We start from the raw sequence: 57,671 nt of genomic DNA, 5'->3' as shown, positions 1-57,671 counted from the left end.
ATGTTTCTTTAAGATGACTTATCATATTAAGAAATACTGAAAAATTAATAAAGTTAGATTTTTCTTTATTTAATATTGTATTTAAATTTTCACATCCTATAGATGTCAATAAATTAATCAATATATCTAAATATGATGTTAAACATTGATTAGTTATTTTTCCTGTAACTTCTATTAATTCTCCTGATGCAATTGCATTATCAAATATATTTTTCTCATTTTTGTATTGCAATATATGATCAGAATTTAAATAATTATTTAAATTCTGATTTAAAACAAAAGTTGTATAAGTTCTACGTATTTCTTCCTCTTGTTTTGCATAGTTTCTCTCATCTAAATCACCACAGATATGATCATGTTTCTCTTGATTCATAAGGCTTGCTTTATTTCTATCTTTAAAGCCTTCCCTCTCATTTTTACCACATGTCTCTTGTGTAAATGCTCCATTTCTTTTTTCAAGATGAAGTCCAGAACTACATGTCTTATCCCTCGTATTTCTCAGAATTCTAGTATCTATATATCCTGATAGTACTAAAGAAGATAAGTTTTTAACTAAATATTCATCTAAATAAATAAGTATATCAAAAGGATTAGCCATAAATTTTCTCCTTATAAAGTACTAATTACATATCATTTTTATTTATATTTATTATTGATAACTTCTTTATATGATTATAACTAGGTTATAAATAATTTATTATATTTAGATTTTTTATAACTACACTAGTATATTTCCTTATTTTAACCAATCAAACACATAAAACATATGAAATAAAATAACAAATCAAATATTCCTAAGTATAATGAAATTGTACTTATGATATAATATTTATTATATTAGGCACATTCAAAAAATAACAGATCAGCATGCTCGTCTGTTTTGAGTCATAATACGTCGGTAAAATTAGTTAATATCTCCACTTATCCCCTTACTATTAAATAAAGTGAAACTTTTTAGGTGGAGTTTTATACTACAGATGAATTTAGTTACCTTTATACCTTCAAAAAGTGCCTCGTTTTAAAATAAAGAAATCGTCAAGGCGACTGTGGAGCCGTCGATTTTTTTTTACGCCTCTGCCTTTTTGAACGTATGTGAAAAAAATCTGACGTATCTTTTGATCTGTTATTTTCTTTCATATGCCTTAATTTAATGTAGGAGTTTTTTATGAAAAAATTTTTAAAAAGAATGATATTACTTATACTTGTTGTTACTACAATTTCTGGGTTAGTTTTTAGGAAAAAAATTTCTCTGTGCTATATAATTGCTAAGGATGTTATTTCTTTTAAAAATAATATCCACTCTTATGATGACTTAAATTTTGATGCTACAGAAGATATGGATTATAAAAATTTAGTATATAAAAATACTAATGGAACAGAGTTAAGTTTAGATATTTATACTCCACTAAAAAAGGTTTATAAAACCTCTCCTGTACTTTTATATGTACACGGTGGTAGTTGGGTTTATGGTGATAAGAGTATTCCTCAAGCTATTACTCCTATCTTAAATATTTTTAGGCAAAATGGTTTTACAATAATAAGCACTTCATATGAACTTATGAGAGAAAAAGAGAACTTTGAAAAACAAATTTGTGATGTAAAAGATAGTATTAGATGGATAAATAAAAATCAAACTCAATATAATTTAAATGCTGATGAAATAGGAGTTATTGGAACTTCCTCAGGTGCTCATTTATCATTAATGAGTGCTTATACTTCAAACGATGAATTTCAAGATGATCCTGAATTGGCAAAGTATTCATCTAAGGTCAAATATGTAGTTGACTTTTTTGGTCCAACAGATTTAAGTTTGTTAGATACCTCAAATTTAAATTGGGATTTAAAAAAGATTTTTAAATCAGCACAATATAATAAAGATATATCTTATAAGTATAATCCAATAAACTATGTCAATTCAGATATTCCAAAAACTCTAATAATACACAGCAAAACTGATTCTGTTGTTCCATATGAAAGTTCTTTAAGGCTTTATAACAAATGCATAGAAGTTACAGGATCTGCCAAATTAGTTTCATTAGACAATGCAGTTCATGATTTATCTGAAATATCGTCAAATGATGTAATAAATTTGTCAGAAGAAGTATTAAAATTTATCATTAAAAATTCCCCTCTATTTTAACATAGACTACTAATTTATTTTTAAATATAGCTCTGTTTTAAAACTGTGTTGATATTGTTCAGCGTGCTAAAAAATGTAACAATATCAACATTCTTCAAAACATAGCTTATTTTTAAAATCAATATTATAAGATTGCTTTTATATTTATTATTTAATTTCAAAACTTTTTTGTTATAATTTTTTTGTGTTCTAAAATACGTTAAAAGCCCCTTTTTAGGGAACTATTTTTAGTATAGTTTCTCTTTTAAAAGGGGTTTTATACCTATTTTAGATATATCAAAAAAATAATAAGGCACATGAAAGAAAATAATAGACCAAAGGTGCATCGTATATTTGGTGTCAGACAAGGAGGCAATTTCTGTTAATAGCGAGCTATTAGCTGAATTTGCCGATGAGCAGAGAACCAAAATCTATGATTTTGTGTAAATCGCTTACTCAGCGAGCGTATGCGAGTCGAGCTTCCTATGACGCAAAATAGACATGCATACTTGTCTATTATTTTTTTGAATGTGCCTAAGTCAAAGATGTAACTCAAAATATGCTAGTATTCTGATTTGTTATTTATTTTACAGTACCTTAATATTCATAAGATTTAATATTTTCACATAAAATAACATCTAATTTTTTATCTTCTATAACTTTCTTATATGAACATATAAATTCATTTAACTCATTATCAGTTAAGTCTATTTTTTGATAACTAATTAATCTCATTTTTTGTTCATGTATTAAAACTTGTAAATCATTTTTTTCATTTTGAATAAAGTATGTTGACATAGGCTTAACTTTTATTCTATCTTTATATTTTTCTTGAAAACTTATAGTCTTTCTCATTGATTCATAGTTATTACCAACTGAATTTATATTTATACTAGCCATTTTTAATTGTTCTTCTAGCATAGATGCATCAACGCCATATCTTTCTAAAAACTTCTTTTGAATATTTAATAATTTATCTTGTGAAATATTGTTTTCTTGCATATAAGACATAACATTTTTAGTAAAATCTTGCATAGTTAACTTTTTTGCAGCCAATTCATAATACATTGAATAAATATAATCTTCAAATTTATCAACATCCTTGTCCTTAGCTTTATTTTTAAGTTCATTAAAATCTATAATTTTATCATCCATATTTAAACCTCTCCTCATAATATCTAGTGTAGTATATAAACCTCTTTTTATTATTATATATCATAAATTATTATATATTAATAAATGTTTTCTTAAAAATATATTTATTAATAATGTTTCTATATTTTTTTGAATGTGCCTAAGTCTACGTTTTAAGTAAATGTTGATATTGTTATATAAAGATACCTACTGCATTTATATAGTTTATTATCCAACATGTCACATTTTATTTCATTATTGGATAATAATGTTGTATAATATACTCATATACATTAAATAACAATCCCTATAAGTTGATAACTAAGGCACACGAAAGAAAATAGCGAAGGAGTTAATAAATGCAACATAAGTTAAGTAAATGCAAATTGATATTTATAAATTTTGTCGTTTGTTTTTCAATATTCTTTATAGGCTTTGAAGTATTTAATCTTGAATATAGTCTATATAACTATATTCTCTTAATTTTAACATATGGATTTATATTTCAAATGTTTGTAAGTGTTTGTAAGTTTTTTAATAAAACTAACTAGTCAGTATGCTAGTATATTTTGTATCATATCTGTGTCAACAAAACATACTTTGCATCTTTGACTTATTATTTTCTTTCATATGCCTAAAAATAAATAATATTTATAATCAATAAGGTATCTGAAAAAATACCTTATGCAATTAAATTTAGGGGGTATAATTATGGAAAATTCAGAATTTATAAAATCTTTCGATGGTACTAAACTTTATATGGTAAAAAACTTAGTTGAAAATCCAAATGCCATCGTTGTAATCGTTCACGGTTTGGGAGAAGCATGTAATCGTTATGAGTACCTTGCTAAAAGTTTTAACAATAATAATTTTAGTACTTATCGTTTTGATCATAGAGGTCATGGTAGATCTGATGGAGATAAAGGTTATTACAAAGATTTCAATGATTTAATAGATGATGTAAACTTTGTAGTAGATCTTGCTAAATCAGAAAACAAAAATTTACCAATCTTTTTGATAGGACACAGCATGGGTGGTTTTGGTGTAGGTGCTTTTGGAACAAAGTATCCTAATAAAGTAACAGGTATTATTACTACAGGTGGTTTAACAAGAGATACCGGTCATGCGATCGATTCCATTCCTGTAGGACTTGATCCACATACTTATATGTCTAATGATATGACTGATATGATTTGTACTGATAAAGCTGTAGTAGAGGCATATAGATCTGATCCTTTAGTATTAAAGGAAATATCAGCAGGATTATATTATGAATTAGGTAAAGGTATTAAATGGCTAATTGAAAATAAAGAATGCTTTAAAGATCCAGTATTAATTCTTCATGGTAAAGATGATAAACTTATATCATGTCAAGATTCAAAAGATTTTTTTGCTTCTATTTCATCAGTGGACAAGCAAATTAAAATTTATGATAATTTATATCATGAAATTCTTAATGAACCTTGCCGTGATAATATTATAAGCTATATTAGTGACTGGATTAAACTTCATTTATAAGACATATTCAAAAAAATGGACTGTTCTCAAATTAAAACTTTTAATTTGAGACAATCCATTTTTTTATTTAACTATGTTTTAGAAAAGTGTTTATACTATATCAACAAACTTACTTAATAGACAAGCATACTGATCTATTATTTATTTTAATTTGCCTTAGATGCAAAGTTTTCAAATGCTTTTAAGAAATTATTAATATCATCTTCTGTATGCTTTACTGATAAAAACATAGATTCAAATTGTGATGGTGCTATATTAAATCCTTCACTTAACATATGTTTAAAATATCTTTTAAACATATTTGCATTACAAGTTTTAACATCATCATAAGTTCTTACTTCTTTTAAACTTGTAAAGAATAATGTTAACATTCCACCAACTCTATTAATAACCAAAGGTAATTTATAATTTTGTGCTATTTTTAAAATACCTTGTTCAAGCTTCATTCCTATATTTTCAACATAATCATAATATCCTAAATTGTTATTTAGTTTATTTAAAGTTGCAAGTCCTGCTGCCATAACTATAGGATTTCCTGACATTGTTCCTGCTTGGTATACTCCACCAACTGGAGATAGCTTCTCCATTATTTCTCTTTTACCACCATATGCTCCACATGGAAGTCCCCCTCCCATTATCTTTGCATATGTAACTAAGTCCGGTTTAACTTTAAATAATGTTTGAGCTCCTTTAAAAGCAACTCTAAATCCAGTCATTACTTCATCAAATATTAATAAAGATCCATATTCATCACATAAACTTCTTAGTTCTTCCATAAATGAATCTTCTGCTTTTATAACTCCCATATTACCTGCAACAGGTTCTATAATAACGCCTGCTATTTCATTTCCGTGTTTCTTAAAAAGTTCTTTTATTTGATTTTTATCATTATATACACCTATAAGTGTATTTTCTATACTCTCCTTCGGAACTCCAAGACATCCTGGTATTCCCTCTGTAAGTACACCTGATCCTGCTTCTATTAAGAAGCCATCAAAATGACCATGATAACATCCAGCAAATTTAACAATCTTACTTTTGCCTGTATATCCTCTTGCAAGTTTAACAGCACTCATAGTAGCTTCTGTACCTGAATTAACCATTCTTATCATATCAATGTTGTCTAAATGAGTACACATAAATTTACCTAAATCTAATTCCAGCTTTGTTGGTGCACCAAAAGCTAATGCATTTGCACTAGTTTCTTGAATTGCCTGTACAACATCTTCATCACAGTGTCCAAGAAATAATGGGCCCCAAGCTAACACAAAATCAATATATTCTTTGTTATCTTCATCCTTAATCATTACCCCTCTTCCAGACTTTATAACAGGTGGATTTAAATCCATACCATTAAATGCCCTAACAGGACTATTAACCCCTCCTGGCATATATTTTTTAGATTCTTCAAATATTTCATTACTATTCATAATTAACTACTCCTTAATTCGCATTTTATCAACAACTTGTTAACTTCTAATGTTATCCTTATTACTTGATATTTTTTTCAATTATCTTTGCGTTATGCAGTAAACAAAGAAATAAAAGGGAGGTGTTTGTGTAGTGTTGCATCAGAGGATTTGAATGTAGGCGTTTCTTCAATAGAAGTTGTTCCATTTCTTGCTTGTCCTGAGCTTGCCTCAGGAACAAGCAGAAATGGTGCAACTTCTATTGTTAGAAACCCACATTCAAATCCTCAGCAACCGAAACAAACACCTCCATTTTATTTCGGTTAGTTCACCACATAACTAAAATTTTCACTTTGGTATCTATCTTTTTAAAACCTTTGCTGCTTCTAAAGCATGGTAAGTTATAATGATATCAGCGCCTGCTCTTTTAATTGATGTTAGCATCTCCATCATAACTCTTTCTTCATCTATCAATCCAAGCTTTCCTGCAGATTTAATCATAGCATATTCTCCACTAACACTATAAGCTGCAATTGGCATATCAAAATGTTCTCTTCCATCTCTTATTATATCCAAATAAGAAAGAGCTGGTTTAACCATTATAATATCAGCACCTTCTTCTATATCCATTTGCATTTCTCTAAGTGCTTCTCTTCTATTTGCAGGGTCCATTTGATATGTTTTTCTATCTCCAAATTGAGGAGTTGAATTTGCTGCTTCTCTAAATGGTCCATAAAATGCTGAACAGTACTTAGCTGAATAACTCATTATACTAACATCTTGGTATCCATTTTCATCCAATACATTTCTTATGAATCCTATTCTACCATCCATCATATCTGAAGGTGCTACCATGTCAGCACCAGCTTTTGCATGAGAAAGTGATATTTTCCCTAAATACTCAAGTGTTTCATCATTACATACATCATTACCATGAATTATTCCACAATGTCCATGAGAAGTATATTCACACATACAAACATCAGTGATTACAAGTAACTCTTTATCTATTTCTTTTATTTTTCTAATAGCCTTTTGTACTATTCCAGAATCACTAAATCCTTCTGATCCAATTTCATCTTTTTTATCTGGTATTCCAAAAAGAATTACCCCTCCAATTTTAGCTTCTTGAACTTCCCTAACAACCTCTTCTAATCTATCAATAGAAAAATGATAATTATTTGGCAGTGAACTTATTTCTTTCTTTATATTTTCACCTTCAACTACAAAAATAGGATAAATGAAATCTTTAGGATTTAAAATTGTTTCTCTCACCATATCCCTAATAGCTGAATTTGCTCTAAGTCTTCTTCCTCTTTTTATCATAACTACACTTCCTTAATCAATTTTTTCAATGCAAAACCTTCAATATACAATCCCTAACTGTACATTGAAGGTTAAAATCCCCTCAAAACTTCTTCATATACCTAATACTCTTCTAAAACATAGCGAAATAAAATAACAAATCTGTATATCTAGTTCTTATTCTTCATAGCTAAGATTTTCTTTAAAAATCCTTCTTCTGAATGCTCACTGCACATTTCTGATGAGATATTATTTTTTTCTAAGGCCTCATAGGTCTTTGGCCCTATAGCTATAACTTTTTTCTTCTTAATCTCATCTAAGCCAACCATTTCAATCATATTATTAACTGTAGTTGGACTAGTGAAAAATACAATATCTACTTCATCAAATGCTCTTTTATTATTTATCTTGCCACAAACAGTTTCATACATCTTAACTTTATCTACAATTATTCCATTTTTCACAAGCTCTTCTTCTATGTATTTTCTGCTTTTAGATGAACATGGTAATAATAGTTTATCATTTTCTTTTATGCTAGGCTTTAACGCCTCTACTAAACCTTCTGACGCAAATTCTTCCGCTTTTATAAATGGAATAATTCCTCTTTTTTTAACTTCTCTTTCAGTAGCATTTCCTATTACAGAAATTTTTGCTTTTAATTTTCTTATATCATATTCCTTTTCCATCAAGTAATCAAAAAACACATTTACAGTATTCGCTGAAGTAAACGCTATATAATCATATTGTTCTAATTTATCAATATACTTTTCTAAACTATTTTGTATAGGCTTAATTTCTATTGAGTTAATTTCTGTAACTTCTGCACCCAATTCCATTAATGTATTTTTTAAATTTATTGCTTGTTTTTTAGCTCTAGTTATACATATATTTTTTCCAAACAATGGCTTATCTTCATACCACTTTAAGTCTTTATTTAAATTAACTACCTCTCCAACAACTATTATACAAGGAGATTTTAACTTAGCTTCCTTAACTTTTTCTTCAATATCACTTAAAGTTCCTATTACTTTCTTTTGCTTTGATGAAGTTCCCCTCATAACAACGCCGCAAGGAGTAACTGCATCTTTTCCATTAGATATTAATTTACTTACTATGTTTCCTAAATTCTCTAAGCCCATCATAAATACCAATGTTCCTTCTTCCATAGCAAGTGCCTTGAAATTGGTTTTCATGCTTCCAGCTGACATTCCTGTAACCACATGAAAGCTTTGAGCTATCCCCCTATGTGTTATTGGGATTCCTGCATAATTTAAAACAGCTATAGGTGAGGTTACTCCTGGAATAACTTCAAATGAAATATTTTCTTTAACCAAAGATAATACCTCTTCTCCACCACGCCCAAAAACATAAGGATCTCCACCCTTAATTCTTCCTACAACATGACCTTCTTTGGCAAGTTTTACTATCATTGAGTTAATCTCTTCTTGAGTTTTATAATGAGCACCTGGTTCTTTTCCACAATAATAAATCTTACAATCCTTATTTAAATAATTTAATATATTATTTGAAACTAATCTATCATATAATACTGCTGTACATTTTTCTAAAGCTTTAACTGCCTTTATTGTTAATAATTCTTCATCTCCTGGGCCTGTTCCCATAATGTATACTTGACTCATATATCTATATATCTCCCTTTAATATCTTTTTAGCTAATTTTATTCCAAGTTCAATATTTTGATTTTTATCACCTAAAATATCTTTTTTAATCACTTTATCTTTAACTTGATAATTACCTATCATATAAAGATCATTTCCTCTTATCTCTGAATATGCTCCTATAAGACTATGACAACCACCATTTAATTCTTTCATAAAACTTCTTTCAGCTTCAACCATTAACTTTGAAGTTTTATCTTCTAGTGCCTTAAAATATTGCTTGCAATCACTATTTTTTAAGCATTCAATTCCAAGTGCGCCTTGTGCTATTGCTGGTAAAAACTCTTTTGCATCAAAATATTCTGTTATAAGTTTTTCCTCACCTAATCTCTTTAATCCAGCTGCTGCTAAAATAATTCCATCTAAATTTTGAAGTTTCATCTTTTCTAGTCTTGTTTGAACATTTCCCCTTATTGAAACTATCTCCAAATCATTTCTAAGAATTTTAAGTTGAGCTGCTCTTCTTATGCTACTAGTTCCTATTTTTGCTCCCTTTGGCAAATCCTTAAAGCTTACATTATCCTTAGAAATAAGTACATCTCTTACATCTTCTCTTTCAGTTATCGCTACAATTTCAAATTCATCACTTATTGCAAATGGAACATCCTTCATGCTATGAACTGCGCCATGTGCCCTACCTTCTAAAAGTGCCATTTCTATATCCTTAACAAAAAGGCCTTTTCCACCTATCTTATCTAATGAAACATCTAACTTTCTATCGCCTTCAGTTATTATTAATAACTTTTCACTATTTATATTAAAACCATCTTTTAATCTCTTCATTATTATATCTGTTTGTACCTGTGCTAATTTACTTCTTCTCGTTGCTATTATTAAGTCTTTCATAGTTTGATTAATCCTCCAATAATTATTTAAGCATATATCTTGTGATAAGTTTGTTCATTAAAAGTGAATATAAGGCAACTGTAATTCCAAATCCAAATGAAAATTATTAGCTATGTTTTAACAGAGTGTTGAAACAAAGCGAAATTATTAAACCTTCACCTTGATTTAATTAAATATTCAACTGTTTCTTGTAAAAAGTACATTCTTAATACTAAATCACTTTTGCCCTTATCATAAAAATATTTAAAGTCCTCTGTTCCAATAAAATTTATTATATCTTTTTTATCATTTAAAAGAAGCTTTGCTCTATTTCTTAACCTAGTAGTAAATCCAATGAAATCATCATATTCCATTAATAGCTCACTAACCTTATTAGAAAGTAATACTGCACCTTTAGGATTGCCACCTTTTGTATTTAAAGCAAATGTTATATTTTTAAGACTTCTCTGTATTGGTACAACTCCCATTCCATTTATAAAATGTGATGAATCTATATATATTTTGCAATTCTCTTCACAATAATTCGTTATCTTATCTATGATACTTTTATCATCTATAGTTATTAAAACAATATGTTTATCTTTTAGAAAATCATAACTAAAATTCTTCTTTACAAGTTTTAATTTATCATTTGAATTTTTAGAAAGATCAATTACATCTTGATTAAATTCCTTTGATAACACCTCAACGCAACATCCTGTTTTTATAAAATGTCTAATCTTTAATAATCCTGCTCTTCCCCCACCTATTACTCCAACTTTTATTTTACTAGAAAGCAAAGAAATGAAGGAATATTCTACTTCTTCATCATGAAAATCTTCTCTATTATCCTCAGACATTCTCCTTCACTCCCTCTTAAAGTCTCTTCTTTCATTACTTCAATAGCTCTATTTATGTAAAAATCTGATGCACTTTTAATTAACTTGCTTGCCAAATGAATATCATCTTTACTCTTAGCCTTATTTTCAAAAGTTGTTATCCTATTCTCATAAACATCTTTGCTAACACCTTTTATTCTTCTAATTAATGGTACTATAATTCTAAGCCTTTTCCACTCATAATATTCATTTATATATTTTTCTAAAATAAATTTATTTTCATCCATCTTATCAAAACGCATTTTTTTATTTCCATCATTAATTAAACTAATGTTATCAATGTTATATACAAATGCTCTATCTAAACTCTCTACATCATTATCTATATCCCTTGGAACTGCTAAATCATAAATGAATAATTTATCTCCACTTTCATTAATATCTCTTTTTTTAATAACTGGATGTGGTGCTGAAGTACATGAAATTATGCACTGAGTTTCATCTATGTATTGATTTTTTTCTTCAAAGTTAATTACCTTAACCCTATTATCATAAATTTGTTCTTTTATTTTCATATTCCTAACCACTAAATACACACACTCTATCTTATGAGCTAGCAAATATTTCATAGTTAATTGTCCTACTTCTCCATAACCTAATAACATAAATTTAGTACACCCATTATTAATAGCCTCATTTACCACAATTGAAGCTGAAGAAACTGGTATCTCAAACAATCTTGATTCACTCTTAAATCGCTTTCCACAAGTTATGGCACTTTGAAATAACCTTTGCAATTCTAAATTTACAGCTTTTTGCTCTAATGACTTAAAATAAGCATTTTTTACTTGACCTAAAATTTGATCCTCACCCAAAATTTTTGAATGAAAACCACAAGTTACTTCAAATAAATGCTTACAAGCATTTTCATCTTTTGAGATAAAAACATATTCTCTATATTCATAATTCCAATTAAAAACCTCAAAAATCTTTTTTAATAGTTCTTCTTCATAAAAAGAAGCATTAAAATAGATTTCTGTCCTATTACAGGTTGCAAGTATAACTACCTCTTCTAGGTCTTTTAATAATTGATTTATATATTCTGTACACATATTGGGTTTTATTGTTAACTTCTCTCTAATTTCTATTGGTGTATTTTTTTTAATTCCTAATAAGCCTATCATGTATTATTTCCACCTTATATAAGTTTTTATATCTTTTCCTCTGTTTTAAAACCGTGTTGATATTGTTACATATTGTTCAGTGTGCTAAGGGAATTGATATAGGAAACTCGACTCATATTCATTCGCTGAGTAAATTCGAGCAGCAAAATATAAAATGCTCACAGAGAAAGTTCGAGGACCCAAATATAAAATTTGGACTCTTACTTTTTGACTCTCACTTAAGAATTCTAAAAGCCAAATTCCAATGCACACTTCACAAAAATGTAACAATATCAACACTATATTAAAACAGAACACTATTTTTTTGTTCTTATCTTCTTATCTTCTTATCTTCTTATCTTCTTATCTTCTTATCTTCTTATCTTCTTATCTTCTTATCTTCTAGTCATTATATCTTATTTTATACCAAAACATACTATTTGAAAATTAAATACTACTAATTTAATAGTTTATCAGATAACAATAATTCTTTTCAAGAAAATATTATAAATTAAATGAATAGGCTATGTTTTAGAAAAATGTTTATATTACAATATCAACATTTTTCTAAAACATAGCCAATAAATAAAAAATAAATTATTTACCTATTCTAATTTCTGTTCACTTAAGGAATCAACATATTCTTTGGCTTCCTTTAACCCCGTCCCAGTAGCAATTCTATATTTTTTAATTGCTTCAATCTTTTTACCTTCTAGAATAAGACTTTTTAATTCATCTGTTATTGTATCTGGCACGCCAACTTGTTTAGCAATCTTATTTAAGGTTAAGTTAATGCGTGCAACATCATTTTTTAACTGACTAATAGTACTTACTATAATCATTAATAATCCGGCTCCCATAAGTGCCCAAATAACTTTATTATCCATACAATATCACTACTCCATTCTTAATAATAAATAACAGTTAAATCTTTTAAGCAAAGTTTCACTACACCCTAACTTTTCTTTCATATATTTTATTTATTTCCTTGAGTAACCTTAATTTCTTTTCCCTTAAAAACGATAGCAAGTTTTACTATATCTTGTATTCCTTTTTCCAATAATTCTGTTTCATATTTCTTATCTTCTATTTGCTTTAGTGCTTTCGCTGTTCCTTCTTCTATTGTATCATGTAAGAAATCATCAATCTTCTTAAATTCAATAATAATTCCTATTTTAGAAGTATCTTTTGGAATTATCATAACATCATATCTTCCATATCCACTTTCTTTATTTGACTTAACCTCATAACTTTTTGAAAGTGATATAAGCATTCCAAGTACAAAGGCATGATAAACTCTTTCTGGTTCTTTACCAGATACATCAAAGTAACTTATATTATTTATTACAAATTCTTTGAATAATCCTGCAAAAATCTCTATGTCACCAGTTATTAGAGTTTTTAACATCAACTCATATTTTTGACTTGTCATTGATTCTTGAAACCATTTTTTAATTAGATTATTATAGAAAATAAGCACTTCTTTATTAGGAATTTTAAGCTCACAATGCAATATTCCTTCTATATTTTCTGTCTTAACTGCTTTTAAATACCCACTCAAAGTTAAAAAACTCCAAATGTTTTCATTAGAATCTTCAACCTCTGACATAACTATGCTATCATCAATTATTTTACTTATTGAATTTCCTTCTATAAGCTCTTCTAATTCAAGCTTCATATTATTATCGCCTTTAAGTAGCAATTTCTTTATTAAATCATTACTGCTACTATTAATCCAATAAGGCATAAAGCCCATTTCATTATTATCAATATAATTTAAAACTGACCATGGATTATATATTACTTTTCCACCAAAAACATATCCATTGTACCAAGTTTTTATATCTTCACTTTTCTCTTGCAAATTATAATATTGCAATAGTTCTTTTAATTCTTCTTCTGTAAATCCAAATTTATCACTAAATTTAAAACTTAATATAGTATTTACTTGCAGATTATTAAGACCTGAAAAAATACTTTCTTTTGCAACTCTAAGTATTCCTGTTATCATTGATTTTTCTAAATATATATTATCTTTAAGTGCTGATGTTAACAAATTTCTAATTAAAACAATCATTTCATTGTAATACCCTCGTATATATGCTTCTTGAATTGGTACATCATATTCATCTATAAATAACATTACTTTTCTTCCATAATGTTTATTTAAATAATACATCAAATCATTTATACTGTTTTGCAGCTCCGCTATATTAATATCTTCATTTAAAACCTTTTTGTATTTATTTTTATCAAGGTCTGTTAACTTACCACTTTCTAGTAAATACTCATGTTCTCTATATAAATTAAAAATTAATACTATCATTCCATCTATAAAATCATTATACGACATATGTTTTTGATTTTTAAAAGTAATAAAAATAACAGGATATTCCCCTTGAAGTTTCATTATTTCTTTTTGATCTTCTATTTTTAATCCATTAAATAAATCTTTAGTATCTGCTTTAGTTCTTATATCAAAGAAATATCTAAGCATACTTAAATTTAAAGTCTTACCAAATCGTCTTGGTCTAGGGGTTAATATTATTTTTGCTCCATTCTCTAAGAACTCTTTTATTAATAAACTTTTATCTACGAAATAATTATTTTCTTCTATTAATTCTTTAAAGTCAGATGTTCCTATTTGTATGGTTTTTTTCATTTAATGCACCTTCTCCCTTTTCCCATTTCTAATTTAATTATACATTATTATAGCCAATTTTACTGTATTTTAATAATATTATTCTACTCCTTACTATCACACCATATAATCACATTTGTGAATTACTCTTTATATACAATACCTTTACACAGTTATTTTCTAATTGTTTTTTGTAACTAAATGTATTATACTTATATCAGATACTTTTGAAAGTATCTGATATAAGTATGAATTTAAAGTTAGGTGTTAAATATGAATAATTTATCAGGAAAACCACAGGTTATGAAAAAAGTAAATAGTGCATTAATTAAACAAATTTTAAAAGAAAAAGGTTCTGCTACTAAAGCACAGATAACTGAGAATACAGGAATCAGTACTACTACAGTAAGAACTCTACTGGAAGAATTGATTATAAACAAACAAATCATCAGTTTAGGACTTGATGATTCTAGTGGAGGAAGAAGAGCTGAAAGGTATACTCTTAATTTGGATGATAATATTTCTTTATCATTTTATATTGAAAATGAGTTTATTAACTATGCACTCACTAACCCATTAGGCGATATTATTGAAAATAAAACTGTCAAAATCGAGAAAAATAACCATGAAAAGTCTTTAGAAAAAATTATAGATAAAATACTTAAAGACAGCAATATTAAAGTTATAGGGATAGGTATATCAGGAGTAGTTGATAAGGGGAATTATTTCTCTGGAAAAGAACTTACTGATTGGAAAAAATTCAATATAGGAGAGTATATTGAGGAAAAATATACTATTCCTGTTGTATTAGAAAACAATCTAAATGCAATAGCTCTTGGATTTAGTCTAAATTACCTAAAGGAAATGAAAACGTTAAATATGAAATCTTTAAATCTTGTCTATATTCATTTTACAGAGGATGGTGTAGGTGCTGGAATAATAGCTAATGGTCAACTTATACGAGGAGAAAATAATTTTGCAGGAGAATTAGGTTTTATTCCTATAAATAATCACGGGCATTTAGAACATATTCTAAATAATAATCCTAGTGATGAAACTTATGTAAATGTTGTTTCACATGTTATAGCTATTTTAAATTGTGTTATCAATCCATCTTTTATTGTAATAGGAGGAACTACTCTAAGAAAAAATCTTCTAGATAAAATAAAAAATAATTGTAAAAATTATTTAGCTAATAATATTATACCTGAAATCATCTTGTCTAAAGATAGTAAAAAAGATTATTTAGCTGGAATAACTTATTTAGCTACTGAATTTATGTATTCAGATATAAAGCTTACTAAAAAGCAAATATAGAATTTAGATTGGAGAATATCATGATAAATTGGATTATTTTTGATGTTGATGGAACCTTAATAGAAACAGCTTTATCAAATACTTTGGCATTACAAGATACTATGAAAGCTTTACATGGCAAAGAGTATTCAGAAGAAGAACTCCGAAAATTAATGGGTATACCTGGAGATGAAGCTTTACGAAAAATTGGTATTAAAGAAGAAAATATTACAAGTACGTGGATATTTTGGGAAAATAAAGTTAAGAACTACTTAAACTATAATTATGTGTTTGAAGGAGTAAAAGATATGCTTTATTCCTTAAACAAAAAATATTCTCTTGCAATAGTAACTTCTAAAACACATACACAGTTAAATAATGATTTAAAAGATACTGGAATTTTAGATTACTTTAATATATGGATATGTAAAGAAGATACGGAAAAGCATAAGCCAAATCCAGATCCATTAATAAAGGTCATGGAAAAAGCACATATAAATCCAGAAGAGGCTATCTATCTTGGAGATGCTTTAGTAGACTATGAATCAGCTAAATCTGCAGGTATGAGATTTGCACATTGCAGGTATTCAGAAAAAACAGATGATATTAATTGTAAACTTATTTTTAATAAACCCATTGAAATTACAAATTATTTCATAAAATAATAGCTTATTGTAAGCATATTAAGGCGTAATAGCAAATCTTAGCGTTACTTAATATCTTTTAATAATAAGATGGTACTGTTGCTTATACTAATTCAAAAAAATTATTTTGCAACAGCACCTTTATATCAATATTATTGCTAATTTTACCTCATTTCATTATATACACTTTTAATTTTCTAATAAGTTATTTGCTATTTCAGCTTTAGTCTAATCTTTTTGAAAATCTAAATACTCTAATACTTAAAGTATTTCATTTAAATATCTCTTTACTTTTACATCGCCTAAACCACCTATCTTATAATGCTCTTTCATTTCTTCTAATTCAATCTTATCATTACAAAATACATTTAAATATGTAAAAACAATATTATCATTTGTCTTTTATATTATTAGGTATTTTATTAATAAGTTTTACACATACTATTTTTATTAATAAAAGCCCAAGGAGTGAAATGTATGCTTTCTAAATTTAAAAGATATTTGATAGGTAAGCCTTTAACATCTGAACAATTGAAGCATGAAAAATTTAATGTATTAACAGGGTTATCTCTACTTTCAAGTGATGCTATATCATCTGTAGCATATGCGAGTGAGGAAATTTTATGGATTTTAGTACCTTTAATAGGCGTACTATCATATACATATATGTTTTATTTATCTATTGCTATAATTATCTTATTATTTATTTTGGTTTTTTCTTATAGACAAACTATCGATAGTTATCCTAACGGTGGAGGTTCATATATTGTTGCAAAAGACAATCTTGGAACCGTTGCAGGATTAGTGGCTGGAGCATCACTTACAATAGATTATATTTTAACGGTTGCAGTAAGTGCTAGTGCTGGTACTTCTGCTATTACATCAGCTATACCTTCATTATTACCGTTTAAGGTAATTATAACATTAATATTTATATGGATAATGGCAGTAGGAAATTTAAGAGGACTTAGTGAATCGGCTAAGCTATTTACTGCACCTACATATTTATTTATAGCTACTATGTTTATAATGATAGGCTATGGAATAATAAAAATTAAATTTTTGGGATATGTACCTATTAAAGCTACATTAAGTTATGCCACTACAGATATTTCCATTTTAATGATTCTTAGAGCTTTTGCTGGAGGTTGTACTGCTCTTACTGGAGTAGAAGCTATTAGTAATGGAGTACCAAATTTTAAAGAACCTCATCAAGAAAATGCTAAAAGAGTATTATTTTTTTTAGGATTAATTATAGTAATAGTTTTTGGAGGAATGTCATATTTAGCAACATTATATCAAGCAGTACCAAATCTTGACAAAACAATTATTTCTCAAATTGCTTCACAAGTTTTTGGAAATAATTTTATGTTTTATTTAGTTCAAATTACAACAACTTTAATTTTAATTTTAGCAGCAAATACGTCTTTTTCAGATTTACCTTTACTTTTATCTGTTATAGCAAGAGATGGATTTGCACCAAGACAGTTTACAGCTAGAGGTGATAGGCTTAGTTATTCTAATGGAATAATTGTACTTTGCTTTATTTCAAGTATATTAGTTGTTATATTTAAAGGTGAAGCACATTATTTACTTCCTCTTTATGCAGTGGGGGTATTTACTTCATTCACATTATCTCAAACTGGTATGTTTGTAAAATGGGTTAAGAATAAACCTAGTGGATGGATACACAAGGCATTTTTTAATGGACTTGGAGCTATAGTTACATTTGTTACAGCATTAATAATAGGCTATACTAAATTTATACATGGTGCTTGGATTGTTTGTATATTAATTCCATGTTTTGTATATATAATGCTTAAAATAAAAAGTCATTACATAGATACTGCTAATCAATTAAGTATGGAAGGTCAGGCATTAAAACTTCCGGATTCTGAAAAAGTAAAACATTTTATAATACCTATAGGTGGCGTGAACAAATCAGTTTTAAAAACTCTTAATTATGCTAAATGTCTATCAAAGGATATTGTTGCTTTTCATATATCAGTAAATGATGAAGAAACAGAGATAATACAAAAAAAATGGAAACAATATAAAATAGATATTCCCCTTATTATAAGGAAATCACCATATAGGGAGGTTATAGGTCCACTGATGGAATATATTCATTCAGATGAATATCCTTCTAAACAAGATGATATAGTAACTATAGTTATTCCACAATTTGTAGTAAGTGCATGGTGGGGAAATATACTTCATAATCATACTGCTTTATTTTTAAAGAGCAATTTGCTTAAAAATAAAAATATAGCTGTTATAACAGTACCTTATGTAATTCAACATCATCATATTAATATTAATGATAGTTTCTCAAAGAAATAAAAACAATAGTTAGTTCAAAAAATTATAAAGTGTACCATTTGTCAAGGACAGTTTTAAAAAAGATTATATTAAGTTAAAAGATGATTTCTGTATTATGTGAACAGGAGTCATCTTTTTTAGATTCCATTGACATCTGTTAATTATTATGATAATCAATATATTTATCTATCTCTTTTACATGCACTTTCTACAATAATAAACCTATAGATTTAGTCTAATCTTTTTGAAAATCTAAGCACTCTAGTACTTAAAGTATTCTATTCCTATTGCTTCTCTAACTTGTGAAATAGTATTTACAGCTGTGTTTCTTGCATCATTACTTCCTTGTTTTAAAACGTCATATACATATGCTATATCTCTTTCAAATTCTTTTCTTTTGTTTCTTATTGGTTCAAGTTCTGCTTGAAGTATTTCATTTAAATACCTCTTTACTTTTATATCACCTAAACCACCCATCTTATAATGCTCTTTCATTTCTTCTAATTCAATCTTATCATTACAAAATACATCTAAATATGTAAAAACAGTATTATTATTTATCTCCCCTGGGTCCTCTACTCTAATATGATTTGGATCTGTATACATAGACATAACTTTCTTTTTTATTATATCTGGTTCATCTGATAGATATATTGCATTATTTAATGACTTGCTCATTTTAGTTTTTCCATCAATTCCTGGTAGTCTTCCTAATCCCTCCTTTGGAAGCACTGCTCTTGGTTCTATTAATATATCCTTTTTATAGATAGAATTAAAACTTCTTACAATCTCTCTAGTTTGTTCAATCATAGGCATTTGATCTTCTCCAACCGGAACAATATCTGCCTTAAAAGCTGTAATATCAGCAGCTTGACTTACAGGATAAATAAGAAATCCAGCTGGAATACTTATCTTAAAATCTTTTTCTTTAATTTCACTTTTAACTGTTGGATTTCGCTCTAATCTTGAAACTGTAACTAGGTTTAAATAGTGCATAGTTAATTCATTAAGTTCTGGGATTTGTGATTGAATAAAAATTGTAGATTTTGATGGATCTATTCCAACGGCTAAATAATCTAATGCAACCTCTATTAAACTATTTCTAATTTTTTCTGGATTCTTTGCATTATCAGTTAAAGCTTGTTGATCTGCTATCATTATATAACTGTTATACAAATCACAATTTTGCAACTTCACTCTGTTCATTAAAGATCCTACATAGTGCCCAATATGCAATTTTCCTGTTGGTCTATCTCCTGTTAAAATTACTTGCTTTTTCATAAAACTCACTCCTCAATTTAATTTTTATAAAAACAAAAAAACTCCGTCCTAAATTAATAGGACGGAGATAATATCCGTGTTGCCACCTAAATTGTGTAGTAACATATAGTTAACTATAATTTTAGTTAACATTGCTTAACTACACCACTCAAAATCAAGTACTAACATACTCTATCTGCTATAAGGTGCAGCCCGCCATTCCGATACTCTCTAATATGATTTCTCTTTATTCCTCTAAGGCCCATTCATTAAATCTCTTCTTGCTAGAATCCCACCATCTCCAGCTCTCTTCATTGAAGCTTAATTTAATTACTCTTCCTCTTCACCAGATTATTAATATTTTTTTATTATTATAATTTTATTTTTCTTAATTGTCAATAATCACTAACTAAACCCTTTATTATAAATTATCCAATTTAAACTTCCATTATATATTCTTTAAATCCCGAATCTTAGTTTTCTTATTCTTTAATTACTCACGCTAGACTAGCACTAGAATCTTTTATATTTTTATGCTCCGTTTCCATATATCTATATTATTCTTTGACTATCTCTGGATATGCATAAACTTCATCGGGATTCATTCCTATCCTGAATCCATTATTTAATTGCTCTATTTTTTTCATATCTTCTTTACTTATCTCAAAATCAAATATATCTGCATTTTCTTTTATTCTTGTTAAAGTTGTTGATTTAGGAATAGTAACAACTCCCATCTGTAAATCCCATCTTAGTACCATTTGAGAGATTGTTCTTTTATATTTTTGTGAAAAATTCTGAAAAAGTGGATTCTTAAAAATCAGCCCTCTCATTAATGGTGACCAAGCTTCTAACTGAATATTATGCTTTTTACAGAATTCCCTTAATTCACTTTGAGCAAGCTGAGGATGAAATTCCACTTGATTTACTGTTGGTATAATTTCAGCATCTTCTAGTAAATCTTGTAGCTGTGTACTTGTAAAATTACTTACCCCTATAGCTCTTATATAGCCTTCTTTATAGAGCTTTTCTAGAGCTTTCCAAGTTTCTTTATTTAGAGATTGTGGCCAATGAATTAGATATAAATCAAGATAATCTGTTTCAAGTTTCTTAATAGAAGTTTTAAAAGCTTGAATAGTTTTCTCATAGCCTTGATCTGAATTCCAAAGCTTGCTTACTAAAAATATTTCTTCCCTAGGTACTCCACTTTCTTTTATTGCAATGCCAACCGCTTCTTCATTATCATAAAAAGATGCTGTATCTATATGACGATATCCAATTCTTAGTGCTTCTTTCACTGATTCAATAAGCTTATCTCCATTTTCAGATTTATACGTACCAAATCCAAGCCAAGGCATTTTTACTCCATTATTTAAAATCACGTAACTTTTAATATCTTGCATTCTAATCATCCTTCCATATGTCTATTAAACAAGAAAATCTGCTTCGCAGACTGTGTGTTTCTGCTATTTCTCAAAGTTATCCACAGATTTAACTGCATTATAATTTCCTAAAGAATAAAAAAATCGTCAAGGCGACTGTGGAGCCGTCGATTTTTTTTACGCATCTGCCTTTTCGAACGTATGTGAGAAAAATCTGGCAGGCGAATATATTTTCTTTTTATTCTTTAGTTTTTATTTCTTAGGCATATTAAAGAAAATAACAAGTAAAAGATACAACGTATACTGACTTGTTATTTATTTTAATGTGCCTTAACCTTTAAACAAAAATATAATCTGCGTTAACCACAACTTCTTTAAGAATATAATTTCCTAAAGAATAAAAAATAGTTGAGATTTGAGAACTGATCCTTATTATATTATAATAGATAAAGTGTTATTTTTCCTTTTCACTTAATACTATTTAGCCGTAAATATATTTCAAATAGAATAGATAGAGAGGTAATTTATATCATATGAAAATGGACAATACAGACATTAAAATTTTAATGGAACTTCAATCAGATAGTCGTTTATCTATTAGAGAATTATCTAAAAGAGTAAACTTATCCCCTCCTTCTGTAACAGAAAGAATAAGGAAATTAGAAGATGTTGGAATAATTGAAGGATATACTATAAAAATAAATGAGATTGCTTTAGGTTTATCAATACAATGCATAATTCAAATTGATCTTAAAAATAGTAACTTTGAAAAGTTTAAAAAATTTATTTATAATCATCCCCGTGTAGTTTTCTGCTATAGAATAGCTGGGCATTCTTGTATCCTCTTAAAATTAAGTGTTGAATCTATCTCAGAAATTGAGAAGTTTGTTGACTCAATTTCATCTTTAGATTCTACCACATCAACTCATATTATATTTTCGGAAGTTCCTGTAAACCAAAATATCGGAAAGTTTTTCTCCTTTGACAGGGAAAATGATCCACAAAAGATTATAGGAGGTAACTAATGTCTAAATCTATTTCAAAAAATGCAGCATTTAAATCAATACTAAACTTATTTAATATAATTTTACCAATAATAGTAATGCCCGTTGTAACTAGATCTTTAGATCCAACATCATATTCTTATATAACAAAAGGTGAAACATTTAACATGATATTTTTGGCTTTTGCAAGCTTTGGGGTTTATCAATATGGATTAAGAGAAATAAGTAAGGTTAGAGACGATGAGAAGAAAGTTAGACAAGCATTTACTAGCTTATTTGTAATAACCACATTCACAACAATTATAGTATCAATTATATATATGATTTTTTTATTTAAGTTTTATAGAAATGATCCAGCTTTTTATACATGCGTAATTTTAGGACTTAATATAGTATTTAATCTTTTTTATGTAGAGTGGATTAATGAAGCTTTAGAAAATTATGATTTTATAGCTATTAAAACCATGATAGTTAAAATAATATATTCAGTAATAATTTTATGTTTTGTAAGAGGGCAAGATGACTTTTTATTTTATTTATACTTAGGTGGAGCAGTGAATCTTATAAATAACATATTAAGTTATTTTTATATTAAGAAAAGAATAAAGTTTGATTTTTCTAATCTTAATCTTGTTCAATATATAAAACCTATGTTTCTTGTTGTAATACTTTCTAATGCGGGATTGTTATATACTCAGCTTGATAGAATAATGATAGATAAATACAGTTTTAGTATGGATCTTGCATCTTATGGAATAGCACAAAAAGCAATGTTTATAATTAATACCTTAATACTTACAATCATTCAAGTTACAATGCCCAGACTATCTAATAATTTAGGAAATAACTATAAAGATAATTATCTTACGTTATTAAATAAAGTGGTTAAAATATATTTCTTATTTTTATTTCCTGCATCTATAGGATTATTATGTGTATCCAAACAAGTTATGTGGATATTTAATCCAGTTTATGTTGCTTGGACCCCCCTAATGATTGCATTTTCATTATACATGTTGACTGTTGGGATTCAGGGTATTATTTCAAATCAAATAATATATCTTCATAAAAAAGAAAAAGAAGATATCAAGATATTTTTTATAGGTGGAGTATGTAATTTAGTATTAAATATATTATTTGTAATTACTAATATGTTTACAGCAACAAATTCAATTATAGCAACTATGCTTTCAAATATTTTAGTGATATTACTAGAATATAGAATTGTTAAAAAACAAATTAAATTAGATATACACTTATTTGCTTTTGAGAATATTAAATATTTATATTATTCATTGCTATTCATTCCCATAACATTTGTAATAAATAGTTTTATAGCTAATATAATTATTTCTTGTGCATTAGATATGATTATTTGTGGATTATTATATTTAGGAATCCTATTAGTAACTAAAGATATTGTATTCTTTGAAATATATGATAGAGCAGTTACAAAATTGAAAGCTTTAATTTAACTTTTTAATCATCAAGAATTAAAAAATATACCTTACTCCTATCTATTATCTTTGTAATACTCTATTATATACTCATTACCATCTCTTCTCTTTACCTTTTTCTAATAATGCAGATTTATATCCTTCATATTTATGATAATTTATTTAGGTTATGATACTTAAGGCACATTAAAATGATTTTTATTTTTTTTTAAGTATTTTAATAAAAAAGTATACAATAACAATTAATAAAATTATGTAAACTAAAACTTCACTTGTTTGTGTTATTATAAGAATTATGTTTTCCCATGAATCTCCAAACCAATATCCTAATCCTAAATACATACAAGTCCATAATAGTTCTCCTAAAACTACAAACGAAATAAAATGTGGCAATTCATAACCTGCAATACCAGCTGCAGCATTTATAAATGGCCCCATAGCTGATATTAAGAATCGAGTATAAAAAACTGCTGCTTTACCATGTTTCTCTAAATATTCGTGAGCTTTTAATATTTTAGGTTCAATATATATTTTAAGCTTAGAAAATCTATTTAATGTTTTATGTCCTATAAACTTCCATAGCATATAAGATATCACATCACCGACACATACAAAAATCCAAACTTCTATTAAAATAATAAATATATTAAACTCACCAGCATAAGCAAAAGCTCCAGAAGCAATCACTAACAAAGTTGCTCCTGTTGGAATACCTATGCACTGCAGCAAAAGCAAAACACTTAAAAACCAAATATTATAGATTTTAAAATATTCCATTATTACTTCATTCATATGTCTTTACCTTTTACGTCTTTATCAGTTCCTATAATCTTAGACAAATTATTTTTCATTGTTTCAATAGATATATTATATTTCTTGGATAAACTTTTAATATCCATATTTTCATCTCCTGGCTGTGAAACAATTTCAAGAATCTTAAAAATTTCTTCTTCACTTATGTTATACTTTTTAGATAATTTTTTTACCGTAATCCATTTATAAGTACTCATTTCACCTAAATGTCTGCTTTCTTTAGTAGGTATCCTAACATTTTTAAATTCTTTATGTAAGCCTAAAGATTTTTTAATTGTAAATAAAGTAATTATAATAATTAAAACAGATAAGATGCTTAATATTATCTTTTTTTTCATTTTTTTCATCTCACTTAATATATTTTGTATAACTTCTAGCTTTAATAAGTTACCACCAATAACTTTTTTTATTCCTACAAAAATTTGTGTAAAACATAGTATGGGACAGTAGATAATTTTGTGTAAACTATTTATTAAAACTTTATATATGAATAAAAGACCTCGTATAAAATTTATGCGAAGTCTTTATTTGTATGAAAAATATTTATCCGATTGCTACCATTACTAGCATCCCCATCGCGCTCTGTGAAAGCGATTCACGCCAAATCTTTGATTTAGATTCTCTGCTTTTATATTCTTTACTTATTTTACAATAATCGCTGTTGCAATTGCCCTCTCCTTATTCCCATCTGATGGTTTATTAATAATTTCTCCATCATAGTACATTGCAGTTGATTTTCCACCATCTAAATTTATTGCATTAACAGCACCTAACTTAAACATGACTTCTTGAAGTTCCTTAATTGTCGCTCCAATGCTTTTTAAGCTTCTACCATCTATAACGATCATAATTATAGTTCCGTCTTTCTTTTGTCCAATTGCTGTTCTTGGAGCTATACCCCAACCGCCATCTCCTTGCAATGGTGTCATTTCACCATTTATTATAAGTGATGGTCCAAAACTTAATGATTCTTCTGCCCCTAGTGCTGATATCTCATTTAATGAATATTTACCAACAATTAATTTTCCTTCTTTAGTTATTGCAAATAAATCAGTTTTTTCGTCATCTTTTAAATCTTTATAAACAATTTTTCCACCTGTAATTATAGATCCGGTTGGAGTCCCTCCATCTCCTTCCCTTCTAGTACCATCAGATGATACATCATTAAATCCTCCACCATTAATTGCTGCAATAGCATTATTATTTTCAGCAATTTGACTTGTTGTTTCTCCTTCACGCATAAGTTTTGAGGTGTATCCTATTTTTACTCTGGTTGGGTCTTTTATTTCAAGATAATATCCTTTGTATTTTGAATTCTCAAGTTCATATAATTCAATGGAATCATCTTTCTTTTCTGTACTAGCCTGTGCTTCTTGCTCTCCTAAAACATTTGACCCACTTTTATTTGATATTACTCCAAGTGAACAAGTAGTTATTACTATACATACTACTCCTATTAACATGCCCTTTTTAGTTTTCTTATTAAACATACTATCAAACCTTCTTTTTAATATTTTCTTATTTCCAAGTTTTGTTGCTAAATTAGTTTCAATAAAGTTACTTTCCTTATGTTTTAATGAATTTATAAGTGTTAAAGCATAATTTTGTCTTTCTTTAAAATCACAATTATGAAGTATCCTTTCATCACACGCTAGTTCACACTCAATATTTATATCTCTATTCATTACATATATCAAAGGATTAAACCAATAAATTGAGGTTACAGCCATTACTAAAAATTTATATAATATATCATTCTTTTTGTAATGCATAAGCTCATGTTTTAAAATCCATTCTACTTCTTTTTCTTTATATTCAATATTAGGCAACACTATATAAGATTTAAAAAAGCCAATTCCAAGTGGTACAGATGTATAATCTGAAACTTTTAGGAAAATTCTCTTATTGATTTTCATTTCAATTAATAAACTATTATATATAGTTTTTATCTTTGTATCTTTAGCATTACATGATAAATCTATGATAGTATTTTTGAATTTTATATATGTGCAAATTCTATATGTTACAATAATTAATGCTACAATTAACCATAAATAACCTAGAATTTCTAACATACTAAAAGTAGTAAATTGTTTTGCACTTCCAATAACTTGGTTGTTATTTAGTGAATGATTAATTGATTCTATATTACTCCACGGTTTACTTACTGATTCTATATTATTAATTCCTACATCATTAGAAATCACAGAATTTGTGCTTATATATATTGGAACTTTAAAAGGTAAAATCATTCTAAATATAACTATGAGCCAAATATAGTAATTAAAGTTTTTAGTATATTGCTTAAATAATGTTTTTTTCAATATTAATAATAAACAGATTCCTATACTACTTATTAAAGTTGTTCTTAGTATATTAACAATAACTATCTCTATCATATTCTCCTCCTAATCTACACATCATTCTTCTTTATTTTTAATCCAATTTTCCAAATCATCTAAGTCCTCATTAGTAATTTCATTATTTTCATGTAATGCTGTAATTAAACTTTTTAAAGAGTTTTCATGTATATTAGTGAAAAAATATTTTGTTTCAAATTCTAAATACTCTTTTTTACTTATTAGTGCTGTGTAGTAAGTATACATTTTAATTTTCTCTGCACTTAAGAATTCTTTTTTGACTAATTTAGATAGTAAAGTTAAAGTAGTCGTCCTCTTCCAACCAATTTTCTCTTGTAATTCATTAATAACCTCCTTTGATGATATTGGTTTGTTCCTTTCCCAAATTACCTTCATAACATTCAATTCAGATTGTGGAATTTTTGAAATACTCATAATAATAACCTCCTAAAATCCATCCAGTCTATAATTATAGACTATATTGAAATTATCTTACCATATTAATACAGACTTATCAATATTTATTGATATTCCATTAAGGCACATGAAAGAAAATAACAAGTCAAAGGTGCTAGTCTATTTTGCGTTAGACGTGGAAGTAGCTTGGTCTCATAGCTAATATTATACCCATCTGTTGATGCAGTATTATACAAAATAGACTAGATGACTTGCTTGTTATTTTTTGGATGTGACTACTTCTTTGACTTTGTTAGCTCCATTTTCTAATGTCAATATTTCAAAAAGTTTAAATATCACCTTTACTAATAATTTAGAAGAGTACGGTTAAATATTTATTGACAGAAAATATTTATAAGATTATAATTTACTTCGTAAGCGAAATATTCGTAAATGAAACATTCGTAAACGAAATAAATTCCAAGGCGGTGATTAAATGGAAACATTAAATGAGAGTATAGAGGTTGCAAGGCTTTTTCAAGAGGTAATGCAACTATTTAAACATAATATGAAAAAAGTGTTTAATGATGCAGGTATATCTGCACCACAAGGTATGGTTATTGGACTTTTGAGTAAGAATAAGAAGATGAAGATAACAGAACTTAGCAATCATCTTTGCTTATCAAATAGTACAGTATCAGGCATTATAGATAGGCTTGAGATGCAGCAAATGGTGGTTAGAGAAAGAAGTAAAGAGGACAAGCGAGTCGTTTATGTAAGTATATCTCCAAACTTTGAAGATATACATAAAACTTTTCATAAGCAACTTGAAAAAAATATTGAAAATATAATGAATCAAGGAAGTACAGAAGAACTTCATAAAATCTCTGTAGGCTTAGATGCACTTAAAAAGCTTTTAAATGACCAACAAAAATAAAATAATAAAAATAAATGGAGATGATACTAATGATTAAATTGTTTAGGTTTCTAAAGCAATACACATTACATATAGTAGTAATAGTTTTATTAATTTTTACTCAAGTACTCGCAAACCTATATTTACCAACCTTGATGGCTGATATAGTTGACAAAGGTATAGTCCAAAAGGATGCAGTTCAAACTATTTCATTTTTAGGCTTTAGCGGAGCTTATAAAGGAATAGATTATATTCTTAGAATAGGTGGACTCATGCTCTTAGTCTCAGCAGGTGGTGTTATATGCTCAGTTATAGCTACCTTCTTATCATCAAGAACTGCTGTGGGATTAGGTAGAATTATTCGTAATAAATTATTTGCTAAAGTTGAAGGATTTTCGCTGCATGAGTTTGATAAGGTAGGTACTGCTACTCTTATAACAAGGACTACAAATGACGTTACTCAAGTGCAGGCAGTAACTATAATGATTTTTTCTATTATGCTTTTTGCTCCTTTAACTGCCCTAGGTGGCATTGTTATGGCTTTAAGAGAAGATAAATCTTTAACTTGGATTTTTGCAGTTGTAATTCCATTACTTGGAATTATTATCGGAATAACTCTTAAATTTGCTATGCCATTATTCAAATTAATGCAAGTAAAAATAGATAAATTGAATCTTGTATTACGTGAAGGACTTACTGGTATTAGAGTAGTACGTGCTTTTAACCGTATAGATACTGAAAAAGTTAAATTTGATGGTGCCAATGCTGATCTTATGAACAATGCTGTAAAAGTAAATAAAATTATGGCATTTTTAATGCCTGTCATGATGTTAATTATGAATGTTACAACAGTTGCTATTATTTGGTTTGGTGGCAAAAGAATAGATACTGGTAGTATGGAAGTTGGTTCATTAATAGCCTTTATGCAATATGGAATGCAAATTTTATTCGGCTTCTTAATGCTTGCTATGGTATTTATAATGATACCAAGAGCTCAAGCTTCTGCAATAAGAATAAATGAAGTATTAGAAATGGAACCAGAAATCCTAGATCCAAAGGAAGCTATACTAGCTAATAAAGAAAGTGGCTATGTTGAGTTTAAGGATGTAAGTTTTAGCTATCCAGGTGCAGAGCAGCCAGCAATTAGCAATATAACTTTTAGTGCTAAGCCTGGGGAAATAACTGCTATTATTGGTGGTACAGGTTCTGGTAAATCTACCTTAATGAATTTAATACCACGTTTTTATGATGCAACTAGTGGTTCAGTGTTGATTGATGGTGTAGATGCAAGAGAAATGAGCCAAGAAGAGTTAAGATCAAAAATAGGTTTTGTTCCTCAAAATACTGTACTCTTTTCTGGAACTATTGCTGAAAACATTAAATATGGTAAGACTGATGCTACACTTGAAGAAATTCAGCATGCAGCAACAGTAGCCCAAGCTACAGATTTTGTAAATGGAATGAAAGACGGCTATGAACATTTTATTGCTCAAGGAGGAACGAATGTTTCTGGTGGACAAAAACAACGTCTATCTATAGCACGTGCTCTAGTTAGAAAACCTGAAATATATATTTTTGATGATAGTTTTTCAGCACTTGATTTTAAAACTGATGCAAAAATTCGTGTAGCACTTAAAAAGGAAACAGCAAAAGCTACAGTGCTTATTGTTGCTCAAAGAGTTGCAACAGTTATGGATGCAGATAGAATCATAGTTTTAGATGAAGGTGAAATTGCAGGCATGGGAACTCACAAAGAACTTTTAACTAGTTGTAAGGTATATCATGAGATTGTATCTTCGCAACTTTCAGGGGAGGAATTAGCATGAGTGAAAATAAGAATAAATCAGGCGTAGGTATGAAACGTTCAGGTGGTATGGGCGGAGGTCCAATGGGATCCTTTGCAGGTCCTATAGTAAAAGCAAAAGACTTCAAAGGGACTTTAAAAAGGCTTTTAGGTTATTTAAAACCACAAAGAGTTAAGTTTATAATAGTATTTATATTTGCAATAATGAGCACCATTTTTACCATTGTAGGACCTAAAATTTCTGGTAATGCAATAACTAGATTGGTTGAAGGTATGATAGCAAAATATACTGCTATATCACAAAATACTGCTTTGCTTAAGTCTGGTAAAGATGCAGTGATTCCAATACCTAGTATAGATTTTCCGTATATAGGAAATATCATTTTGTTATTACTTGGCTTATATTTAATAAGTGCACTTTTTGGTTTTCTTCAACAATATATTATGGCTGGAGTTGCACAGAAAACTGTTTATAATTTGCGTAAAGAGGTTGAAGATAAGCTTTCACGTCTACCACTTAAATTCTTTGACGCAAGAACTCATGGTGAGATATTAAGTCGTGTGACAAATGATGTTGATAATATTTCAACAACATTGCAACAAAGTCTTACACAACTTATTACGTCTATTGTTACCATCATTGGAGTTATAATTATGATGTTAACAATAAGCCCACTAATGACACTGGTTGTTATTTTAACTTTACCACTTTATGTTGCTATAACAGCTTTTGTTGCAAAACATTCTCAAAAATATTTTGCAGCTCAACAGAAAGAAATTGGAGAGCTTAATGGTCATGTTGAAGAAATGTATACTGGCCACAAAATTATTAAGGCTTTTGGACGTGAGCATGATTCTATTAAAAAGTTTGAAAACATTAATGATAGACTTTATAATGCAGGTTGGAAAGCTCAGTTCATATCTGGAATAATAATGCCTATGATGAGATTTGTTAGTAACATAGGGTATGTAGTAGTTTGTGTTGCTGGTGGATATTTAGCAACACAAGGCAGAATTAGTATTGGTGATATTCAAGCGTTTATTCAATATTCAAGTCAGTTTACTCAACCAATAGTTCAAACTGCAAATATTGCTAATATAATTCAATCTACAGTTGCATCTGCTGAACGTGTTTTTGAGCTTTTAGATGAAATTGAAGAATTACCAGATACTACTAATGCTAAGCTTATAGAATTCCCTAAGGGAGAAGTTAAATTTGAGAATGTTGACTTTAGCTATAAATCAGAGGAATCACTTATTAAGAACATGAACATTGATGTAAAACAAGGTCATACAATTGCAATTGTTGGACCAACAGGTGCTGGTAAAACTACTCTTGTTAACTTGCTTATGCGTTTTTATGAAATAGGTGCAGGTTCTATTACAATTGATGGCGTTGATATAAGAGATATAAAACGTGGAGAACTACATAATATGTTTGGTATGGTACTTCAAGATACTTGGCTCTTTAATGGTACTATAATGGAAAATATTGCTTATGGTAAAAAGGGTGCAACAGAAGAAGAAGTTATGAAAGCTGCAAGAGCAGCTCATGCACATCACTTTATTAAGACTCTTCCTGATGGGTATAATACAATACTAAATGAAGAAGCTTCAAATATATCACAAGGTCAAAAACAACTTCTTACTATAGCTAGAGCAATACTTGCAAATCCAACTATTATGATACTTGATGAAGCTACAAGTAGCGTTGACTCAAGAACAGAAGTTTATATACAAAGGGCTATGACAGAGCTTATGCAAAATAGAACAAGTTTTGTAATTGCACATAGACTTTCTACAATTAGAGATGCAGAATTAATACTTGTTATGAATAAAGGAAGTATTATTGAGATGGGTAATCATAATGAACTTCTTGATAAGAACGGCTTCTATGCAGATCTATATAATAGCCAGTTTACTGGGGCAAACTTAGATAATGAAGTAATATAAGTCACATTTTAAAAAATAACAAATAGAAAATATCATATATAATTACTCCAAAGGACTAGAAAATTTGCACTAATAGTTTCTATTGTTTTAAGTTGCACCCATTATCGATTGCTCCAAAGACAGAGCTTTGGACAATCAAAAATGGAACAACTTAAAACAATGAAACAATAAGCACAAATTTTCAATGCCTTCTTCGCAATTTTGTATGATATTTTCTTACTTTAGGCACATGAAAGAAAATAACAAGTCCAAGATGCGATATATATTTTGCGTCAGGCAAGGAAGCAGAATGGTTTAATAGCGAGCTATTAGGCCATTCTGCTGACGCAGCATGACACGAAATAGACTAGCATATTGACTTGTTATTTTTTTGAATGTGCCTTAGTTATTTATTGGGAGATTCCTTATATAGCTTATAATAAGATATGAATTCCACTGTGCATGAGCTTTATATTACAATATCTACATTCACTTAAAACATATCCTTTTATTTTCTTTACTTGAAATCTACAGTTATATTACCATTCTTACTAACAATATCTATATTATTCTGCTCATTATTGCTACTCTTCTTTTCAATACTCTTTTCAAACTTGTCTCCATCTATCTTTATATTTCCATAATCACATGAAGCACTATAATTATATAGCTCTTTAGATGTATTAGTTTTAAGCTTTATATTTCCGTAATGTGCTAATATGCTAGTGTCCCCTTTAAATTCTCCATCTAGATCAATTTCTGAATTATTTGATTCTATTTTTAATCCATTAGATATAAGCTTATTTGATTTTATTTTTCCATATTTATTATCAATGGTAGCACTATCTAATTTAACATTTGCCATTTCAAATCTACCATTATTCATATAGTTACTTAATACATTAAATTCACTATTTCTTATTTCTATATTTCCATATAAATTTTGGAATATTGTATTATTATTAGCTTTAATATTATCTATATTTACATCTCCATTTTTCATATCTAACTTAAGCTCATCTGTAACAATATTTCCAGCATCTATTTTTCCATAATTATTTTTTACTATCAGTTCATTAGTATTAATATTATTAATATTAATTTTATTATTATTTGAATCTATCTTAATCTTTTTTCCTTGTAAATCACTAATATTTAAATTTCCATAATTACAATTCAGAAAAATTTCATTAACATTAATACTATTCATAGTGAAATTTGTATTGCTTGATTTCACATTTATAGTATCTAAATCTACATCACCAGGAATATACACTTTAATATAACTAGGTATATGTGTGTTGCCTATACCAAAACTTATATTGTTAAATGCATCTTGTAACTTATTTTCTTGTATTACTAGCTTTCCATCTTTGATTGAATAATCAACATCATTTTGATTACTGCTATATTCCATTTCAATTCCATATTTATATGATTTTATTATATCTATTTTGTCTACAGTGGAGTTAATTTCTATACTTGTAAAAGCAGATGACTCCTCAGCTTTTACAATTCCTTCTTCCTTGTCTAAAATCTTATATCCTGCGTTATTCTTTATAATTCCAAACTTTCCACCCATTGAGAAGCCTGCTACAGCAAGGATTAATCCTACTCCAATTATACATACTGAACATATCAATAATTTCTTTGTTTTTCCCATTATAGCTCCTCCTTCTTATTTGATTTCTTAAGTCTATTTAATGATTTTCTAGCTAAGCCTGCAATTCCTTTAAATATCTTTGGTACTAATATTAAAATTAGTACTCCAACTAATAATCCTATCCCAATTAACGCTAATCCAATTCCAATAAACATAATAGCTGTTGAGAATCCTTGAGTCATAACTGCAAGCCCTGCAAAGCTAGTAACAATTCCTCCTCCTATCAATGCGATTGTAGTAACTATAAATGCAAAAGTAACAGCTCCTACAACTATAACCATAGCTACCACGACCATTATAAGTGCAAATGCTAATGGTAATGCTAATGGTGCAGCTAATATTGCTAAAATAATAAACCATATTGAAGACATACTTTTTTTAGGCTTACTAATAGTTATCTCATCATTCTTAAAAGCATAATCTGATAACAACTGCGATGCAATAACTGAAGGAGAATCTAATTCCTTTAGAACATCTTGCTCATTATCTATGCCTGCATCCTCAAAATATTCTAGATAATACCCTATTGCATTTTCTATCTCTTCCTGTGGTAATCTCTTTAATTTTTTCCTTAATTCTTGAATAAAAATTTTTTTATTCATCTCCTAACATCCCTCCTAAAAGAACTTTATCAACATTTCCTTTATATTCATCCCATTCATTAATATACTGGCTAAGCATCGTTTTTCCTTGGTTTGTTATCTTATAATATCTTCTATTTCTTCCTTGAAAAGCTTGATCATATGTTGTTAGACATTCATCCTTTTGTAATCTTCTAAGCACTGGATAAAGTGTTGATTCTGATATATTTATTATGGATCTTACCTGTTGAGTAAGAACATATCCGTAAGTATCTCCCCTTGAAAGCACTGCTAACACACAAGCATCAAGTAAAGTTGCTCCTAATTGAAAAGCCATTCCTTTACCTCCTCTATCTATACTATATCCTCCTCTATATTATACGCCGTATAATATACTATGTTTAATACTATACGTCGTATAATATTAAATGTCAATATATTTTAACTTATTTGGATAAAGTACCCATAATATACTCTAATACAAATTTCTTTTACGTTAAAAATTAGACTATGTTTTAAAATAGTGTTGATATTATTATATTTTTGTAAAGTGGACATTGAAATTTGACTTTTAGAATTCTTAATGAGTATTGTCACCTTTCCTGCTTGTCCGAAGCTTGCCTTTGGAGCAAGCTAAAAGGGGACTATACTCATTTAGATATTCTTAAGTTCAATTTCTTAGCCCACTTTACAATATATAACAATATCAACACGGTTTTAAAACAGCGCCAAATAGAAAAGAGCTAGACATTTAGTCTAGCTCCAAAAACATCAATTTTATATTTGGCTCCTCTAACTTAGGCATATAAGGCACAATCAAAAAAAATAATAGACCAAAAATGCGTAGTATATTTTGTCTATTATTTTTTTGAATGTGCCTTATTCAGCAAATGAATGTGAATCCATTTTCCTTTATTAGGAAACATCATATCTATAATCCTTAATTTCCTAGGTTACATGTATACAACTACGTTAATCTTACCTAAATTTCTTGGTATTATGTTTCCGTCAATCTTTTCTCCATTTATAATTATCTTAAGTTTACTATATTTAATTTCATTTGAATTACTTGTAACTTGTGAATCAATCAAATTATTTGAGTTTTTTACTTTACCTCTATCTCCACCTCTTATTACTTTTATCGTATAATCTTCCTTATCATTTTGAATTTTTATCTCAAATTCATTCCATGACTTTGGTATACATGGATTTACCATATAGCCTTTATCTTCAACCCTTTTTAGACCTAAAATATCCTCAATCCCAACTCTATACATCCAACCTGAAGCTCCAGTATACCAACTCCAGCCACCTCTTCCTCCGTGGGGCTCTTTTATGTACACATCTGCCGCCATTACATAAGGCTCTAACTTATAGGTCATACATTCAAGCTCCGTCTTTGTATGATTTATTGGATTTATCATATTATAGTATTTTGTAGCTTTATCTCCTAGTCCAAGCTTAGTCAAAGCTAAGATTACCCAAGAGGCTGCATGAGTGTATTGTCCTCCATTTTCTCTTACTCCTGGTACATACCCTTTTATATAACCTGGTTCAAGATATGAATTACTAAATGGTGGTGCTAATAAAAGTATCAATCCCTTATCATTCTTCACTAGATTTTTGTCAACAGCCTCCATTGCTTCAAATGCCCTTTGACTGTATTTTTCCACTGTGCCTACATAATCTTCATTGGAATTATAAGCCAATTCGTCTTTATTTAATTTATTTTTATCTGATTTATCTGTATTTAATTCACTACCAGATTTGATTTTGGTAGCTCCTGAAATTATGGCCCAACTCTGTGCTAAAGAATCAATTTGACATTCAGGATTTTCACGGCTTCCAAGCGGAGTGCCATCATCAAAATATGCCCTCCTATACCATCCACCATCCCAAGCACTTTTCTCTAAATTCTCTCTTATAAATTCTTTTCTCTCTTCATAATGAACTTTAGTTTCTTCATCGCCTTTAATCTGTGCAATTTTAATGAAGCTTTCTAAAATCGAGTACAAGAACCAGCCAAGCCATACACTTTCTCCTTTTCCTTTATTTCCAACAGTACTCATACCATCATTCCAATCCCCACTACCCATTAATGGAATGTTATGTACTCCAAACTTTAGAGCTTTTTCTATAGCCTTTAAGCAGTGTTCATATATTGTTCCTTCCTTTGAAGATTGGTTGACTATTGTATATCTCTCATCTTCACCATCTCTTAAAGGCTCATCTTCAAGATAAGGTGCAGTTTCTTGTAAAATTTCATAATCTCCAGTTGAATTAATATATTCAGCAGTAACATAAGGAAGCCATAACAAATCATCACTAAACCTAGTTCTTATACCAGAATTCACAACTGGGTGCCACCAATGTTGTACATCTCCTTCTACATACTGCCTTGAAGCACTACGCAATATTTGAGCCTTTGGTATTTCTGGATCAACAACTCCAAGTGCCATAGAATCCTGAAGTTGATCTCTAAATCCATATGCTCCACCACTTTGATAAAATGCACTTCTACTTAAATATCTACAACTTAAAGTTTGATATAAAAGCCATCCATTTAAAAGGTAATTAAAAGATTTATCTGGAGTCTTAACTTGTATATTCCCTAAAAAGTGTTTCCAATATTCTTTAGCTTTCTCTAATTCTCTATCTGCATTTCCTTTAACCTCATATTTTTTAATAACTTTTTCTATATTTTCTTTTTCTTCCTCACCAAATAAAATCAAAAGCTCTTTCTTTTCACCTTTTTTAAGGCTAATCTTTGTAGTAACAGCTAAACAAGGATCATAAATCCCTCCACATCTATTAGATAAATTCTCATTATTTAAAGCTTTTGGTGAAGAAACTTCTCCATTAATTCCTATAAACTCCTTACTATCCCCAGTAAAACTTAATTTTTCTCCTCCTAAAATAGTTAAATAAGAATTAAATTTTCCAAAGTACTCACTATAAGGATTACACCCTCTAATAAATCCACTATGATATACATACCTAGCACTACTATTGGATTCCTCACGTTCTACATTTGTATTTATATTACTATTTTTTTCAAATTCTCCATGAATATATGTTGAAACGTACCTAGCACTATCATACTCATAAACGCCCATTACAAGCTTTGCATAATAAAACAAAGAAATTTCTCTATCATTTTCACTTAAATTTTCTAAAGTTACTTTCTGAATTTTTACTTTCTCTTTTTTAGGTGCAAATACTTCTAGTTTTCCTTTTAAATCATAAGCAGTATGACTGAATTCAGAATATCCAAACCCATGTTTTATGAAATAATCTCCTGCATCTCTAACAGGTTTTGGCGTTATAGAAAAATAATTATGCGAATCATCATCTCTAATATAAAGTGCTTCCCCTAATGGATCTCTAATATAATCATTGCTCCAAGGTGTTATCTTATTTTCTCTAGAATTCCCACACCATGTATAAGATGAACCACTCTCAGATATATGAAATCCAAAATCATCATTAGAAATGACATTAATCCAAGGTGCTGGAGTATTTTTAAAGTTAGACAATTTTATCAAATAACTATTATCAAACTTACTAAAACCACCATATCCATTAAAGAAATCTAAATCTTGCATATTAAAGTTTTCATCAAATTTCTCTGTATTTAAATCATCTGAAATCTTAAATCTCTCTGCATTTAACTCACCTGAACTTATGTTATTATAATTTTCATTTGCTTTTTTTAATATAGAATCTCTTGAAGAATTAAATGTTTCATTATTCAAATCTTCCTTAATCATCGATTTCCCTATATCATCTTTTATTCCTGTGGCCTCTGCCCCGTTAATCAAATCCTGTTTTTCTAAAAAGTCTATATCATGATCATATTCTTTATATTCCGTTATATTATCATCTAGTTTTGGTATTACTTCATCTGCAATCTCCAATTTATAGTTGATATTTAAAGACTTAACTTTCTTCTCTAAATTCTTAGTTCCTATGTTTTTAGGTCTTTTTTCTAGTAACTCTTTCTTACCTTGTGACATATATTTTTCTTCGTGGTTATCATCTAGTACATTATTGTAATTACGTTTATAACTTTCTTCATCAACAGATTCCTTATATCTTGAAAATTCATTAATACTATTAACTTTAAACTTTTCAATTTTTGTAATTTGCTCTAAAATTGAACCCTTCTTTGAATCAACATATAACCTAGCAATTCCTATTATCAAATCTTTAACCTGTTCATCCATGGTAGATTTATTGTGAACGAATATTCCTCCTTGTTTATTTAAGGAAGTACATTCATTTGATGTATTTATTGCTTGCATTATATTCTTTTGAAGTGGTTCATCATAAGACATTTCTTCATTGTTGTATATAATTAAATCTAATTTTACTCCTTTAAGCTTAAGATAATAATGTAAATTTAACATATTAGCTACTAAATTAATATCATCTGTATTTTCAATAGTTAAAAAGACAATAGGTAAATCACCTGAAATTCCATAAGCCCATAAATCTCTTTGATACTTTGAAATGTTTTTTATGTATTCCTCTCTGTCTTTTCTTCCACTATGCAAAAAGAATATATATGTAGCTAAGCTTTGGAATATATTTGCTTGAGCACTTCTTATACCTAAATTTTTAAGTTCAAGCTGTGTTCTTATACTATATCCTTCAAAAACTTTCTCTAAATTAACAGCTTCTTTATTTTGTTTGCATATATTAATGGCCACTTCTCTAGACTCTGTTGTTCCTGTTATGAAATAAATCTCTTTTTTTGAATTTCCCTCTAATCTTATCCTAGCCCTAATACTCATTATTGGATCTAAAACTGTTCCAACAGTATTATTTAATGATTTATCATTATCCATAGCTAAAGGAGATTTAAGTTCTCTATTTCTTCCTATAAAATTAATTCTAGAAGTTTCATAGCTTATGCTTCCTTCTAATTTTCCATTAACTACAACTTTATGAAATATATAAGGCACTTTTGCATCTTTAACTCTGCCTCTTCTACTTCCTATAAGTACATTTTCATTATTATCATATTCTGTTTGAACAAATAGATTAGAGAAAGTTGGATGTACTGTATCTGCACTAAAAGTAGCTAATGTTATTTCCATGTAGCTTGTTATTTCAAGACTTCTTTCCTTATCACTTAAATTATTTAAAGTAATTTTTCTAACTTCAAAATTCTCATCTGAAGAAACAACAACTTCCATTTGAGTTTCAATATTACCATCTTTTCTATTAAACTTAGCCTTATCTAAATTAAATTCAGCAACATATTTTTCTCCATAATTCTTACATGGTTCAAAGGTTGAACTCCAATAGTCATTAGAATTTAAGTTCTTTATATAAAAGAACATCCCACTATCATCACTTGTGGAATTGCCTTTCCATCTATAAAGCATCATATCGTTCTTCTTAGAATAACCACTTCCACTTACAGTTATCATTGATGAATATTCACCATTAGATAACAATAAAACTTCAGGATTATCTTGATTTGCTCCTTCAAATTTCCTTGGAATCAAGTTTTCTCCCTCAAAATACATACTCTTTGTAGAAAAATCTTCATTTCTATCAAAGGTTACATTATAAGGAATCTTTTCTTTTAATAGAAGCTCAGTTGCCTTAACCTCTGGCAAACTATGAAACCTATTAACTAGAATATCATCAAGAAGTACATTATCAAGAGCCATCAAAGACATTCCCAAATGATGCACCATGTATGTCATAATTTTATTAGGTTTTACTCCATCACTATATACACTATCAACTATTTGTGCATTGTTTGAATCTTTTATATTCTTGTCATCTGTCATATTCTCTACTATATGATTGTCATTTAAATAATTATCCTCATTATTATCATCAATTGTATTTTTTATCACATATTTATCTTCTCTTGCCTTAGTGTAATCTATAGCTTCAATAAATCCGTATGTTCCTAGACAACCTATCGCCTCTAATTTTCTAAGATTTTTAATCCCACTCTTCTTAGAAAATGGCAATGTCATCAAAGTTGAATAAGGAGATATTACAATTTCATCTTCAAGACCTCTCTTTAATCCAATCCCTGGAATTCCAAAAGCCTTATATTGATAATTCTCATTCACATCAAATTCATAAAATGCAGATTCTGATATTCCCCAAGGTGTTTTCTTTTGCTTAGAAAAACTTTTTTGAGCCTTTATCACAGATTTATATGTTTGGCTGAGCAAGGTTTTAGGATAATTTTTCATTATTAAAGAAGGCATAAAATATTCAAACATAGTCCCACTCCAAGATACAAGAGAATGAGTATGAAAAGCATTTGTCATAGATCTACCTAATTTAAACCAATGAGATGTAGGCACATCGTTCTTAGCTACAGCAATAAATGATGCTATTCTTGATTCTGATGCCAATAAATCATAATAAGAGTTTCCAAGTGAATCTTCCTCTACGTTATAACCAATAAAGAATAATTGCCTATTTTTATCATAAAGGAATCTAAAATCCATCTCTTCTGAAATCATATTAATATCTTTGATTATATTATCTATTTTTCTAGCATATATTTTGAAATTATCAATCTTTTTCTCCATTGTATTGCTAAAGTTATCACCAAATTCACTCTTATATTCTTCACACTTATGAATTAATTCACTAATACTAGGAACTCCTTCAAAAAATTCTTTACTATATAACTTTTCCAATCCATTAAATATGTAATTATAATATTTAAGTTTTTTATTAACCTCTTCAAAAAGCTTATGGCTCCAATAGTTACTTTCTTTATTCTCTTTTTCTTGCACGCAAGCTTTATTTTTATTATCAATACTACTTTGCTCACATTGTGTAAATCCTTGAATTTTAACTGAGATTTTATTTAAAGCATCTTTGTATTCACCAATATTAAGCTTTGAATCAAATATAACTTCAATTGAAGGTTCTTCTTTTTCAATTATATTATAGATATCTCTTAGTGACATAACCTCATTTACTCTTATAACTTCTTTATCCTTTAATTCCTTAATAGCTTGTTTTAATACCCATAAATCTCCCAAAAGATTTCCGCTATCAACAGTTGATACATATCTTGGCCATAGGGGCGCTTTAGTTTTTGTATCATACCAATTTAGATAATGTCCATGAACCATTTGTAAATCTTTTATGCTATTTAATATCATCTCTGTTTTATCAATAAACTCCATCATTGTTATATATCCTAAGTCATAAGCCACTACATTTGAAACAAGCCCCATACCTATATTAGTTGGAGAAGTTCTATGCGCAATTCCTTTAAAAGGTTTTTCTTGATAATTATCTGGTGCTAAATAATTATTTTCTTCATTAACAAAATCTTCATAGTAAGCATATATTCTTCTTGATATTTTTCTTAAATAAACATTTTCTTCATCATCTAAAGTCATTTTATTTTTAGGAATATTTCTACTAATATAATACGCTACATATGGACTAACTATCCAAAGTGCAGCAACCACTATGCTATAAACAATAACCCCAATAGAATTATAAATAGATAAATAGACTACTACTAACCCCATTATTGGAGCAATCCACATTCTTTTTAAATATGCTTTAAAACTATTACTATACTTTTTTTCCACAGAATCAGAAGATTGCCACTCTAAAAGATTTCTTTTAGATATGCACAGTCTAAATAACGTTATTATTATGGCATTCATCATTAAAAATGCTTGATAAGGAATAAATGTTAAAATTAAAAGTATCTGCTCAAAGCTTTTAAATGTGCCCATAAGTTTATTTTTAGGCGTAACAACAAAATCCGTAACTGTAAATACTAGAGAATTCATAAGTGCTAAAAAGCAAAGTAATGCAATCTGACTTCTTCCATTTAAAATAGTTAAAGAAAGAATCAATGCTATTACTAAATTAGGTGCTAAAAGACTTCTTCTTAAATTATCAAATATCTTCCATTTGTTAAGAGAACTTATCTTTTCAGAAAATAACCAACCTATAAGTTGCCAATCTCCTCTAACCCATCTATGCAATCTTCTACAGCTGCTCTCATAAAAAGCTGGATATCCATCTATAAATTCTACCTGACTAACTAAAGCACATCTTGTAAGAGCTCCTTCTATAAGATCATGACTCAAAATCCTATCATCTTTTATTGACATATGCAGTATGTTATAAAATTCATCTATATCAATTATTCCCTTACCTGTAAAAGATCCTTGACCAAACAAATCTTGATATGTATCAGAATAAGCTATTGAATAGCCATCAACCCCTCCTTCTCCAGCAAAAACATTTGAGAAATATGTTTGATTTTTAGATTCTAAGCTTATGCTAACCTTAGGTTGCATAACACCATATCCTCTTAAAACTTTGTTATCATTAACATAAGGTACATTAAGTACATGGTTCATAGCACCTATAAGCTTAAAGGTGCTTTCTCTCGGCATAAATGTATCTTCATCTAAAGTAATTAAATACTTAACGTCCTTAAGTATCTTTATTTGAGAACTTAAAACATTATAAGTATGATCTGTTTTTCCTCTGATAAGAGACATAAATTCCATAAGCTTTCCACGTTTTCTTTCTTTACCCATGAAAACATTTTGCTTTTTATTATAAATTCTTTTTCTACTAAAAAAGAAAAATCTTGCTTCATTGTTGGTACTTTTGTAATTATCTTTAAAATATTTATTATTTAATTTTCTTGCACATTCAATTCCACACTTAATTATTTCCTTATCATTCTCTTCAACCTCAGAATTTGAATCCTGAAAGTCACTAAGCAATGCAAAATAAATATTTTTGTCTTTATTTCCACAATAAGCAACTTCCAATCTTTCCATAAGAGATTTAACCTTTTCTTTGCAATTTACAATTGCAGGAATAACTACTATTGTCTTGCAATCATCTGGAATTCCCTCACTAAAATTCATTTTTGGTACTAATCTAATCTGTACGGTTTTACTTACAATCCAGTTAGTCAGTCCAATTATAATTTCATTTATAGGAATTATAATGACTAAAAACGAAATTATGTACTCAGCCTTAGTATATTTCATTCCGCCCAAACTACTTATAAATAAAAAAAGTGCACTTATAAGAAGTGTTCCCAAAATATTTATTGCTAAATATGTACCTTCAGAAATTACATGATTTACATTATTGTGATATCCTTCTAATTCACTTATGCCATTATCAATTAAGTAATATCCAACATGACACTTATAAGGTTCTTTGTTATCATTTTTGTTCTTTATTGCAAGTTCTAATACATTATGTGCTACATTAATTTCATTTCTATTAATTATTCTGGCTATATTTTCAAGCTTATGTCTGTAATAATCCTTAGATTCAAAATCCATGTTTCCATAAACATTTTCGGGATCTTCTCTTAAAATCCTATCCACTAGACATGTATTTTCAAAGAATTCCCTCCAACTTATACCCTCGATTTTTCTAATTGAAGTTATATATTCTCCAATATGTCTTCCTAAGAATTCCTCTCTTAAGTTACTCTTAATAATATAATTATCAAGGTCTTTATCCATTCCCCATTTGATCTTTGCAAAATCATAAATACTCTTATTTTCTATAGAATTATCCCTTAAGACTCTAAAAAACTCTCTTAAAAATAAAGCACTAAATTTTTGATATTTATCATTCATATTCTTAAGTTCTTCATTAAGTTTATTGTTACTTATAGCATCTACAATCCTCTCAGCAACAATTTTCCCCTGTAAGATTTCCTTTTGAATATCAACAAGTTCATTAGTATATTGTGATAAATTTATTATTATTGCTATCTTAAGCATAAGCGGAAAAGCCCAGAGTTCACCCATGGTAAAAGCCATATCTTTATTGACAATATTAGTAGCCTCTTGGGTTCCATCCTCATTCCTCCTACTATTATCTATTTTAACAAACAATTTTTCACTTACATTATTAAAGTCTAAATCCACACCTAAATTTTCTTCTTGAATTTCATTAATATATTTAGTAAAACTCTCACCATCAATATCTCCACCTGCATTTACATAATTCTTTGCAACCACAAAAATACGAGGAAGTTCATTTTCAAATTCATTATAATTTTCATGATTTTTCTTTTCAAAATCCATTTTTTCATCAAAGTCTTTACTTTTAAATGAATCATTAATTTTGTACATTTTCTTATGATCTATATTATCAATAAATTCTGCTATAGAAGGTAATGACTTAAAATAATCAATAGGCATTTCCTTCTTAATTGCCTTATATTCTTTTTCAATTAAATATATATTATCAAGAAGCCACTCAGCTGCTCCGAGGACTTTATTTCTGCCTTTGGATAACTTTCTAAAGTACTTAAAATTTTCATGAATACAAGAAAATCCTTGGTTAAGCTCTCCTAAAACATTTTTTCTTAATCCATAAGAATTATTTTTCTTCAAGTAAAAAACTCCCTTCTTAATCAAATATGCCTTAATAGCAATTACTCAATAAAGTCATTTTTACCAAAACTACAAAAAAAATTCTTAAATTTTAAAAATAAACAAAAAATGAAACTAGTCCTCCAAATTTGCATACAAAATAAAGGGGCTGTCTCAGAATTACCAAGTGAAGTAATAACAAAGAAATAGAAATAACATTTATTAAAGAAGACTAGAAAAATAAGCTAAAAGTTTCTAACATTTAAAGTTGTACCCATAAAAGATTGCTCCTAATATGCATTAGGACAATCATTTATGGAACAACTTCAAATAAAGAAACTCTAATCTTATTTTTCAATGCTTCTTCCACAAATGTTATTTCTATTTCTTTTTTTGAATATACATCATATTATTAAATGATTTGTATTATGAAACAGACCCCTCTAAATACAATATTTTAATTCATAATAAGATATTAAAGGCACTTATTTTTTAGGTGCTCTATATCCCGCCTTTTCAGCTTCTTGTATAGTGTTAAAATATTCATTATTACTTTTCTTTTTTAACTCTTTTTGATAATATGTACTCCCTGGAACATGATATATTTTACTGTCTGTATCCCCTATTATTGATCCATCTTTATCATTAGTATTATCTTCAACTTGTGCTTGATTGTCTTTCATAGAAGATTCTTTATTAATACTAAATGGTTTGCTATTAATTGTAGTATTCGTTGTTACAATTGGCATTCGGGATTGTAAATTAAATGCAACAACCGTTAATATTCCATATACAATCATACCAAATAAATATATAGCAACTGCTTCTGATTTTTTTTCTAGTATTCTACTTCCAGTTATAGCACAAACAATGAAAGCGCCCATAAATATTAGAAATAGTAAATAAAATGAAATTAGCATTATTATTCCCATTTTAGCCCTCCTTAATGCTAATTATAACATGGCTAAGTAGATAATTACATTTTATATAAATTCTTCATTTTATGTTGAAATAATTACTAAAAATACACTTAGTTAATTTTGACCTAATGAGTTTCCTGTTTACTTTTGCAAGGTATATTCTTCACCATTTTAAATAAAAAGCTATGTTTTAAAGTAGGAGTTGCCTCGGAATAATAAAGAAATAGAAATAACATTTATTAAAGAAGACTAGAAAAATTTCGCTAAGACTTTCTAATATTTAAAGTTGTACCCATAAAAGATTGCTCCTAATATGCATTAGGACAATCATTTATGGAACAACTTCAAATAAAGAAACTCTAAGCTTATTTTTCAATGCTTCTTACACAAATGTTATTTCTATTTCTTTTTTTGAATATACATCATATCATTAAATGATTTGTATTATGAGACAGACCCCTTTAAATACAATATTATTCTATTATCTTAACTAATGTAATCTTTCAAATATCTAATTTCACACCCATATAAGTCTATGTGTAATTATACGTCGCATCTTTGACTTGTTATTTTCTTTCATGTGCCTAAATTCAAATAATAATACTTGTTGTATTGCTTCAGACAACTTTGTAAACGATTAATAACCGTCAATATGACTAGTTACATTTATAGTAGCTTCTGATACATCTGTAGATATATTTCTTATTTTAGTGCTTTTAATGTCTGTTGATTATTAAAACATTATATGAATAATGGGAATATTTACATACTATTAAATTATTTTATCTCAAATAGATATCCAATGCTAATATTTTATATTAACATAATTTTTTATTTTAATAATTTATCATAAGTTCCAATTACTTTTGAATATTTACAAAGAATTCTGACCCCTTTAGCCCTTTTCCATCTATATTTTTAACTAATTTCATTTCTTTTAATACCATAAATAAAAATGTGCAATTGCAACTATGACCATTAGATTTAGAGTCAAATACTTGTGATTTGTATTTTTTTAAGTCGCTTGTTGAACATCATTTTTCCTTAAAAAGTAAATAAACGTTGTAGATTTCTTCAATCTTAATTGAAATATCCGAATTACCTCTTACATAAGTAATGGCATTCTCAGTTACTTATTTAATTGTAGAATCACCTTTACCAGGATTTTTGAGTTTTAGTCCTATTCCAATAGATTTATTTGAAATATTGTAAAATTCTAGGTATGTCATATTAATTATACCTACACTATTAAATTTAAGTTCTATTTATTAACATTAAATGTCTTAACAATAAATAGACATAACCTATCTAGTTTTATGAATAATTAAAAATTACAATATAAAAAAAGGCTGACTCCTTTATTAGTACAACTAACTTACTAAAATTAATATCAATTTATAAATTTACTCTCTATATTAACTGCATTTTTAAATAATTTTTAATTCAACTTTTGAGCGTAATGTTATTACTTATTAATTTTTCTTGTTCCTTATATTCGATAATTGCCTTAAGTACATCTGATTTGTTGGTCGCATTAAGAACTCTAAATCCACTTGTTCTCCAAAAACTTTTTACTCTATTAAAATTAAAATGACATAATAAAAATACTTTTATTTTTATATATATGATTAACCTCCTACTCTTTTTCTCACCAAATTGAATTCTTATAAATATCTGCTCATATCCTGCCCACAAAGCAAAAAGAAAAATAAATAATATGAAAGTAGTAGACAAAATTATTGGTAATAAAATACTTTTAAATGTATCAATTGTCTCTAAATTTTTAATATCTTTAAATGCTAATACTATAGAATTAATAATAATATATAATCCTAATAGTGTGTTAATACATTTAAAAAGTTTCTTAACAGGTTTACTTTTTTCATTTTGAAATTCTGGCAATACGTTCAAAATACATATACACACTATAATTATTGTACTTACAGGTATTAAAATCAGCTCGCCAATTAAACTAAAAGTATAGAAATTCACAATAAATTGAAATATTAAAATAAATTTAAAATTATCTAAAAAGACTTTTTTAAAGTAAGTAATATTCTCTGCTTTATCAATGGCTTGAAATGCTGTAATAACTCCTGTAAATAGAAACCATATTATCGTGTCTTTAAGTAAAGATACTTTCCAAAAATCAATGCGGTACAATATATAGACTATGAATGATGTATAAATCATCATGCAAATATACAACATAGTTAATTTCTTATCAAATATAACTTTTATAAGACTCCATACACTTGATCGTGTATTTTTATTAACAATTAAATATATTATAAATATCATTAGCCATATACTTAAAGCCAGCTCTCTATTATTTAATATTTTAGTAATGTTCAATTTTTGAAAAGCAAGCCGAATACTCCCCTCTGAAACCAGTATATATAAATAGCTATATATATCTTTAAATTTTATTTTCAAAACCCCAAGTATAGAAGTCATTTGACTATGCCATAAAAATATTATAATAAATAATATAAAATTTAAAACTAAAAGTAATCTCTTTCTATTCCTTATTTTATTTATTTCATTATCTTCATACAGTGACAATAACATCAACCTCCCCTAACCCGAATGTTAGTCATTACGTAAGCTTATATGCTTTTGATAATTACCCAAATAAAAACAAACTATGGGCATGTCCTAGAACTCTAGAATATTGGCAATTTAGTATATCCTACTATAATATCTATCCAAACTGGTAAATTCCTATTATTAGCCTAATGGGTATATGGATAATGGGAAGTTTAAATTTAAATTAAATTTGCATAGCGTTCTTGCACTCAAGATGTTCTGAATCTTAACCAATCTTTGGCTTAATTAAGAAATGTGCTTTGTCGCATCCTCAAGCCAAAGCGAACTTGAATGTTTTGTTATGTGCAGTTTTTTCTAAGCTCTCTCTCTTCCAATCATTTTAAGACTTCTTAACTCTATAATTACTTGGGCCCATATTACAGATAATATATACGGCAATGTAATCATTTTAATAATCAATTCGATTAATGAATTTGCTAAGAATCCATCTTTAGTGGCCAATTCAATTAAATCTGTGCTAAAGACAAGTTTTGACAAGTCTGTATTCAGTGTTGTTAGAAAGGCAATTGTAATTATTGTTGTAACGATAGCATTTAGAATGAAAATAGCTGCCTTAATTTTATCTAAATCAAACTTATATGCAGCAAGCATCCATAATAAGATAACCATAACTATAAACAAAAAAAGAAAATATTTATCTTGTTGTATTGGTATCCATACAAGACTTATATACGCAGTTGCAACTAATGAAATAATGAATGGAGCGAAAAGTAACCAAATTATCATTTTCCAGACATTGTTAGCTACTTTGATTGAATCTCTAAACCATAGAATATATATAATCGTAGTTACAATAATATAAATTGGATTTCTCAATTCGTTTGGGATTGGAATTACTATGCTAAGAATCATTATTAAAAAGGTCAATAAGTACATTTTCTTTGAATCATTAATAAAACTTATAACTTTCTTCATTTAAACACCTACCTTTATTTCACAAAATTGTTCGCAACTATGGAATTTTTATAATTTGATAAATGCTGTTATTATAATAAACATTTAACCTTCACATTATTAGCCTAATGGGAATTTAATAACTAGAAAATGAAGTCTATACAATAAACATTTATGAATTTTGAAGTCTTCCCTTCCCTTAAGGATCTTAGGAGATTATTGAAAGACATATCTTTGCTAAATTAACCTTTGTCTACATAATTTTGTAAAAACCTATCTAATCTCTCACTATTTATTTATTTGGTTACTGAAAGTTATTAATTTCTTGATAGAAATAGGTCTAGATTTCTCTAACTGTTCAATTTCATCAAAAGCACTAAATAAAAATAACTCTATAGGGTTGCATGAGTTATAAATTAAAGTGATTACACACGCTACATCATTTTTTTGAATCATCTGATATGGAAAAATGCTTTCATAACATTTTACAATGCCAATAATATATGGCACAATGTCTAATGATTTATTGATTGAGTCACTTAATAATATCTTGAATTTGAAAAAAAGTTTTTTCCCTCCGGAACTAGGAGATATGCTTTTATTATCTATATCTAGATTCTCACAAAAATAATCATCTGAAAGTTCTATTTGAATCCCATCACTTAACAAATAAGCATTTAAGTCTGTAGTTATTGTGTTGATATGTATATTAGCTTCATTCCTAAGTTCTGGATACTTTGCTATAAATATATCAAATATGTAACCAGAAACAGTTCTACAAAATATTCTGATATTATGAATATTAAAAAAGGCGTAATATAATTCTGAACTACTAAGTTTCTGCCCCTCCATTCCTTTTTCAGTTATTATACATGAATCCTCTTCTATTTTGTAGTTTCCATGTTTAAAAGCATTTCGAATTATCCTTATATCATCTAAACAATTAATAACTTTTGTTTGTGAGAATATTACATCTTGATATTGTTTTGGAAATAATTCCGAATATACATTATTTAATAGAAAGTACAACTCATTCTTTTTCCTATTATCAGAAATACGTTTTTTTGCCATATACGCGCTAATAAGTAAAAATGAATCTAGCCGAAACATTGGCTCTATTAAATTTTGTATCATTTGAATGGTAGGTTCTATTTTATTTAATGGATTAGCAAATTTTTTGTCTGCTAAAAGTTGTTGCTCCTCAATTTTGGGAGCAATATTTATCCAATACAATTTTAATCCTTCATCACGATAGTTCATTGCATTTTTTACTAGTTCATATAATTCTGTTGGCTTATTTTTGTATTCTTCAATTATATAATCGATAGTTTGTTTTAGAATATTACTTGTTTCTTTAATTATATTATTTAAGTCCTTGCTCTTTTTATATAATAAAAATTGTTGTTTCACCAATGATGAAAAACCTGGAAGCTCAGCAGATACATCCGAGAACTGTAAATTTAATCTTTGTGCAACATATTTGCCCAATTGTTCATTTTCATTATTACATATTGTATTAAAATATTCTTCTATTTCTTTACTTTTTTCTAATGAATTAGTAGTCATATTATTTCTCCTTTAAAAAACTAAGTAGATTATGTAGTTTATATTCATCAATTTGAGCTAATCGCTAATATTATTTTATTAATTTCTTTATCGGTTAGATTTTTCCGTTTAAGGATTGATAAGTACTTATTTGAGTAAGAATATCTAATAAAATCAACAATTCCCTTAGCACTTCTTTAATTCTGACACACCTCTTTTTTCTGATATGTGTAATACAACTTTGCTGTTCACAATACAAGCTATTATTAAATCGTTACTATTTAGCCACAATATGTTGATTTTTGTTAATTAGTATATACAATATATTGTGGTTTGATAGGACTGAATATCTGAAAATTTCAGATGAAAGTCTATAAATTTTAATATAAAATCAATATATTGTATTTAAAAATGAATTAGCATCAATATATTGTGTTGTCAATGCCTGAGTAGTAACATTAAATTAATAGTTTCTATTGTGTTAATAAATCTTTCTTATAAATAATCTTGTATTACGCCTTAATTTTTCATTTTATATTATATAAACAATATACTGAGACTAAGCAATTGCTATTATGCATTTAATTTAGTTATTCCTAATTTAGAAACTATCATTTTACTAACTTTTAGTAGAATCATCTAGAAATACGAATTCACAATAAACTGCCCATTATAGACATACTTAGTTTATGGATAATATGAACCTTAGACTTAAAATAAAAATTAATTCAGATAATTTTCATTGCCTCTACCTTACTGATTCTTACTTCAGCATACACTTTGTTCATGATTATATAGTGTTTTCTATCTGGCTTTTTAAATAATCAAATTATATTATTATTCACCGGTATACCATAGTTGACGTTACTTGTAAATCGGCTAAAGAATTGCTTATAAAAATTTTAGTTCTAGTTTCCATACACTGTTCCTTCAATATTTTCCAAATAAATGTAAAATAGCAATCATGGAATCAAATATATCCATCCATCTGCTTTCTGTTTTTTACCTTGAATCTGCAATTCACTAATCATACTGTGATTAGGATATTAACTTTCTAAACAATTCAAACAATCCTGTATCGATATTTTATATCAAACACCTACTTCATGTCCAAATTGGATATTTTAGTTAACATTCGCAAACATTTTCCTCACCAAACCACTCTTTAGCCTTACTTATTATCAATTGTGAAGGGTTATGATAAAAAACAACCAGATTTTCTTTAGCTCTTGTACAACAAACATAGAAAATCTTTTGAGTCCTCAATAGGATTTTAGGATATGATTTTTGTTTATTTTTATCCAATGTGGAGCTTATAAAATCATTTAATAGATATTCAAAATTATAATTACTCCATCCTCCACCATCTAAAATAACAAGAACATTATCAAATTCAGCACCTTTGATTTTATGTTGAGTTGAAAAAGGAGTATACCCCTCTAAATAATAATATAACTTTTGGAATTCTTTGAATTTAACCCTTTTTACTCGATTATAGATATACTCATTTTTTTCTATAAACTTATTAAATTTATCATCTTTTTTACAAATTCCTTTTTTATCTGCAAACTTTATAACTTCTTCAATAGTACAATCAGACATAGAATTTATCTCTTGAATAATTGCTTTTATTTCTTTCTTTTTTGTTATTGAATCTATTTTAAATTCAGTTTTTCTAATAAACTCACTATATGCTTTATCTTCATATAATTTAACAAGTAATTGTATTTTAAAAAGATGTTTTATTAAATCATCTCTTTTAGAACCGTTTTTATTTTCAGCACCCTTATCATCCTTTTTATCATCTATTAGTGAATCCTTATCTAAGTATATTTTTCTTACTTTAGAAAATGGTATATCTTTAAGTTGTTCATATAATTGCTTGTTGTCTAAGTCTTCAACAATCAAGTCAATCTTTAATTTCCCTTGTCTATTTTTAGCCGGAACCAACGATACCACTTGACTAAATGTTGCATTTTCGTCAATAACTATTTTTTCTTTTTTTATTTTTTTTAATATTTCATTTTTTAATTGTATAATTGGATCTTTATCGTATATATTCATTAGTTCACTAAATCCTACTTTAGGGGCTATTAAATTATGTGTTAAGTTTAACTCTTTTGTCTGCTTAGGATTATCAAATTTCCAACCTCTAAAATATTTAGTCTTTTTCAATTTATCTAAATCATTATTTGACGAATATAAAAACTTGATATTTCCTTGTTTAACGAGTCCATTATTCATATTAGGAGCATTATTATCTTTTGATGGTACTTGTAGCAGTCCATCTACTCTTACATTATTAGCTAACTCAATAACTAACTGAGGATTTCTTCTATTTTGTTTCTTTTGAACTTCTTGAACAACTCTTAATCTAACATAATCGTTTAAGTCACCAATTCCATCTTCATAAATAGATTGCATTGTATCTCCAAAGAAACCAACGATACACTTTCTCATACTTTGCTGTATATGCTCTAAGAATATTTGTACAACGAATGGACTTGTATCTTGGTATTCATCAATAAATATAAACTTATATTTATCTTTTAATATATCACATAACACTTTATACTTCTTGTACATATAGTTTGCTAAGATGAGAACTTCATCATGTGAAATCTCCCCTCTATTTATATTCAAATGTTCTTTGTAACTTATTCCATATTCAAATTTATTTATATACTCTTCGCCACTCTCTTCATTTGGATTTTTAATTTTATACTCTTTATCATTTATAAGAATCAAAAGCGATTTTTTAAGTTCTTTTTGAAATTGTTTTATATTATCCCATAAGAAATCATGAATTGTAGAAACTCTTAAATTCTTATGATTAACTCTTTCTTCAATTTCTTTAACAGCAGCATTTGTATAAGTCATGCAAGCTATTTTAGCCATAGGATTCTGTGTAATAGCTTCTTTTATGACTTGTACTAAAGAGTAAGTTTTACCACTCCCAGCACCACCGCTTAGCAGAAAATTATCTCCATTTTTAATATGCTCAAAAACTTTTTCTACTTCTGATTCTAATCTTGTTTCAGCCATAGCAAACCCTCCTTTATATAATTTGGTATATCCCAGTTACTAAATTTATTTCCTTCTTTATCAGATTTGCTATTAAGTAAAATTTCCATAGCGAATGACGGTTTTTTGTCTATACATTTTTCAGCTAGATCATAAGCATCTTTAGTTGTATCATCAAAATAATCAATATGCTTTAGACTTTTAAAATTTTCTTTATTCTCAAGTATAAATTTTCTATTTATGTGAAAAAAGGCATCCTCAAAACTTCTAGCATGGTAAGTCAATCCTTCTCCATTTTCATCTGAAACTTGGTAAGTAACTGCAACCTCTCCCATTGCACTCTGCTCCCAATTATTTGTTTTAGAATTTCTCAACATTTTTTTCTCATCAAACGGTAAATCAGCGAAAGATTGTAACTCATTATCAATATTTTGAGATTTTAATTTTTCTATATACATTGAGTAAAAAAACTTTATTGAGGCATTTGTTGTTATCTTTCCATCCTCTCCATATACTCTGCACGGTGCTGGAACAAGTGATACTTCACCGTTCTTATTTTGCTTAGGAGTTCCATCTTTCTTTGTTGCCTCTACTAATTTTGCTGAATCTATATCAGTTATAATCAATGACTTTATCTGGATAAAATCAATAAATCGTTCAAATATGTGAGAATATGCACCTACTTCAACAATTGAAATATTTTGAGAAAGCATAGGAACTCCTTTATCTTTCTCCATTTGATCTATTTTTTTCATCATAGCAGGCAATAATATTCGTTCTGTATCACCTTCAATTAATATTGCTTTATCTGCAAAAAATAATTCAGAACGATTTAAAGTTAAATATTGTTTTAAAAATTTAAAATGCTGTATTCCTTTTTTTTCTGACTTAGAATATTCTATTTCTAGCGATTTTAAATTTTTTGCTAAAACATTTCCTTTTTTTGTTTTATAAAAGTATTTTATATCATTAAAATCACCTTCAGATGTTATATGAGAAGAATGAGTTGTAATAATTGTTTGCATATCAAATAATTTTTCACCTTTACTACCACTATATCCCTCTTTCAAAATATCTTTAATATTTTTTATGAAAACATACTGCATCTGTGGATGGGTATGTGCTTCAGGCTCTTCAATAAAAAACAAATTAATATCTGCTGGTTTTTGATTATCTTTTCCATCCTTTCTAAATTCACTTAAATCAACTTCTATTTCAAAAATCATGCTAATCAAATTTAAATATCCTAATCCATTATAATTCTCTGGCAACAAATTTAAATTATTATGGTTATACATTACAGTTGTATTTCCTTTTAATAATTCTTTGCGCTTTAATGAAGATACTATCTTAATAGTAGATTCCCCAGGTTTTATTCCTCCAAACTTTTTAACTTTATTGACAACATCATTGAAGAGACTATCATATATTTTATCTAGTTGTCTATCCGTATTAATAATTTCATCTTTAAATGTATCTAATGCTGTCTTTTGCTCATCATTTTCCTCGATTTTTTCATAGTATTTAGAAGAAAGAATAGACAGTGTATTATCAGTTTCTACATTTGAAACTGATCTGCGAGCACTTATATATTTGAAATTTATAATTTTATCTAGGCTTATTTTATTTTTATCCAAATCTATATACTCATCATTTTTTTCTTTTTTATTAATTAAATCATATACAATTGATTTCTTTGAGATTTTAAAGAATTTCTTATATTCTTTTCTAATAAAATCTGCAAAATACCTTTTTGCTAATGCATCTTTATTATCAAATTTTTTGTCCAAATCCAAACGTTTATCTTTATATTTAATAAATTCATTTTTTAATTTATTAAAATCATCTTGAGATAAAGTATATTCGAAACCTAGAACTATATTTTTATTATCTGGGTCTAAATCCATCATAACGGTACTTATATTAGCCAAATCATCATCTTCACCATATTGTATAAATAATTTCATAGAAATTCCTGTAGGAAAAAGCACATCATTTTCTGTCGGAATATAATTATTTTCTATTTTTTCTGCAAGCTCTTTTTGAAAATCAACATTAAAATCATCATACGCAAAATTATTTGTATTTGATTTACCTCCAATGAATTTATCTAAAATAGATAGCAATGAAGTTTTTCCACAATTGTTTTTACCAATTATTAATGATAACTGATCTTCCAAATCAAGTTCAAATTCTTTTAACAAACGGTAATTATTAACTTTTATTCTTGAAATTTTCACGATCTCACTCTTTTCATTATATATTTCTACTTCACATTATAGACATTATCAACCGTTTCAAAAACACTAATTTTTCTTCAAAACATACTAATTATAGTCTCTGTTTTCATTGTAAAATATTCCATATTATTATACTACAATTTTTATCATTTTATCATTATTTTTCCTATAATATTCCTATTATTTTAATCTATAACTTAATTCTTCCGATCATTATATAAATCGGGTAATATCACTGTTTAGTTTGTTTCTCTGATTTACAATGCAGTATTTGTCCTATCCTTTAGCAAAACTACTATAGGTAATTTTCTGGTGAAAGCATTCTTGTTATTAGATATTTTTCTTCTTTACTATATTTTTTTAATATTATCTGGCATAGATTATCTCCCCCTAACTTTCTTATTATTGCTTTAATAGAGAATATATAACTTACTTTTAAAAATCACATGACTGTATTAAATAAAATTGTATAATTTTTATTAGAAAATTGAATAGTATGGTTTAAAGTTAAGTGATTTTTGGATATAATAATATTAAGAAAAAAGTTTTATTAAAAGAGATTAAGGTGGTGCATTAGTGAAGCCTATAAATTATGAAGATATGATAATGAAAAGGGCAATGGACATATTTGCAGAAGAAGGATTAAAATTCTTTGGTATAGACAAGAAAGTTAAGGATACAGGATCTACTGAAATTGTTGTTCTTGAAATTAAGAATATGTTTATGGATTATACATTCCTAATGGAAGATGATAGCTATATACATTTTGAGTTTCAAACAACTAATAAAGGTGTTGCAGACTTAAGGAGATTTAGAACTTATGAAGCACTACTTAATCTTCAAACTGGAAAAGATGTTGTAACTTATGTAGTTTATTCAGGAGATATTAAAAACCCTTTAAGCGGATATGAAAGTGGAATTAATTCATATAGAGTTAATGCAATTTCAATGGCTAATAAAGATGGAGATAAAATCTTCAATGATATAATAGAGAAAATGAAACTAGGAGAAGAACTTAGCAATCAAGACATTATAGCATTAACCTTCAGTCCAATAATGGGCGGTAAACTTAGTAAAGGTGATAAAATATTAAATGCTATTAGAGTGGTTAAAGGTATTGATAAAGAATATAGATATGATGTTGAATCGATATTATACGCATTTGCTAGTAAGTTCTTAAGCGGTAAAGATTTAGAACGTGTGAGGGAGGAGATAAAAATGACTGAATTAGGTAGAAGCTTAATAGAAGAAGGTTTAGAAAAAGGATTAGAAAAAGGCAGAGTTGAAGGTGAAAATAAGAAAACTATTGAAATTGTTAGAAATGCTATTAAAAAAGGAATGGACAATAACCTAATAAGTGATTTAACAGGATTATCAAACAGGGAAATTGAAGCAATAAGAGGAGCTATTAAATATAGTAACTAGAGAGAACTTATATACAAATAAAAGACTTCGTATAAAATTTATGCGAAGTCTTTATTTCGGGACTCTAGATAGCTTTGTGTTATTAACACATTTATCATTAAAATATTACTGGAAATTTTGTTTTCTGGTAATATTTTTTTATTTTTAGTAAATACTAAAAATATGTTT

38 protein-coding genes and 1 pseudogene (1 of these 39 running past the window's edge) are annotated in these 57,671 nt (G+C 27.8%); 12 read left to right on the top strand and 27 right to left on the bottom strand.

The window, feature by feature from the left end; genetic code table 11:
- Positions 1 to 598, bottom strand: partial view of a hypothetical protein gene (locus BM027_RS07865; RefSeq protein ID WP_090090560.1) — the 5' portion only. 341 nt of this gene lie to the left of the window's left edge; the window shows 598 of its 939 coding nt (coding positions 1-598); its start codon is at positions 596 to 598; the stop codon falls past the left edge of the window.
- Between the two features lie 567 nt (positions 599 to 1,165).
- On the opposite strand from BM027_RS07865, the gene BM027_RS07860 reads away from it, so the two are divergent.
- Positions 1,166 to 2,140 (top strand): alpha/beta hydrolase, encoded by a 975-nt coding sequence (locus BM027_RS07860; RefSeq protein WP_090090558.1) that lies wholly within the window; start codon positions 1,166 to 1,168, stop codon positions 2,138 to 2,140.
- A 576-nt stretch (positions 2,141 to 2,716) separates the two neighbouring features.
- Here the strand turns inward: BM027_RS07860 and BM027_RS07855 are convergent.
- Positions 2,717 to 3,274, bottom strand: a complete 558-nt coding sequence (locus BM027_RS07855; RefSeq protein WP_090090556.1) for a DUF3867 domain-containing protein — start codon at positions 3,272 to 3,274, stop codon at positions 2,717 to 2,719.
- A 690-nt stretch (positions 3,275 to 3,964) separates the two neighbouring features.
- On the opposite strand from BM027_RS07855, the gene BM027_RS07845 reads away from it, so the two are divergent.
- Complete coding sequence (locus BM027_RS07845; protein WP_090090551.1) at positions 3,965 to 4,771, top strand: alpha/beta hydrolase; 807 nt, start codon at positions 3,965 to 3,967, stop codon at positions 4,769 to 4,771.
- A gap of 146 nt (positions 4,772 to 4,917) precedes the next feature.
- Here BM027_RS07845 and hemL read toward each other — a convergent pair whose 3' ends face one another.
- Positions 4,918 to 6,201, bottom strand: a complete 1,284-nt coding sequence (gene hemL, locus BM027_RS07840; RefSeq protein WP_090090549.1) for a glutamate-1-semialdehyde 2,1-aminomutase — start codon at positions 6,199 to 6,201, stop codon at positions 4,918 to 4,920.
- Between the two features lie 126 nt (positions 6,202 to 6,327).
- On the opposite strand from hemL, the gene BM027_RS07835 reads away from it, so the two are divergent.
- Positions 6,328 to 6,507 (top strand): hypothetical protein, encoded by a 180-nt coding sequence (locus BM027_RS07835; protein ID WP_090090547.1) that lies wholly within the window; start codon positions 6,328 to 6,330, stop codon positions 6,505 to 6,507.
- A gap of 33 nt (positions 6,508 to 6,540) precedes the next feature.
- Here BM027_RS07835 and hemB read toward each other — a convergent pair whose 3' ends face one another.
- From hemB to BM027_RS07800, 7 genes are all read right to left on the bottom strand, one after another.
- A complete protein-coding gene (gene hemB / locus BM027_RS07830) occupies positions 6,541 to 7,506 on the bottom strand; it encodes a porphobilinogen synthase (protein WP_090090544.1) in 966 nt (321 codons plus the stop codon).
- 149 nt (positions 7,507 to 7,655) lie between these two features.
- Positions 7,656 to 9,125 (bottom strand): uroporphyrinogen-III C-methyltransferase, encoded by a 1,470-nt coding sequence (gene cobA / locus BM027_RS07825; protein ID WP_090090542.1) that lies wholly within the window; start codon positions 9,123 to 9,125, stop codon positions 7,656 to 7,658.
- Positions 9,126 to 9,129: 4 nt separating this feature from the next.
- Complete coding sequence (gene hemC, locus BM027_RS07820; RefSeq protein ID WP_090090540.1) at positions 9,130 to 10,011, bottom strand: hydroxymethylbilane synthase; 882 nt, start codon at positions 10,009 to 10,011, stop codon at positions 9,130 to 9,132.
- A gap of 155 nt (positions 10,012 to 10,166) precedes the next feature.
- The gene (locus BM027_RS07815; RefSeq protein WP_090090538.1) at positions 10,167 to 10,850 is read right to left on the bottom strand and encodes an NAD(P)-dependent oxidoreductase; all 684 of its coding nucleotides are present in this window, start codon (positions 10,848 to 10,850) and stop codon (positions 10,167 to 10,169) included.
- On the bottom strand, positions 10,808 to 12,013 hold the full coding sequence (gene hemA, locus BM027_RS07810; protein ID WP_090090536.1) for a glutamyl-tRNA reductase: 1,206 nt from the start codon (positions 12,011 to 12,013) through the stop codon (positions 10,808 to 10,810). Before hemA ends, BM027_RS07815 begins: the two co-directional genes overlap by 43 nt.
- Positions 12,014 to 12,597: 584 nt before the next feature.
- Positions 12,598 to 12,879 carry a ribosomal protein L7/L12 gene (locus BM027_RS07805; protein ID WP_090090534.1) on the bottom strand — a complete coding sequence of 94 codons (282 nt, stop codon included), beginning with the start codon at positions 12,877 to 12,879 and terminating at the stop codon, positions 12,598 to 12,600.
- An 89-nt stretch (positions 12,880 to 12,968) separates the two neighbouring features.
- Complete coding sequence (locus BM027_RS07800) at positions 12,969 to 14,654, bottom strand: AAA family ATPase (RefSeq protein WP_090090532.1); 1,686 nt, start codon at positions 14,652 to 14,654, stop codon at positions 12,969 to 12,971.
- 252 nt (positions 14,655 to 14,906) lie between these two features.
- Between BM027_RS07800 and BM027_RS07795 the strand changes: the two genes are divergently transcribed.
- A complete protein-coding gene (locus BM027_RS07795) occupies positions 14,907 to 15,950 on the top strand; it encodes an ROK family protein (protein WP_090090530.1) in 1,044 nt (347 codons plus the stop codon).
- 20 nt (positions 15,951 to 15,970) lie between these two features.
- Positions 15,971 to 16,594: an HAD family hydrolase gene (locus BM027_RS07790; RefSeq protein ID WP_090090528.1), complete on the top strand. Its 624-nt coding sequence runs from the start codon at positions 15,971 to 15,973 to the stop codon at positions 16,592 to 16,594.
- A gap of 243 nt (positions 16,595 to 16,837) precedes the next feature.
- Here BM027_RS07790 and BM027_RS18500 read toward each other — a convergent pair.
- Positions 16,838 to 16,963 (bottom strand): annotated as a pseudogene (locus BM027_RS18500) (tryptophan--tRNA ligase); the annotation flags it as partial.
- Between the two features lie 87 nt (positions 16,964 to 17,050).
- On the opposite strand from BM027_RS18500, the gene BM027_RS07785 reads away from it, so the two are divergent.
- Positions 17,051 to 18,916, top strand: a complete 1,866-nt coding sequence (locus BM027_RS07785; RefSeq protein ID WP_090090526.1) for an APC family permease — start codon at positions 17,051 to 17,053, stop codon at positions 18,914 to 18,916.
- Positions 18,917 to 19,156: 240 nt separating this feature from the next.
- On the opposite strand, the gene trpS is transcribed toward BM027_RS07785, so the two are convergent.
- Positions 19,157 to 20,176 (bottom strand): tryptophan--tRNA ligase, encoded by a 1,020-nt coding sequence (trpS, locus tag BM027_RS07780; RefSeq protein WP_090090524.1) that lies wholly within the window; start codon positions 20,174 to 20,176, stop codon positions 19,157 to 19,159.
- 536 nt (positions 20,177 to 20,712) lie between these two features.
- The gene (locus tag BM027_RS07775) at positions 20,713 to 21,558 is read right to left on the bottom strand and encodes an aldo/keto reductase (protein WP_090090521.1); all 846 of its coding nucleotides are present in this window, start codon (positions 21,556 to 21,558) and stop codon (positions 20,713 to 20,715) included.
- Between the two features lie 512 nt (positions 21,559 to 22,070).
- Between BM027_RS07775 and BM027_RS07770 the strand changes: the two genes are divergently transcribed.
- Together BM027_RS07770 and BM027_RS07765 are read left to right on the top strand one after the other, a co-directional pair.
- The gene (locus BM027_RS07770) at positions 22,071 to 22,562 is read left to right on the top strand and encodes an Lrp/AsnC family transcriptional regulator (RefSeq protein ID WP_090090508.1); all 492 of its coding nucleotides are present in this window, start codon (positions 22,071 to 22,073) and stop codon (positions 22,560 to 22,562) included.
- Positions 22,562 to 24,016: an oligosaccharide flippase family protein gene (locus BM027_RS07765; RefSeq protein WP_090090505.1), complete on the top strand. Its 1,455-nt coding sequence runs from the start codon at positions 22,562 to 22,564 to the stop codon at positions 24,014 to 24,016. Before BM027_RS07770 ends, BM027_RS07765 begins: the two co-directional genes overlap by 1 nt.
- A 180-nt stretch (positions 24,017 to 24,196) precedes the next feature.
- Here BM027_RS07765 and BM027_RS07760 read toward each other — a convergent pair whose 3' ends face one another.
- The 4 genes from BM027_RS07760 to BM027_RS07745 form a co-directional block, all read right to left on the bottom strand.
- Positions 24,197 to 24,790 carry a DedA family protein gene (locus tag BM027_RS07760; RefSeq protein ID WP_090090502.1) on the bottom strand — a complete coding sequence of 198 codons (594 nt, stop codon included), beginning with the start codon at positions 24,788 to 24,790 and terminating at the stop codon, positions 24,197 to 24,199.
- The gene (locus BM027_RS07755) at positions 24,787 to 25,149 is read right to left on the bottom strand and encodes a hypothetical protein (RefSeq protein WP_090090499.1); all 363 of its coding nucleotides are present in this window, start codon (positions 25,147 to 25,149) and stop codon (positions 24,787 to 24,789) included. The genes BM027_RS07760 and BM027_RS07755 overlap by 4 nt, the downstream gene beginning before the upstream one ends.
- Before the next feature lie 303 nt (positions 25,150 to 25,452).
- Positions 25,453 to 27,210: a M56 family metallopeptidase gene (locus BM027_RS18495; RefSeq protein WP_090090496.1), complete on the bottom strand. Its 1,758-nt coding sequence runs from the start codon at positions 27,208 to 27,210 to the stop codon at positions 25,453 to 25,455.
- Between the two features lie 21 nt (positions 27,211 to 27,231).
- Complete coding sequence (locus BM027_RS07745; RefSeq protein ID WP_090090493.1) at positions 27,232 to 27,606, bottom strand: BlaI/MecI/CopY family transcriptional regulator; 375 nt, start codon at positions 27,604 to 27,606, stop codon at positions 27,232 to 27,234.
- 457 nt (positions 27,607 to 28,063) lie between these two features.
- On the opposite strand from BM027_RS07745, the gene BM027_RS07740 reads away from it, so the two are divergent.
- Genes BM027_RS07740 through BM027_RS07730 form a run of 3 tightly spaced genes read left to right on the top strand, consistent with a single transcriptional unit; the run spans position 28,064 to position 32,240 of the window.
- On the top strand, positions 28,064 to 28,504 hold the full coding sequence (locus tag BM027_RS07740) for a MarR family winged helix-turn-helix transcriptional regulator (protein ID WP_090090491.1): 441 nt from the start codon (positions 28,064 to 28,066) through the stop codon (positions 28,502 to 28,504).
- A 29-nt stretch (positions 28,505 to 28,533) separates the two neighbouring features.
- On the top strand, positions 28,534 to 30,309 hold the full coding sequence (locus BM027_RS07735) for an ABC transporter ATP-binding protein (RefSeq protein WP_090090489.1): 1,776 nt from the start codon (positions 28,534 to 28,536) through the stop codon (positions 30,307 to 30,309).
- Complete coding sequence (locus BM027_RS07730) at positions 30,306 to 32,240, top strand: ABC transporter ATP-binding protein (protein ID WP_090090487.1); 1,935 nt, start codon at positions 30,306 to 30,308, stop codon at positions 32,238 to 32,240. Before BM027_RS07735 ends, BM027_RS07730 begins: the two co-directional genes overlap by 4 nt.
- Positions 32,241 to 32,736: 496 nt before the next feature.
- Here the strand turns inward: BM027_RS07730 and BM027_RS07725 are convergent, their stop codons facing one another.
- The 10 genes from BM027_RS07725 to BM027_RS07680 form a co-directional block, all read right to left on the bottom strand.
- Positions 32,737 to 33,882: a DUF4097 family beta strand repeat-containing protein gene (locus BM027_RS07725; RefSeq protein WP_090090484.1), complete on the bottom strand. Its 1,146-nt coding sequence runs from the start codon at positions 33,880 to 33,882 to the stop codon at positions 32,737 to 32,739.
- Entirely contained in the window at positions 33,882 to 34,484 is a 603-nt protein-coding gene (locus tag BM027_RS07720) for a DUF1700 domain-containing protein (RefSeq protein WP_090090481.1), read from the bottom strand. Before BM027_RS07720 ends, BM027_RS07725 begins: the two co-directional genes overlap by 1 nt.
- Positions 34,477 to 34,800: a PadR family transcriptional regulator gene (locus BM027_RS07715; RefSeq protein ID WP_090090478.1), complete on the bottom strand. Its 324-nt coding sequence runs from the start codon at positions 34,798 to 34,800 to the stop codon at positions 34,477 to 34,479. Before BM027_RS07715 ends, BM027_RS07720 begins: the two co-directional genes overlap by 8 nt.
- 616 nt (positions 34,801 to 35,416) lie before the next feature.
- Positions 35,417 to 44,866: a glycoside hydrolase family 94 protein gene (locus tag BM027_RS07710; protein ID WP_090090475.1), complete on the bottom strand. Its 9,450-nt coding sequence runs from the start codon at positions 44,864 to 44,866 to the stop codon at positions 35,417 to 35,419.
- Between the two features lie 464 nt (positions 44,867 to 45,330).
- Positions 45,331 to 45,777 (bottom strand): sunset domain-containing protein, encoded by a 447-nt coding sequence (locus tag BM027_RS07705; protein WP_090090473.1) that lies wholly within the window; start codon positions 45,775 to 45,777, stop codon positions 45,331 to 45,333.
- A gap of 1,431 nt (positions 45,778 to 47,208) precedes the next feature.
- Positions 47,209 to 48,330: a hypothetical protein gene (locus BM027_RS07700; RefSeq protein WP_139209538.1), complete on the bottom strand. Its 1,122-nt coding sequence runs from the start codon at positions 48,328 to 48,330 to the stop codon at positions 47,209 to 47,211.
- Positions 48,331 to 48,669: 339 nt separating this feature from the next.
- Entirely contained in the window at positions 48,670 to 49,290 is a 621-nt protein-coding gene (locus BM027_RS07695; protein WP_090090468.1) for a hypothetical protein, read from the bottom strand.
- A 267-nt stretch (positions 49,291 to 49,557) separates the two neighbouring features.
- Positions 49,558 to 50,835 carry a hypothetical protein gene (locus BM027_RS07690; protein ID WP_090090465.1) on the bottom strand — a complete coding sequence of 426 codons (1,278 nt, stop codon included), beginning with the start codon at positions 50,833 to 50,835 and terminating at the stop codon, positions 49,558 to 49,560.
- A gap of 1,107 nt (positions 50,836 to 51,942) precedes the next feature.
- Positions 51,943 to 53,859: a UvrD-helicase domain-containing protein gene (locus BM027_RS07685; RefSeq protein WP_090090462.1), complete on the bottom strand. Its 1,917-nt coding sequence runs from the start codon at positions 53,857 to 53,859 to the stop codon at positions 51,943 to 51,945.
- On the bottom strand, positions 53,841 to 56,078 hold the full coding sequence (locus tag BM027_RS07680) for an ATP-dependent nuclease (RefSeq protein ID WP_090090460.1): 2,238 nt from the start codon (positions 56,076 to 56,078) through the stop codon (positions 53,841 to 53,843). The genes BM027_RS07685 and BM027_RS07680 overlap by 19 nt, the downstream gene beginning before the upstream one ends.
- 576 nt (positions 56,079 to 56,654) lie before the next feature.
- On the opposite strand from BM027_RS07680, the gene BM027_RS07675 reads away from it, so the two are divergent.
- The gene (locus tag BM027_RS07675; protein WP_090090458.1) at positions 56,655 to 57,503 is read left to right on the top strand and encodes an RpnC/YadD family protein; all 849 of its coding nucleotides are present in this window, start codon (positions 56,655 to 56,657) and stop codon (positions 57,501 to 57,503) included.
- The last annotated feature ends 168 nt before the right edge of the window (positions 57,504 to 57,671 follow it).

This window comes from Clostridium uliginosum (assembly GCF_900112485.1).
In the GTDB taxonomy this organism is placed as follows: domain Bacteria; phylum Bacillota; class Clostridia; order Clostridiales; family Clostridiaceae; genus Clostridium; species Clostridium uliginosum.
This window is presented reverse-complemented; position numbering and strand designations above follow the sequence as displayed.

Bases quoted from the DNA above. Each gene is read 5' to 3' on its own strand.
- BM027_RS07860 (WP_090090558.1), top strand. From the start codon at position 1,166: ATGAAAAAATTTTTAAAAAGAATGATATTACTTATACTTGTTGTTACT.
- BM027_RS07855 (WP_090090556.1), bottom strand. From the start codon at position 3,274: ATGGATGATAAAATTATAGATTTTAATGAACTTAAAAATAAAGCTAAG.
- BM027_RS07845 (WP_090090551.1), top strand. From the start codon at position 3,965: ATGGAAAATTCAGAATTTATAAAATCTTTCGATGGTACTAAACTTTAT.
- hemL (WP_090090549.1), bottom strand. From the start codon at position 6,201: ATGAATAGTAATGAAATATTTGAAGAATCTAAAAAATATATGCCAGGA.
- hemB (WP_090090544.1), bottom strand. From the start codon at position 7,506: ATGATAAAAAGAGGAAGAAGACTTAGAGCAAATTCAGCTATTAGGGAT.
- cobA (WP_090090542.1), bottom strand. From the start codon at position 9,125: ATGAGTCAAGTATACATTATGGGAACAGGCCCAGGAGATGAAGAATTA.
- hemC (WP_090090540.1), bottom strand. From the start codon at position 10,011: ATGAAAGACTTAATAATAGCAACGAGAAGAAGTAAATTAGCACAGGTA.
- BM027_RS07815 (WP_090090538.1), bottom strand. From the start codon at position 10,850: ATGTCTGAGGATAATAGAGAAGATTTTCATGATGAAGAAGTAGAATAT.
- hemA (WP_090090536.1), bottom strand. From the start codon at position 12,013: ATGATAGGCTTATTAGGAATTAAAAAAAATACACCAATAGAAATTAGA.
- BM027_RS07805 (WP_090090534.1), bottom strand. From the start codon at position 12,879: ATGGATAATAAAGTTATTTGGGCACTTATGGGAGCCGGATTATTAATG.
- BM027_RS07800 (WP_090090532.1), bottom strand. From the start codon at position 14,654: ATGAAAAAAACCATACAAATAGGAACATCTGACTTTAAAGAATTAATA.
- BM027_RS07795 (WP_090090530.1), top strand. From the start codon at position 14,907: ATGAATAATTTATCAGGAAAACCACAGGTTATGAAAAAAGTAAATAGT.
- BM027_RS07790 (WP_090090528.1), top strand. From the start codon at position 15,971: ATGATAAATTGGATTATTTTTGATGTTGATGGAACCTTAATAGAAACA.
- BM027_RS07785 (WP_090090526.1), top strand. From the start codon at position 17,051: ATGCTTTCTAAATTTAAAAGATATTTGATAGGTAAGCCTTTAACATCT.
- trpS (WP_090090524.1), bottom strand. From the start codon at position 20,176: ATGAAAAAGCAAGTAATTTTAACAGGAGATAGACCAACAGGAAAATTG.
- BM027_RS07775 (WP_090090521.1), bottom strand. From the start codon at position 21,558: ATGCAAGATATTAAAAGTTACGTGATTTTAAATAATGGAGTAAAAATG.
- BM027_RS07770 (WP_090090508.1), top strand. From the start codon at position 22,071: ATGAAAATGGACAATACAGACATTAAAATTTTAATGGAACTTCAATCA.
- BM027_RS07765 (WP_090090505.1), top strand. From the start codon at position 22,562: ATGTCTAAATCTATTTCAAAAAATGCAGCATTTAAATCAATACTAAAC.
- BM027_RS07760 (WP_090090502.1), bottom strand. From the start codon at position 24,790: ATGAATGAAGTAATAATGGAATATTTTAAAATCTATAATATTTGGTTT.
- BM027_RS07755 (WP_090090499.1), bottom strand. From the start codon at position 25,149: ATGAAAAAAAAGATAATATTAAGCATCTTATCTGTTTTAATTATTATA.
- BM027_RS18495 (WP_090090496.1), bottom strand. From the start codon at position 27,210: ATGATAGAGATAGTTATTGTTAATATACTAAGAACAACTTTAATAAGT.
- BM027_RS07745 (WP_090090493.1), bottom strand. From the start codon at position 27,606: ATGAGTATTTCAAAAATTCCACAATCTGAATTGAATGTTATGAAGGTA.
- BM027_RS07740 (WP_090090491.1), top strand. From the start codon at position 28,064: ATGGAAACATTAAATGAGAGTATAGAGGTTGCAAGGCTTTTTCAAGAG.
- BM027_RS07735 (WP_090090489.1), top strand. From the start codon at position 28,534: ATGATTAAATTGTTTAGGTTTCTAAAGCAATACACATTACATATAGTA.
- BM027_RS07730 (WP_090090487.1), top strand. From the start codon at position 30,306: ATGAGTGAAAATAAGAATAAATCAGGCGTAGGTATGAAACGTTCAGGT.
- BM027_RS07725 (WP_090090484.1), bottom strand. From the start codon at position 33,882: ATGGGAAAAACAAAGAAATTATTGATATGTTCAGTATGTATAATTGGA.
- BM027_RS07720 (WP_090090481.1), bottom strand. From the start codon at position 34,484: ATGAATAAAAAAATTTTTATTCAAGAATTAAGGAAAAAATTAAAGAGA.
- BM027_RS07715 (WP_090090478.1), bottom strand. From the start codon at position 34,800: ATGGCTTTTCAATTAGGAGCAACTTTACTTGATGCTTGTGTGTTAGCA.
- BM027_RS07705 (WP_090090473.1), bottom strand. From the start codon at position 45,777: ATGGGAATAATAATGCTAATTTCATTTTATTTACTATTTCTAATATTT.
- BM027_RS07695 (WP_090090468.1), bottom strand. From the start codon at position 49,290: ATGAAGAAAGTTATAAGTTTTATTAATGATTCAAAGAAAATGTACTTA.
- BM027_RS07690 (WP_090090465.1), bottom strand. From the start codon at position 50,835: ATGACTACTAATTCATTAGAAAAAAGTAAAGAAATAGAAGAATATTTT.
- BM027_RS07685 (WP_090090462.1), bottom strand. From the start codon at position 53,859: ATGGCTGAAACAAGATTAGAATCAGAAGTAGAAAAAGTTTTTGAGCAT.